Genomic DNA, 57340 nt, shown 5'->3' on the forward strand with positions numbered 1-57340 from the left:
AGCAACCGGCCGACGCGGCCGTTGCCGTCGGCCGTCGGATGGATGTGCTCGAACAGCCAGTGCGACACCGCCTGGCGGACGAGTTCGGGACCGCCCGTCGCCATGGTGAAGGAGGCCCACGCCTCCAGCGCCGCGGGAAGCGCGGCCGGCGACGTGTAATGGAACAGGCCGGTCGGTGAGTCGGGATCGTCCGTGGCGTTCGGGTGGGCCTTCCAGCGTCCGGCCTGCGCCGCCCAATAGGGATCGGGGTCCCGGTCGAACAGGCGGCGGTGGATGGCGAGCGCCGCGTCGCATGGTGCTCCCATCCCGTCTTGGAGATCGTCGAACGCCTCGGCAGCCCCGGAAACGGACGCCGCATCCTGCGGATCCTTCGCCCGCCGCAGGGCGCTCTGGTATTCGAGCAGGTCGGTGAAGGAGGTGGTGGCGCCTTCGGCCCCCGAGGAGTGCACGGCATCCAACCGGGCGAACAGCCGCCCGACGACACCGGGCACCGGGAAGGCGGACAACGCCCGGTCGAACGCCTCGACGACCGGGCGGGTGCGATCGAGCGCCTCCCACACCTCGTCGGTCGGGGGCAGCGGGGGCACGGGTGGCCGGTAGCAGGCGACGATCCGTCCGCCCTCCGCCTCGAACGGTTCGTAAGCACCGAAGCCGATCACGGCAGGCGTCCTTATTATACTTTAGCTGACGATCGCATAATAACGCGGTGGCGCGCTGTCGGATAGCGGGCTCCGCCGGTCGTGAGACATCGTGCCGCCTTGGTGCCCGCGCACCCACCGCGTATGACCGGTGCCACAAGAAGGCGGCCGGTTCGTCCGGCCCAACAACCATGAGGGGACGGAAACCACCATGCAGCCGAAGACCATGAAGCCCAGCGCTGGCCCGCGCTGGGAGACGATCGCGTGGCAGCCCGGATTCGGCGTCGGCCACGGCGCCATCGACGGCGACCACCGCCGCCTGTTCGAGCTGTTCAACGAGTTCGCCACCGCGGTGAACGAGAACCGCGGCGACGCCGAGATCCAGGGCGTGTTGGGCGAGCTGCTCGAATACACCGATTACCATTTCGACCGCGAGGAGGGGCTGATGCGCGAGCATGGCTATCCCGACTACGCCGGTCACAAGGCGATGCACGACGCCTTCGTCCGCCAGCTCCACGACGTGAACAACGCGCTGGATGCCGGCGGGGAGAAGGGCGCCTATGTGCTGGGCGTGCTCGGCAAGTGGCTGACCGGCCACATCCTCGGCGTCGACAAGAAGCTGGGCGCCTTCCTGGAGCAGCGGCCGGCGGCGTGAGCGTGTGCGGCGCCCTCGGACATTCGCCGGATGAGGGTGTCCGCATCGACCCTGTTGCCTGCGGCTGTGTTCATGATGATATTTTCGCGTCGGTACGCCCGGTGACGGGGACCGTGCCGGGACAGCAGCGGGGACAGCCATGAAGGACATGATTCTCGACGCCTACGCCCAGGCGCTTCTCGCCGCGATGGAGAAGGGGATCCTGGGCGAGCGGGCGAAGGTCGCGGCCCGCAACGCCACCGCGCATGTGGTGTCCAGGGAACTGGGGAAGCCGGTCACGCCGGAGATGGTCAAGGAGATCGTCACCAACGCGTGAGCAGCCGCCCACCCCTCTCGACCTTGGGGCGCTACCATGGGGCGCGACCACGGGGCCGCGCGGCCGGACAGGCCGCCGCGGCCCTTTTTCCAGTTATCCACCGCGAATCACCGCACCCCCCGGAACCATCCCCATTTCCCACCGTTGTGTGGCAATCGACACAATATCTTGTGGATGGTTTCAGGTGTGACACCAAATATGTTGCGTGTCGCCGCCTGTGGGGCTAAGGTCCCCCCATCATACAGGATGTTGTGGCTGACGGCCATCGGCCGGCATGGGATGAGCCCGTGCCGCAGCGGGTGGCTTCGCCGCCAAGCCAGGGGAGCTCTTCTCACATGCGGATCCAGCGACGCTTCACGATCGAAGGCCAGGATGCCTACGCCGGCCTCGGCTTCCGCAGCACCGCCAGCGAGATCCGCAATCCCGACGGCTCGGTCGTCTTCCACCAGGCCGGCATCGAGGTGCCCGAGGGCTGGAGCCAGGTCGCCAGCGACATCCTGGCGCAGAAGTATTTCCGCAAGGCGGGCGTGCCGGCCAAGCTGAAGCCGGTCGAGGAGAACACGGTCCCCTCCTGGCTGTGGCGCAAGGAGCCCGATTCCGAGGCGCTGGCGGCACTGCCCAAGGAGAAGCGGCTGGTCGGCGAGGAATCGGCCAAGCAGGTGTTCGACCGCATGGCCGGCACCTGGACCTATTGGGGCTGGAAGGGCGGCTATTTCGATTCGGAGGAGGACGCGCGCGCCTTCTTCGACGAGATGCGCTTCATGCTGGCCGCCCAGATGGCCGCCCCCAACAGCCCGCAGTGGTTCAACACCGGCCTGCACTGGGCCTATGGCATCGACGGCCCCGGCCAGGGCCACTACTACGTCGATTTCCAGACCGGCGAGCTGGTGAAGTCGCAGTCCGCCTACGAGCACCCGCAGCCGCACGCCTGCTTCATCCAGTCCGTCGGTGACGACCTCGTCAACGAGGGCGGCATCATGGATCTGTGGGTGCGCGAGGCGCGGCTGTTCAAGTACGGCTCGGGCACCGGCTCCAACTTCTCCCGCCTGCGCGGCGAGGGCGAGAAGCTGTCGGGCGGCGGCAAGTCGTCGGGCCTGATGAGCTTCCTGAAGATCGGCGACCGCGCGGCGGGCGCCATCAAGTCGGGCGGCACCACCCGGCGCGCCGCCAAGATGGTGACGGTCGATCTCGACCACCCCGACATCGAATCCTACATCGACTGGAAGGTCATCGAGGAGCAGAAGGTGGCGGCTCTCGTCGCCGGCTCCAAGATCGCCCGCGAGCACATGACCCGCGTCATGGAAGCCTGCAAGGGCGGCCTCGACCCCAAGGAGAACAAGGATCTCAAGAAGGCGATCGTCGCCGCCCGCAAGGCGCAGATCCCCGAGAACTACATCCAGCGCGTGATCCAGTTCGCCGGCCAGGGCTTCACCTCGATCGAGTTCCGCACCTACGACACCGACTGGGACTCCGAAGCCTACCTGACCGTGTCCGGCCAGAACTCCAACAACTCCGTGCGCATCAGCAACGACTTCATCTCCGCGGTGCTGGAGGATGGCGCCTGGGACCTGAAGGCGCGCACCACCGGCAAGGTGACGAAGACGCTGCGCGCCCGCGACCTGTGGGACAAGATCGGCTACGCCGCCTGGGCCTGCGCCGATCCCGGCGTGCAGTTCGACAGCACCATCAACGAGTGGCACACCTGCCCGGAGTCGGGGCGCATCAACGCCTCCAACCCGTGCTCGGAATACATGTTCCTGGACGACACGGCCTGCAACCTGGCGTCGCTGAACCTGATGACCTTCCGGCGCGTCGATGGCTCCTTCGACGTGGAGGCGTTCGAGCACGCCTGCCGTCTGTGGACCGTCGTGCTGGAAATCTCCGTGCTGATGGCGCAGTTCCCGTCGAAGGAGATCGCGCAGCTCTCCTACGAGTTCCGCACGCTGGGTCTGGGCTTCGCCAACCTCGGCGGCCTGCTGATGGCGTCCGGCCTGTCCTATGACTCGGACGCGGGCCGGTCGCTGTGCGCCGCCGTCTCCGCGGTCATGACCGGTGTCGCCTACGCCACCTCCGCCGAGATGGCGGAGGAGCTGGGCACCTTCCCGGCTTACGATAAGAACCGCGACGCCATGCTGCGGGTGATCCGCAACCACCGCCGCGCGGCGCACGGCGCCACCGACGGCTACGAGGGGCTGGCGGTGAAGCCGGTGCCCTTCGACGCCGCCGATTGCCCGGACGCCGACCTCGCCGAGGCCGCCGCCCGCGCCTGGGACCGCGCGCTGGCGCTGGGCGAGGCGCACGGCTTCCGCAACGCGCAGTCCACGGTGATCGCGCCGACCGGCACCATCGGTCTGGTGATGGATTGCGACACCACCGGCATCGAGCCCGACTTCGCCCTGGTGAAGTTCAAGAAGCTGGCCGGCGGCGGCTACTTCAAGATCGTCAACCGGCTGGTGCCGGTGGCGCTCGACACGCTGGGCTACAGCGCCAGGGAGATCGCCGCCATCGAGCGCTACGCGGTCGGCCATGGCACGCTGAAGGGCTCCCCCGCCATCGGGCACGAGGCGCTGAAGGCCAAGGGCTTCACCGACGAGGCGATCGCCAAGGTCGAGGGCGCGCTGCGCACCGCCTTCGACATCAAGTTCGTCTTCAACAAGTGGACGCTGGGCGCCGATGTCATCACCGGCACGCTGGGCGTTCCGGCGGCGGCGCTGGAGGCGCCGGGCTTCGACCTGCTGTCGGCGCTGGGCTTCACCCGCGGCGAGATCGAGGCGGCCAACACCTACTGCTGCGGCGCCATGACGCTGGAGGGTGCGCCGCACCTGAAGGACGAGCACCTGGCGGTGTTCGACTGCGCCAACCCCTGCGGGCGCATCGGCAAGCGCTGCCTGTCCTGGCAGAGCCACATCACCATGATGGCGGCCTCCCAGCCCTTCATCTCCGGCGCCATCTCCAAGACCATCAACATGCCGAACGACGCGGCGGTGGAGGAGTGCAAGGACGCCTATCTGATGTCCTGGCGCCTGGGGTTGAAGGCCAACGCGCTCTACCGCGACGGCTCCAAGCTCAGCCAGCCGCTGTCGGCCTCCCTGCTGGAGGGCATCGAGGACGAGGACACCATCGAGAGCGTCATCGACGCCCCCAACGCCGCCCGCGTGCCGCTGGTCACCGAGCGTGTGGTGGAGAAGGTGATCGAGAAGATCATCGAGCGGAAGTCCGCCGCCCGCGAGCGTCTGCCCCACCGCCGCAAGGGCTACACCCAGAAGGCGATGGTCGGCGGCCACAAGATCTACCTGCGCACCGGCGAGTACGAGGACGGTCGCCTCGGCGAGATCTTCATCGACATGCACAAGGAAGGGGCCGCCTTCCGCTCGCTGATGAACAACTTCGCCATCGCGGTGTCGATCGGCCTGCAGTACGGCGTGCCGCTGGAAGAGTTCGTCGAGGCATTCACCTTCACCCGCTTCGAGCCGTCGGGTGCGGTGCAGGGCAACGACACCATCAAGATGGCGACCTCGGTCATCGACTACATCTTCCGCGAGATCGCCATTTCCTACCTCGGCCGCGAGGATCTGGCGCACGCCACGCCGGAGGATCTGCTGCCCTTCACCGTCGGCACCGGCGACAAGCAGGGCGACCTGCCCGACGTGCCCGCCACCGCCGCCTCGGTGCATGGCGACATCGTCCGCAAGCTGGCCTCCAAGGGCTATGTGCGCTCGAACCTGCGCGTGCTCGACGGGGGACAGGCGCAGCGGGCGGTGGCCGCGATGGCGGTCGCCACCGGCACCGATGGCGTCACGGCCAGCGCGGTCGCCACGGCGGGCGGGGTCCAGGCCCACGCCGCCACCACCATGACCGGCACCGCCTATGGCGGCGCCTACAGCGACACCCGCTACGACCGCGTCCGCGAGGCCCGTGCCCGCGGCTATGAGGGAGACCCCTGCGGCGAATGCGGGAACATGACCCTGGTCCGCAACGGCACGTGTCTGAAGTGCGACACTTGCGGTTCGACCACGGGGTGCAGCTAACCAAGAACCATCCTGAGCAGAAAGACTTGGGGGCGCCTCCGCAAGGAGGCGCCCCACTTTTTTTCACGCCGGATAGCCCGAACGGCGTCGCGTGATCGGCCTTCGACTTCGCCATACTGCGGCCGCGGCCGATTCCCGGCCGGGGAGTGTGCAGCACATGGCCGGCGGCGAAGCTTCGCTCATCATCTACGACGGCGATTGCGTCTTCTGTCAGAACTACGTGCGGTTCACGCGGCTGCGGGAGACGGTCGGGCCGGTCGAGCTGCTGGACGCGCGTTCCGGCGACCCGCGGGTCGAGCGCTACTGGCGGGACGGGTTCGATCTGAACGAGGGGATGCTGTTCGTGCACAAGGGGCGGGTGCACCATGGCGCCGAGGCCGTGCACATCCTCGCCGCCCTGTCGAGCCCGGACGGCGCCTGGAACCGTCTGAACGGGCTGGTCTTCTCCAACAGCACCACGGCGGCGCTGCTCTACCCGCTGCTCAAGCTGGGCCGCCGGGCGACGCTGCTCGCCCGCGGCAAGCGCCTGATCGACCGGCCGCCCTCGCTGACGGAGTGAGCGGCCGGGGAGCACCGGCCGCCAATCCGTCAGTGCGTGCACACCTTCGGCCGGCGGACGTCCACCGTCTTGAAGATCAGAAAGGCGCGCTCCAGCAGGGACGGCTGTTCGAAGGCGGGGAAGGACGCGTGCGTCACCTCCTCCTCCACCAAGCCGTTCAGCCGGTAGGTGACCCAATGCTCGCGGTAGCGGCGCAGCACGTCCTTCAGGGCGTAGAGCACCATGCGCTCGTTCCGCGCCTTCAGATGCAGCAGGTAGGGGTGCGAGGAATCGAGGATTTCCACCACGTCGTCCTTGTAGCCGAACAGGTAGGGCGGCCTGGCGAACAGCAGGTGGTTGGTCTCGCCGCCCTCGGTGTGGAGGTTGCTGAACATGTTGATCGAGCTTTCGGTCTTCAGCCCGATGTAGGGGGAGGTGCAGGCGACGAACAGCGCCAGCGGGATGAGGTGCAGCCACAAGGGCTGGCGCGGCTGCGCGGCCCCGCGGTAGGGGAGATGCTCCAGCGCCGCGCGGGTCATCAGCACCGAGGCGACGGCGCCGAACATCGCCCACACCATGATGAAGGTGGAGTGGTAGAACATCCGCAGCGGCCGCTCCGGATAGTCGGTCGCCACGATCATCGCGCTGACCCAGGCGGCGGCCACCAGCAGCCCGCCGGCCAGCGGCAGCGCCGCGTTGCCGAACCAGCCCCGCACCCGCCGCAGCGGCCCGGCGACGCTCCGGTAGAAGTCCCGCTGCGCCTCCGGCGGCATGGTCAGCGCGTAGAGCGCGAAGACCAGGCAGGAGAAATCCATGTACCAGGAGTACGCGCTGATCGGGATGATGTAATGGAACACCAGCGCCAGGATCAGCCCCACGGCGAACCAGCGGCGCCAGTACAGCGCCGCGATGGCGATCGCCTCGATGATGAAGGTCGAATAGATCGCCAGATAGCGCCCGAACAGGTTGCCGTCCAGCCCGAAGGGGCGGGCGAGCGGCGCGTAGAGCATCACCGCGCAACTGACGTTCGGATCGAGGAAGTCGGTGTTGATCTTGTGGAAGATGCCGTAGAAGTACATCACCGCGAGCAGCCCGCGGGCGATGACGCGCAGGTGCTGGTAGACCAGCTCGCGCCGCGGCTCGGCCTGCGACCACGCCGCCTGCGCCAGCACCAGCAGGATGCCGGTGTTCATGAACAGCGTGATGGTCTTGTTGTTGGACGCCACCGGCGCCAGCAGGGCGTAGCGCAGGATGAGGGCCGCGGCGAGCAGGCCCAGCAGCCACGTCAGCCGCGGCCGGATCACCAGTGCCACCGCGGCCAGCACGGCTGTCCATCCCACCAGGAACAGGGCGGGGCCGTCGCGGCCGATGAAGGTGGACGGGTTGTCGGCCAGGCTGAACAGCATCGCCACGGCCCACATCGGGGCGAAGACGGTCAGGCCGTCATGGACGCGGGCGTGCGTGGCGGTTTCCGGCGGCCACAGGCGGGAGCGGATGGCACCCGCCAATCCCCCGCCCCGCCGCAAACCGGAGGTCATGGACATGCCTTCAAAGTTCCCTTGTGGATGATCGCTGGGCTCGTCCGCGGGGCGGCATCCACGTGCCGCCCGCTGTCACTCCGTCACCGCGCAATCCGCGTAGTAACGGCAGCCGGTGGCAACCGGCAGGTTGCTGCTGGCCACATAGACACCGACAAGCCCAAGCGCGGTCATGAAGACAAGGACAAGCTTCTTTGAAAAATCCACCATGACCCGCACTGCCCGAATGGTTTGGATCGTCTGCGTAGACTGTGTTGGTCGGGAGTGCACTTGCAAAAGGTAGGTAGTGGAATCGGCGTACTCCGGTGGGTTAGGCCGTTCGGGGGTGACGACGGGTGTTGGTGCCACGTCCCGTCGTCATCCCCGTCGCGTCACCTCTCCGGCGTCACCGGCCCGGCTCCCGCCCCGGTGGTTTCGATCGCGTCTGCGATGGCGGCGATGTCCTCACGCGTCAGCTCCAGTGTCGCGGCGTCGAGCCATCCATCCACCTGGGCGGGGCTTCGGGCGCCGACGATCGCACCGCTCACGCCGGGCCAAGCCAAGGTCCAGGCGACCGCCACCGCGGCGACGCTGGTGCCGTGCCGCTCCGCCACCGGGCCCAGCGCGTCGGCCAGCCGCAGGTTCCGCTCCAGCCTGTCGCCCTGGTATTCCGGATTGCGGGAGCGCCAGTCGTCGGTGGGAAGCGCCGCCGCCCGCTCCTTGGTGAAGCGGCCGGTCAGCAGGCCGGACTGCATGGGGCTGTAGACGATCACGCCCGTCCCGTGCGCCGCGCACCAGGGCAGCTCCGCCGCCGCCACGTCGCGGCGGATGGCCGAGAAGGGCGGTTGCAGCGTGTCCACATGGCCGACCGCTTCGGCGGCTTCGAGCTGGGCGGCGTTGTGGTTGGACAGGCCGACGGCGCGCACCTTGCCCTCCTCCTTGAGGGCCAGCAGCGTGCCCCAATACTCCGCCAGCGGCGTGCCGTCCTCCGCCGGCCAATGCATCTGGTAGAGGTCGATCCGGTCAACGCCCAACCGCTTCAGCGACGCTTCCACCTCCCGGCGGATGCTGTCGGGGCGGCCGATGCGGCGCGGCATGGCCTTGCGGTCGGCCTCGTCCCAGACGAGGCCGCATTTGGTGAAGACATAGGGGCGCCCGCCGGACGGGATCTCGGCCAGCGCCCTGCGCACGACCTCCTCCGACCGGCCGAGGCCGTAGATCGCGGCGGTGTCGATCCAGTTGACGCCGCGCTCCACGGCGTGGCGGATGGCGGCGATGCTGTCGCGGTCGTCCTGCGCGCCCCAGCCGACGGCCCAATCCGGTCCGCCGATGGCCCAGGCGCCGAAGCCGACGCGGGTGATCGCCATGTCCGTGCGGCCGAAGGGGCGGGTGGGCAGCGCGCTGCCAAGTCTTTGATCGGTCATGAAGCTCTCCGGAAAATCGGGAACCCCGGCCGACCGGAGGGGGCGCCGAGGTGGGCTGCTCACATGGGGGCCGCGTCGGCCCCCCGGCAACCCGCCCCCGCCGTCAGGGCAGTGCCGCGCCGCCCGGCCGCCGGCCGGCTCCACGCCAGCGCGGCACCCGCCACCAGCGCCGCCAAACCCCAGCGCAGCGCCCGGCTGTCGCGCCGCGGGATTTCCGGCGCGTCCCGCGGCACGGCCGCCGTGAAGGCGTCCGGCCGCACGCGCAGCCGGTCATAGGCAAGGCCGGTCGCCGCTCCCCACACCACATGCGCCGCGATCATCAGCCCGTTGCGCCGGGCGGAATGGCGGGTGGCCGGGGTCAGCAGCCCGACAGCCGGGATCCAGCCCAGATAGCTGGCCGCCCACACCGCCACGCCATAGGCGGCACCACCCAGGACGGGCGTCAGCCCCAGCCTGCGGGCCGCCGCCGGGTAGAGCGCCCCGGTCAAGGCGCCGTAGCCGTAATGGGCGAGCAGCGTGATGTCGGCGCGCACCCCGGCCGGCAGCGCCCGCGCCGACCCGTCCGGCGCCAGGATGCGCTCGGTCAGAAGCCGCGGCGGCAGGGCGTGGCGGTCCGCCTCCGGCAAGCTATGGTACAGCCGCGACATGGCGATGGTCATGGGACCGGTGGCCGCGCATCCTGCCATGGCTCCGGCGACCGCTTCCCGCGTCCAGACCAGGGGTTCCTCCATCGTCGTCGTTGCCATGGCGCGCACGCTCCTCCGCATCGTGGATCGTGCCGGGGACAACAGCCGTACACCGCGTCCGGTGCCGGATCCCGGAAAGGGAACGGCGGGGGCTGGCCTTCGGTTGCCATGGGCGGCAGGATGCCGGTCCCGCGCCGGAACCGGCGCCGAGAGGGAGGTTGGGCATGAAGCGGGTCACCCTGACGGACGGCACGGCCGTCCCCGCCCTGGGACAGGGCACCTGGATGATGGGGGAGGGGATGATGGCGGAGGGGCAGGCCGACCGGCGTGCCGAGATCGCGGCCATCCAGGCCGGCATCGACCATGGCATGACGCTGATCGACACGGCCGAGATGTACGGCGGCGGCCGGTCGGAGGCGCTGGTGGGCGAGGCGATCGCCGACCGGCGCGACGGGCTGTTCCTGGTCAGCAAGGTGCTGCCATCCAACGCGTCGCGCCGCGGAGTCGTCGAGGCCTGCGAGCGCAGCCTCAGGCACCTGCGGGTCGATGTCCTGGATCTGTATCTGCTGCACTGGCGCGGCGGGGTGCCGCTGGCCGAGACCGTGGAGGGGTTCGAGGCGCTGCGCCGGGCCGGCAAGATCCGCCGCTGGGGCGTGTCCAACTTCGACGTCGAGGATCTGGAGGAGCTGGCCGAGGCCGCGGACATCCGGGACTGCGCCGCCAACCAGGTCCTCTACAACCCCGAGCATCGCGGCATCGAGTTCGACCTGATTCCGTGGCAGCGGCGGCACGGCATGCCGGTGATGGCCTATTCGCCCATCGGGCAGGGCGGGCGGCTGCTGCGCCATCCGGCACTCCTGGAGGTCGCCGGCCGGCACGGTGCCACCCCGGCCCAGGCCGCGCTGGCCTGGGCGCTGCGCCATGACGACGTCGTCGCCATCCCCAAGACCGGCCACGCCGAGCGCGCCGCGGAGAACGCCGCCGCGGCCGGCCTGACGCTCTCGCCCGAGGATCTCGCCGCCATCGACCGCGCTTTTCCGCCGCCCCGGCGCAAGCAGCCGCTGGCGATGATCTGAACCGGAGGCGCCAAGGTTCCCCCTGTTCACGGAATCGTGAACAGGGGGCCTATTCTATCCGCCCGGCTGCTCACGCACTTTGGGCGGGGTAACCCGTGATCAAAGCGGGCTGGATAAGGGCGAGGCAGGACGTGGCGGGACGAATGGGGGCGACCCTCGGGGCGCTGGCGGTGACTTTTGTCGCAGCGTTGTGGCCGGCGGGCGCGGCTCTGGCGCAGGGTGCGCCGGGCGGGGCACCGCCGCCGGTGACGGTGGCGCAGCCGCTGCGGCAGGAGATCGTCGAGTGGGACGAGTTCACCGGCCAGTTCTCGGCGATCGATTTCGTCGAGATCCGGGCACGGGTCAGCGGTTATCTGGAATCCATCCATTTCACCGACGGGCAGTTGGTGAAGAAGGGCGATCTGCTCTTCGTCATCGACCCGCGGCCGTTCGAGGCGACGTTGGCCTCGGCCCAGGCCGAGCAGGCGCAGGCGCAGGCCAGACTCGATCTGGCGCAGCGCCAGCTCGCCCGCGCCAGCGAGCTGCGGCGCGGCGACAACATCTCCGCCAGCGTCTTCGACGAGCGTCAGCAGGAGGTGCGGGTCGCCGCCGCCGGGGTGGAGGTGGCCAAGGCCAGCGTGCGCACCGCGGAACTCAACCTGGGCTACACCCGCATCTCCGCACCGATCGCCGGGCGCATCAGCCGCCGCGCGATCAGTGTCGGCAATCTGGTGGCGGCCGGGGAGGGGGCGCAGGCCGCCGCACTCACCACCATCGTCTCGCTCGATCCGATCTACTTCGACTTCGATATGAGCGAGCGCGACTTCCTCGCCTATCAGCGGGCGATCAAGGACGGGCGCATCTCCTTCCAGCGCAACAACGGCAATGGCAATGCCGACGGCGTGCCTGTGGAGGGCCGCCTGTTCGACGAGCCGTCGAATCGCTGGTCGCTGAAGGGGCAGCTGAATTTCATCGACAACCGGGTCAATTCCGGCTCCGGCACAATCCGCGTGCGCGCACTCTACCCGAACCCCGACCTGTTCCTGACGCCCGGCCAGTTCGGCCGGTTGCGGCTGCCGGGGTCGGAGCGCTACACCGCCACCCTCATCCCCGACACCGCCGTGATCAGCGACCAGGCCAGCAAGATCGTCATGACGGTGAAGGAGGACGGCACCGTGGTGCCGAAACCGGTTCGCCTCGGCCCCATCGAGAACGGACTGCGCGTGGTCCGCGCCGGGCTTGAGCCGACCGACCGCGTCATCATCACCGGCATCGTCCGCGCCCGACCCGGCGCCAAGGTGACGCCACAGCCGGGCAAGATCGAGCCCCCGGCCCAGCCCAACTGATCCGAACAAAGCGGGGCCGGCCATGCGGTTTTCCCATTTCTTCATCGACCGCCCGATCTTCGCGGCGGTCGTGTCGATCTTCATCACCCTGATCGGGGCCTTCGCCTACCTGACGCTGCCGGTGGCGCAGTATCCGGAGATCGCACCGCCCACCATCGAGGTGCGCGCGACCTATCCCGGCGCTTCGGCCGAGGTGGTGTCGAACACCGTCGCCACGCCGATGGAGCAGGAGATCAACGGCGTGGAGAACATGCTGTACATGGTCTCCCAGGCCACCGGCGACGGCAACCTGTCGCTGACCATCACCTTCGCGCTGGGCACCAACCTCGACACGGCGCAGGTGCTGGTGCAGAACCGCGTCGCCATCGCCGAGCCGCGCCTGCCGGAGGATGTGCGGCGCCTCGGCGTGACGGTGCGCAAGAACTCGCCCGACATGCTGATGGTGATCCACATCAGCTCGCCGGACGGCACGCGCGACCAGCTCTATCTGTCCAACTACGCCACGCTCCAGGTCCGCGACCGGCTGGCGCGGCTGGACGGGGTGGGCGACGTGCGGCTGGTCGGCGCCCGCGACTACGCCATGCGCATCTGGCTCGACCCCGGCAAGGTGGCCGCCCGCAACCTGACGGCGGGGGAGGTGGTGTCCGCGCTGCGGGCGCAGAACGTGCAGGTGGCGTCTGGCGTCATCAACCAGCCGCCGGTCCCGGTGCCGGGCGCCTTCCAGCTCAACGTCGAGACGCTGGGCCGTCTGACCGACCCGCGGCAGTTCGAGAACATCATCGTGAAGGAGGACGGTTCCGGCGCCGTCACCCGCGTCCGGGACATCGCCCGCGTCGAGCTCGCCGCCCAGGATTACAACCTGAACGGCTATCTCGACGACCGCCAGGCGGTTCCCATCCTGATCTTCCAGCGACCCGGCTCCAACGCGCTGGAAACCGCCGAGCGCATCCAGGCCACCATGGCCGAGCTGTCGCAGAGCTTCCCCAGCGGGCTGCGCTACGACATCGTCTACAACCCGACCGAGTTCATCGCGGAGTCGGTGAAGGAGGTCTACAAGACCATCATCGAGGCGGTGATCCTGGTGGTCATCGTCGTCGTGCTGTTCCTGCAGACCTGGCGCGCCTCCATCGTGCCGATCCTGGCGATCCCGGTGTCGCTGATCGGCACCTTCACGGTGCTGGCGGCGTTGGGCTATTCGCTGAACAACCTGTCGCTGTTCGGGCTGGTGCTCGCCATCGGCATCGTCGTGGACGACGCCATCGTGGTGGTGGAGAACGTCGAGACCAAGCTGCGGGAAGGCTTGATGCCGCGGGAGGCGGCGCACCGCACCATGGACGAGGTGGGCGGGGCGCTGGTCGCCATCGCGCTCGTGCTGGCGGCGGTGTTCATCCCCGCGGCCTTCGTCAGCGGCATCTCCGGCCAGTTCTTCCGGCAGTTCGCGGTGACCATCGCCACCGCGACGGTCATCTCCATGATCGTGTCGCTGACGCTGAGCCCGGCGCTCTGCGCCATCCTGTTCAAGCCGCACCACAAGGAGCACGAGGAGAAGCATTCCCCCCTGACCTGGCCGATCCGGGCCTTCTTCAACGGCTTCAACCGCGTGTTCGACCGCATGTCCGGCGGCTATGGCGGGATGACGCGGCGGCTGGTGCGGGTGCCGCTGCTGGTGCTGGCGGTCTATGGCGGGCTGCTGGTCCTGACGGGGTATCAGTTCAACCGGGCGCCCACCGGTTTCATCCCGAACCAGGACCAGGGCTATCTGATCACGATCGTCCAGCTTCCGCCGGGGTCGTCGCTGTCACGCACGGACGAGGTGGTGCGCCGCGCCACCGGCATCCTGCTGGAGACGCCCGGCGTCATCCACGCCGTTCCCTTCGCCGGGCTGGACGGCGCCACCTTCACCAACGCGTCGAACGCCGGCGCCATCTTCGCCACGCTCGCCCCCTATTCGGAGCGTGTGGAGAAGGGGCTGAGCGCCGACACCGTGCTGGTCGATCTGCGCCGCCGCCTCGGGGCCATCCAGGAGGCCTTCATCATGGTGGTGCCGCCGCCGCCGGTGCGCGGCATCGGCAACGCCGGCGGCTTCAAGATGATGGTGCAGGACCGCCGTGGCCGCGGCCTCCAGGCCCTGGAGCAGGCGACCAACGAGATGATGGTCGCCGCCAACCAGGAACCGGGGTTGACCGGCGTGTTCACCCTGTTCAACACCCGCTTTCCCAAGATCTTCGCCGACATCGACCGCCAGCGCTCGGAGATGCTGGGGGTGCCGGCCAATCTGGTGTTCGAGGCGTTGGAGGTCTATGTCGGCTCCGCCTTCGTCAACGACTTCAACATGCTGGGCCGCACCTTCCGGGTGACGGCGCAGGCCGACGGCCCGTTCCGCCAGGACCCGCGCGACATCGCCAACCTGAAGACGCGCAACACGCGCGGCGAAATGGTGCCCATCGGCTCCGTGGCGGAGTTCAGCGACGTCACCGGCCCCTACCGCGTCACCCGCTTCAACCTGTTCCCGGCGACCGAGCTCCAGGGCAACACGCTGCCCGGCGTATCGACGGGTCAGGCGCTGACCAGCATGGAGCGGCTGGCCGACCGGACGCTGGCCGACGGCTTCGGCTACGAATGGACGGAGCTCGCCTATCAGGAGAAGGCGGCGGGAAGCACCGGCCTGATGGTCTTCGGTCTGTCGGTGGTGTTCGTCTTCCTGTTGCTGGCCGCGCAGTACGAGAGCTGGGCCTTGCCGCTGACCGTCATCCTGATCGTGCCCATGTGTCTGCTGGCCGCGGTGTCGGGCCTGTTGGCCCGCGGCATGGCGGTGGATGTGCTGGCGCAGGTCGGATTCGTGGTGCTGGTCGGACTGGCGGCCAAGAACGCCATCCTGATCGTGGAGTTCGCCAAGCAGGCGGAGGAGGAGGGCAAGGACCGCTTCGAGGCGGCGGTCGCGGCGGCACGCGCCCGCCTGCGCCCGATCCTGATGACCTCCTTCGCCTTCATCCTGGGCGTGGTGCCTCTGGTGATCGCGCAGGGTGCCGGTGCGGAGATGCGGCAGTCGCTGGGCACCGCGGTGTTCTTCGGTATGCTGGGGGTGACGGTGTTCGGCCTGATCTTCACCCCCGTCTTCTACACCGTCGTCCGCGGCCTCTTCCGCCCGCGGCCGAAGCCGGAGCGGCAGGAGGCGTGGACGGTCGAGTAGCGCGCCAAGCCGGCGACCGCCCGGCCAGCGGTCACACGGTCGGCGGTCGCTGTCAGGCGGCGCTGGCGGTGCCGGTGTGCACCGCACGCACCAGCGCTTCGCGCAACGCCTCGATGCTGTGGGCCACGTCGTCGCTGCCGGCGTGGACCTTGCGGGCGCGATCGCCGGTGCGATCGGCCTCGTCGGACACGGCGGCGATGCGCGACGACACCTCGCGCGCGGCGGTCGCCGTTTCGACGACGTTGCGGCTGATCTCCTGGGTCGCGGCGGCCTGCTCCTCTATGGCCGCGGCGATGCTTCCCGACACGCGGTCGATCTCGCCGATCGACCGGCCGATGGCGTCCACCGACGCCACCGCGCTGCCGGTCGCCCCCTGGATGTCGGCGATCTGGCGGGTGATCTCCTCGGTGGAGCGGGCGGTCTGGGTGGCGAGGTTCTTGACCTCCTGAGCCACCACGGCGAAGCCCTTGCCGGCCTCCCCCGCGCGCGCCGCCTCGATCGTGGCGTTGAGCGCCAGCAGGTTGGTCTGGCTGGCGATCTCGTTGATCAGCCCGACCACCTCGCCGATCCGCCCGACGGCGTCGGACAGGGAGCGGATGGTCTCGCGCGCCTCGGCCCCCGTTTCCACCGCCTGGCGGGTCACGGTTCCGGACTGGGCGATCTGGTGCGAGATCTCGCCGATCGACGCGGCCAGTTCCTCCGCGGCGCTGGCGACGGTCTGGGCGTTGGCGAGCGCCTGGGCGGCGGCTCCGGCCACGCTCTGGGCGTTGACGCTGACGCGGTCGGCGGCTTCCGCCATGCCGTCGGCATCCTTCGCCATGGCGTTGGTGCGGGCGGCAACCTCCTCGACCGCCTTGCCGGCCTCGCGCTCCACCGTTTCCGCCATGGTGCGGAGCGCCGCGGCCTTGGCGGCTTCGGATTCCCGGCGCTGGCGTTCCTGCGCATCATGCAGGCGCTGGTTCTCCAGCGCCTTCTGCCGGAAGACTTCCACGGTCGCGGCCATGGCGCCGATCTCGTCGGTGCGGTCCAGGCCCGGCACGGTGAGCGCGGTGTCGCCGTCGGCCAGCGCCCGCATGGCGCCGCGGATGCGGTCCAGCGTGCGGAACTGGCGGCGCACCACCAGAAGCATGACCAGGGCGGCGAGCAGGGTGATGCCGCCGGCCACCGTGATGGTGCTCGACACCACCGCGTCGATGACCTTCAGCGTCTCCTTCTTCGCGATGCCGACGAACAGGATCCCCACCGGGGCCCCGTTGCGGTCGAACAGCGGGTCGTAGGCGGTGAAGTAGGTGGTGCCGAGGATGTCGGCCTCGCCACGGTAGGGTTTCCGCTGGTCGATCACCGCGGTGCGCGCCGGCCCGGCGGCCAGCGTGGTGCCGACCGCACGGCTGCCGTCGGGATTCTTGATGTTGGTGGCGATCCTCCGGTCACCGTGGAAGATGGTGGCGACGCCGCCGTTCAGGCTGCGCACGGCGTCCACGATCTCGTTGGCACCGTCCAGCCGGGTGGCGCCGACATGCAGCACACCATCCACGACGCGGAACTCGCTTCCCTTCTGCTCCAGCAGCATGCGGGCGGTGCGGATCGCCTGCTCGCGCCGTTCCAGTGCCTCCGCGCCGACGCGGTCTCCGACGATCACCACGGTGGCCCAGGTCAGGGCCACCGCCAGCATCACCAGCCCCGCCGTCGCCAGCAGCGTCAGCTTGGCGGCAAGGCTCAGGCTCCGCAGATACGCCATCGCGACAATCCCTCCTGGCAGTGGCCGGCGCAACCGGCCTCGATTACCTGGGGGATTATAACGTTCGATCACTAAGAAACTATACGAAAGGCGATGGGTTATTTCCTTGCCGCTTGCAGGGCGCCGGTTCAATCGGCCGGGTATCCAAGCCGCTCGAGCACACGCTTGCGGGCGGCGCCGCGCTCCACGTCCGACACCGCCAGCAGACCGCCCAGGCGACGCAGCAGGTTGGATTCCAGGTCGTTCAACGCGCCGTCCGCGTAGGCCACCTCCCACAGCATCTCGATCAGCCAGAGCCGCTGGTCCGGCGGGCAATGGTCGTTGATGATCCGGACATAGTCGTAGAGGTGCGACGGACCGCGCGTCTGGGCGCGCGCCTCCTCGTACAGAGTCGCGGCTTCGGTGTCGGTCAGGCGGAAATGGCTGCGTACCGCGGCGATGATGTGGGTGCGCTCGGCGTCGGTCACGGTGTCGTCGGTGCGCGCGGCCTCCAGCAGCAGGGCGGCGGCGGCCAGAGGCAGCTCGTCCTGTGCCGGCGTGGCCTCGTCACCATCGAGCCGGTCGAAGAATTTGGCGATGCGGTCGAGCATGCGGGTCCGTCCTCGTGATCGTCACCGGTGGAAACGCCGCGGAGGCCGGTTCGCTCCCGCCAAAAAAGAACGCCTCCGTCCCGACGGGCGGAGGCGCTTAGGTTCCCACTCTATCCGAGCAACCATGCTCATACCGTGATACGCAGGGGAGCGCGGTTCGGATCACTCCGGAATCGACTCCGGCGTCACGTCGAGAATCATCGGGTTGGACGGCACCAGCGCCAGCCGGATGCGGTAGCGCGCGGTGGGCATCTCCTCCCCCGACAGCTCCACCATCAGCTCGGTGCCCTGGAGCGAACGGTTCGCCAGCCCGTGCAGCGGCGACCGCACCCGCATCACAAAACAGTCCCGCGTTCCGCGCTTGGCCCGCGCCACGGAGCCGACAGGCTCCGGCGCCTGCCACAGCACCCGCTGCACCACGAGATGGTCGAGCACCACGATGCCGGTGGGGTCCTGCCAGTTGCTGGCGAAGGTCACGCTCATGGGGGATCCTGGTTGGGGGGAGTGTCTGTGGGGGGCTTCGCGCCCGGCGCTTATGGATGCAATCACGCCGTCCGTCCCGCGGCCAGCGCCCAGCGGCGCAGCGCGTCCACGGTCATGCGTTCGATCTCCGTCCAGCCGAGGGTGGACGCCATGTCGTGCAGCGCCTCCAGCCGGGCGTGGCCGCCGGCGTCGGTGGCCCGGGCCAGATCGAAGGCCAGCGCGCCCATGTGGCGGTGCAGGTCGGCGGTCAGCGCCTGCATGGCCTCCACCCCGTCGCTGGCGGGCAGGCGGGTGGCGAAGGCGTAGAGCGCGCCGACCGGACGCAGCTTGGCGGCGAAGCTGTCGGGGGCGGCGCTGCCGGCCAGCGCCCGCAGCTCCTCGATGGACAGGGCGGCGAAGCGGCGGGACAGCTCGATGAACTCCACCACGATCTCACGGCCGATGGCCTGGAAGGCGCCGATCCCGTCCGGGCTCGTCTCCAGCACCCGGCCGGCCATGACGATCAGATCCTCGATGTCGGACAGGATCACCGCCACGCCGAAGCGGGCGAAGCCGTCGTTGCCGTCGGTGCAGGCGCGCAGGATGCTGTTCACCTTGCGCATCACCTGGCCGGCGAACATCAGCATGGTGCCGCGGGCGCCGCGCAGCTCGGTCTCCGCCCCCAGCTCCTCCAGCGCCATGGCCAGGATGTCCAGCCGCATGAAGTCCGCCGACAGCCGCATGATGTCCGGGTTGTCGTCGGCCATCAGCTCGCGGTTCAGTTCGTTGGAATAAAGCAGCACGGCGCCGCTCAGCTCCATCGCGATGCGGGCCGCCATCATGGCGGCGCGCTCCGGCGTGCCGAGCCGGCCGAGCGTGGCCTTCAGCCGCGCGAACAGCCGGACCAGCGCCATCCAGTCGGCCCGCCCGCCGGTGAGCACGGCGCGCGGTGCCGGCACGCCCTTCAGGATGAGGGCGCTGACCGGCTCGACCCCGGCCTCGGCCAGCATCAGGCCGAAGCGCGCGGCGTCGCCGCCGGACCCGGTCAGCCACTCCTCGATCAGCCGGCCGATCTCCGCCAGCCGCTTTTCCCCCAACGGCGTGTCGGCCACCGCGCGCAGCAGCGCCTCCAGCTCCGTCGCGACGGTGTCGCGGTCGCGAGTGACCAGGGTCTCCTCCGAGTCCGGCACCGGCCGTCCGGCGGCTTCCTGGTCCCCGGCGGGGGCGGCGGCGAGTGCGGCGCGCAGGTCCGCCGCCAGTTCGCCCGCGGTGGCGTAGCGCCGCGTCGGATCCTTCGCCAGCGCCTTCATGATCACCGGATCGAAGCTGGCCGGGACGCGCGGGTTGACGGTCGAGGGCGGCGGCGGCTCGTGATAGAGGATCTGCTGCATCACCGTGGCGACCGAGCCGGTGAAGGGCCGCTTGCGGGTCAGCAGGTAATAGAGCACCACCCCGGCGGAGAACAGGTCGGCCCGCCCGTCCGTGCCCTCGCCGCGCAACTGCTCCGGCGCCACGTAGGCGGGCGTGCCCAGCAGCTCGCCGGACTGGGTCACCTCCGACGACGGGATCTGGGCGATGCCGAAATCGGCGACCTTGGGCACCCCGTCGTTCTGCAGCACGATGTTGGCCGGCTTCACGTCGCGGTGCACCACGCCGTTGGCGTGGGCGCAGGCGAGCGCGTCGAGCACGGCCAGCATGATCTCCACCGCCCGCTCGATGGGCAGCGGCGGCTCGGCCTCCATGAAGTCCTTCAGCTCGCGGCCCTTCACCAGCTCCATCGCCAGCCACGGGCAGCCGTAATCCTGGCCGTAGTCGAAGACGCGCACGATGTTGGGGTGGTTCAGCCGCATGCCGATTCGCGCCTCGCGCTCGAAGCGGGCAAGCACGGCGCTGCGCTCGGCGGCGGCCAGCAGCTCGCTGCGCAGCACCTTCAGCGCCACCGGGTGGTCGCCGGACTCGGCGGCGCGGTAGACGACGCTCATGGCACCCTGGCCCAGCACCCCGTCGATGCGGAAGCGGCCCAGGGTCTGCAGCATGCTCATGGGTGTTCTCCCTGTGGCCGGTCATGGCCGCCGGCCCACGCGCGCCAGCCGCCGTCGAGCATCGACACCAGCCGGTCCACGGGCGGCAGCCCGGCGCAGGCGGCGAAGGCCGAACTCGCCCGTTCGTTTCCGAGACTCCACCACAGGCTGGCCGGTGTCGGCAACGCGCCCGTGTGCTCCTCGATGGCGCGCCGGCACAGGGCGGCGGCGATGCCACCCCCCGGCACCGGCCGGCCGAGCGACGCCAGCCCGGCGGCGAAGCCCTCGTAACCGCAGGCCCCGGCCATCAGCCCCCCGGTCAGCGCCTCCACCCCGGTGAACCACGCGTCGCAGGTGAAGGGCGCCAGCGCCGCGTCGGTCCCCTCGGGCAGGGAGGCCGCGACCAGAAGCGGGTAGGGTCGGCCCACCCGGTCCAGGCTCGGCACCAGCAGACCGGCGGCGGCGCGTCCGCCACAGGCGCCGGGATCGAGTGCGAAGCGCCACCACGCACCGGCCGCCAGCACCGCCCCCCAGTCGCGGCCGTGCCGGCGCAGGCCGAGATCGACCACGTCGGTCAACAGCCCGTCCCACGGGTCCGCGATGGCGCGCGGCAGCCCGTGGCGGACGAAATCCCCCACCGCCGGCATCTTCCCGAGGAAGCCGGGGCCGAAGCCGGTACCGCGCACGTCGCTCACAAGCTGGGCGGACAGCGGAAGGACTCCATCAGGTTGCTGGAAAAGGGGTTGTTGATGCTGTCGGCGCGCAAGCTGAAGGTCGCCCGGCGGTCGCCGACGGTGACGGTCAGGGTGAAGCGGTCGGGCTGGTCGGTGCGCGACAGCGCCTGGTCCGCCAGGAAGCGGAACAGCGACCATGGCCCGGTCCGCACCACGCCGGCCGGCTGTCCGGCCAGCGGCGGCCCGAAGCTGAGGCGCACGGTGCTGGGGCCGTCGCCGCCCGGCCATTTCATGATGACCGGCCGCGGCGGCCCGTGCTGGTAGCCCAGCGACTGGCCGTCCACGTCGAACACCACCTGGGTGGCGCGCGCGTCGAGCTCCACCGGGGTGATCTCGAACACCACCTTGGGTGCGGTGGCGCCGGGCGGGAACAGCCCGTCGCGGATCTTGGCCGCGCGCTCGAACTGCTCCAGCGCTGCCGTGCTCATTCCCAGTGCGGCGTCATCGACCTTCTGGAACTTCCAGGGCGACTGGCTGGTGTCCACGAAGGGCTTCAGGTTGGCGTTGAAGAACTGGTCGATCAGCCCGCCAGGGGCGAACAGCTTGACGAAGTCGGCCGGCGCCACATCGACGGGGGAGTTGCGGACCATCGGGAAGCGGTTGTCCAGCGCCGCCTTGCACAGCGGCAGGACGGTGCTGGTCCAGACCTGGTTGATCTGGTTCTTGGCACCACCCACCGCGATCGTGGTGCTGGCCTGGGCGACGCCGGCGACCATGCCGCCGACCGGCGGCGGCAGGTTGCGGGCGGTCGCCTTCATGGCGGCGACGAGCTGCCCGCGGTCGCCGCCGGACAGGTTGGCGAGCAGCGCCGAATTCTGGTCCGGGGCGTTGGCGGCGCGCGCCACCTGCTGGTAGAGGTCGCCCAGCTGCTTGATGGTGTCGTCCAGCTTCGACGGCTGGCCGTTCTCGCTCTTGGCGTAGTCGCGCAGGGCCTGGAAGCGGTCGTTGATGACCTGTCCCGGCGGCGGTCCGCCCTGGTCCACCTGGACCCCGGCGATCCGGGCCAGGGCGGAGAGGTTCTGTGTGCCCAGCGCGAGGTTGCGCTGGGCCTGGTTGACCTGGTTGAGCGCCGCCGCCCCCGGCCCCGACGCGGCCCCCGGCTGGCCGGCCGCCGGCTGCTGCGGCCCCGGTACCAGCGTCGTCTCGCGCACCACGGCGGTCATCCAGCGCTTCAGCGGCGAATCCGGGCCGGACAGTGCGTTCAGCACGTCGGCGGCGTGGCTCAGGCTGCGGAAGGGGACGATGGCGACGTCGCCCAGCAGCTCGTCCCAGCGCCGGCCGTATTCGTTGAGGTAGAGGGCGAGGATGTCCTTCTGCAGGCGGTTCTGCAGGTTCACCGCGTCCGGCCCCAGCGTCGGCTGGCCGAGCACCCAGCCTTCGCCGACCAGCGCCCCGGCGACCGCGGGGATGGCGTCCATCACCGGGCCGTGGAAGGCGTCATAGGTGTAGAGGCCGGGCACCCCCTCTGACAGCGGCTTGCCGGACGGGCGGTAGAGGGCACGGGTGGAGAGCGGCCCGGCCTTGTCCACCAGCCGCCAGTCGGGCAGCGCCTTCAGCGCCTCCTCGTTGCGCAGGGCGTCGAAGCCACGCTCGGCGAGCGGGTATTGCCCCAGCGTCACCCGCGCCTCGCGCACCAGCCCCTCGTCGAGCGGGATGGGGGCGAATTTCGCCTCCATCAGCGCTTCCATGTGGGTGCGCAGGTCGTTGCGGGTGTTTTCCAGGAAGGGACCGGGAAGGGTGGCGAGCCAGTCCAGCGCCATCCAGTCGACCACCAGCTCCTTGTCCAGCGGCCCCTGGCCGCCCAGCATCAGGTAGACCTTCAATGCCTGATAGAGATAGTCGGGCCGCGACCGCTCGCGCCGCACCTGCTCCTCCAGCCGCAGGAAGACGCGGCTCAGCAGCACGGTGCGCAGCGCCCGCACATAGAGCGTGTCGGCCTGCCGGCCGATCCGGGTGCCCTGGTAGAGGCCGCCGGTCAGCTCCAGCGGCGGCCACGACCCGCGCTCCAGCCAGCCGCCGGGCAGGGTGCGCAGGGCGTTCAGCCCCGGCACGATGGTGGCGAAATCGGTGTCGCTGACCCGCGACAGGCTCAAGGGCGCGGTGTTCAGCGGCTTGAGCGCCTGCGCGGCGGCGGCGGTTGCCGTCTCCGCCTTGTCGAGCAGGGCGTGGTTGCCCTGGTTGCTCACCGCCCAGAAGCCGGCGACCGCCACGGAGGCCGCCACGGCCCCGCCGGTCGCGACCCGGCGCACCAGCCGCCGCCGCTTCTCCATCGGCAGGTCGGTGCCGGCGAGGTTGGCCTCGGGGAACACCACCTCGCGCAGCAGCCGGGCGATGAAGAAGCTGCGACCCTGGCCGACGAAAGGGGGCAGGGTGGGGCGCTCGATGCCGAAGCTGTCGGCGAAGCCGCCGGTCAGCCGGTCGAGCGGCACGCCGTCCTGGGTGCCGCTGGTGAAATAGACGCCGCGCAGCAGCGGCCGTTCCTCGAACCGGTTCGGCTCGAACACCAGCGCCAGGAAGTCGAGCAGCGCCGGCCGCAGCAGCGCCACCTGCGCCGGGAACAGGAAATCCAGGGAGCGGCGGGCCATGTCCGGCTCCTGGTGCATGCGGTCGAGCAGCCGGCGGTTGAGACGGCCGACCAGCGCATCGAACTCCGGCCCGACGAAGCGGACGGCCGCCTCCTCCCCCGCGCCGTCGTCCATCGGCAGCGTCATGCCCCAGACCTGGTCGCGCTCCTCGCGGCCCAGCGATTCGAAATACTCGTTGAAGCCGGCCAGCAGGTCGGCCTTGGTCAGCAGCACATAGACCGGGAACCGCACGCCCATGTGGGTGCGCAGCTCCTGCAGGCGGCGCTTCAGCGTCAGCGCGTGCTGCGCCCGGTCGGCGTCGTTCCACACCAGCAGGTCGGACAGGCTGACCGCCATCAGCGCGCCGTTGATCGGCTGGCGCGGCCGGTGCTTCTTCAGCAGGTCGAGGAAGCCGGTCCACACCCGCCCGTCCACCGACTGCCGGCTGTCCTGGGTGGTGTAGCGGCCGGCGGTGTCGATCAGCACCGCCTCGTCGGTGAACCACCAGTCGCAATTGCGGGTGCCGCCCAGGTCGCGCACGGCGGTGCGCCCCATCTCCGAGGCCAGCGGGAAGCGCAGGCCGGAGTTCATCAGCGCCGTGGTCTTGCCCGATCCCGGCGCCCCGATCAGCAGGTACCAGGGGAGCTGGTAGAGGTAGCGCCGGTCCCAGCGACCGCCGAAACGGGTGCGCTTCAGACGCGCCATCGCCTCGCGCAGGCGCTGGCGCAGCAGGTCGATCTCGTCGTTGCCGACCTCCTGGTCGGGATCGGCCTTGGGCGGTGCGGTCGCCTCGGCCAGCGCCTCCACCACCCGCTCGTTCGCGGCGCGCTGGCGGGCGAGGCTCCACTGCATGGACAGCGCCCACACCAGCAGGATCACGAACACCGCGACCAGCCGCACCGTCTGGTCCTCGAACGGGCGCGCGTCGGCGAAGGCGAACAGCGGCCCCAGGAACCAGACGATCGCCGCCAGCGCCAGCGCGCCCACCAGGGTGACCAGCCAGCGCGACGTCAGGATGGACAACAGCTTCTTCAGCATCAGGGCCGTCCGGGCGTGGATCCCGCCTCTCCCCCCCGGGGAGAGGTCGGCGCGCAGCGCCGGGTGAGGGGGAAAACCCTCTCCCGCCTAGGGCGAGGGTTGCTGGCGTCTTCGTACGTCGTGTTGCCGTCTGGCACTGCCGGACTCCGCTCGGCGGGAACGTGGGTCGCTCACGGCGCTTCGAGGATGACCTCGATGCGGCGGTTCTGCTGGCGGCCCTGCGGGGTGGCGTTGCTGGCGATGGGTTCGGTGTCGCCGCGTCCCTCCGAGCTCAGCCGGTCGCGGCTGCCCAGGACACGCCCGACCAGCCCGGCCACCATCTCCGCCCGCGCCACCGACAGCTCCTGGTTGGAGGGGAAGCGGATGGAGCGGATCGGCACATTGTCGGTGTGGCCGACCACCTGGATCGGTCCCTTCTCCGCCGCCACCGCCTGTCCCACCTTGTCGATCAGCGGCCGCCATTTGGCATCGACCGTGTCGCTGCCGGAGAGGAACAGGCTGGCCAGCACCCGCACCACCACGCCGCCGCCGTTGCCGGCGAGCACCGACACCTGCCCGGCCTTCACCTCCGCGTCGAGGAAATCGGTGACGCGCTGGAGCGCGCTGCTCGGCGCCGGCACGGCCGGGGCGGGGGGCGGTGTCAGGCGGGCGATCTCCACCGGCCGGTCGGGCAGGAGCGTGGCCAGGCGCGCCTGCACCCCGTCCGTCCGCTCGCCCAGCGCGAAGGCGAACCACATGTAGAGGAACATCAGCAGGGCGGCGAGCACCGCGCCGGTCACCCACAGCGGCACGACCGCGCCCAGCGGGCGGTAGCGGTCGGTGATGCCACGCCAGTGCGGCGACAGTTCCCGCTCGAAATCGCCGCGCTCGCGGCGGATGGCGCGGTACAGCGCGTCGCGCAGCCGCGCCAGCTCCGCATAGCCGCGCGGTAGCACGCGGTACCGGCCCTCGAAACCGAGTGACAGGCAGGCGTAGAACAGCTCCAGTTCCGACAGGTAGCGGCGCGGCTCCTGGACCATCTGCTCCAGCAGCTCGAAGAAGCGCTCGCCGCCCCAGGTCTCGCGGTGGATGGTGGACACCAGGCTCTTGGTCGCCCACACGCTCTGCCCGCCCCAGGGGGTGGCGAGCACCACGTCGTCGATGGTGGCGCACAGCGCATAGCGGCCGACGCGGATCTGGTCGGCCGTCAGGCCGGCCTGGATCGCCGTCGTCTCGAAGCGCTGCATCTCCACGATCACCCGCTCGCGCAGGCTGTCCACGTCGCGGTGGGTCGGCAGGTCGCGCACCCGGACCACCAGCGCCAGGATGGGCGCGGCGGTGCTGAGCAGCGGGTTCTGGCCCAGCGAGGCGAGGGCGGCCAGAACCCCGTCGTCCATCGCTGCGGATCCCGGCGGGCCGAATGACGGCGCGGGCCCGGTCGCGGACAGCGGCGGTGGTGCCGTCGGCGGCGGCGAGGCCGCGGCGTGGGGCGGCGGAAAGCCGTGCGGCGGGGCCGGCGGCGTGGCGGCGGGTGCGCCGGGGCGGTGGAACGCCATCGGCCGCATGACGGTGGCGTCGATGTCATCCGGTTCGGCGAAGGGATCCTTGCCGGTCACGAGCGCCCGTCCCCGGCCGGCAGCGCTGCGGTCAGGCAGGGGCCGGCGACGGGGCGGCAGCGCAGGATCGGCCGCTCCGTCGTTTCCTGCGTGTAGGTTCTCTCCACCTTCATCTGGACGTTCTGGGAAAGAATCTGGAGTTGCAGGACGTTGATCTTGTCCTGCTCCACCGGCACCACCGCCCGCCAGATCGCCTTCTCGAAATTGCGGAAGGCGACGACCACGCCGAGCGCGGTCACGTCCGACTTGATGGCGACCTTCACCGTCTCGATCTGGCCGGGCTGGACCACCGCGTCCTGCTTGCCGACGGAGGTGGGGCCGAGGGCGGCCTGGTCCTGCTCGAAGAGCTGGAAGAAGTCGGCGTTGTTGAACAGGTCGGTGGTGACGAGCTGGTGGAAGCGCACGACGACCGGCGACGGCCGCCCGTTGATGTCGGGATTGAGCGTCGGGGCGGCCATCACGTTGACCTCCGCCAGCGTCTTGGGCGGCGGCGGTTCGGGGTCGGACCCGCAGCCGGCCAGGACCGGCGCCAGCCCGGCCGCCAGCAGAACCCCCAGTACGGCCCGCCCCAGTACCGCCCGGCGCGCGATTGTGGCCGTTCCTGCCTCGATACCCATGCTCATCGCCCTTTTCGGTGGTGGCGCACCGCCGACGTGCTTAACCCGTTCTTGCGGTCATCATATACCAGCGATAACCACGCCGGTCACCCCCAAGCGGTCCCGGGGGTGGCCCGGGGGACAGGCGGACCAAAATGGTTTCAGGGGGTTGCCGGGGCGTCACAGGCCGAAGTCGGGCGGCGCGATCTCCACCACATAGCCCACCCCCGGTGCGCGCGGGTCGCCGGAGGCCTGGCAGGCCTTGGACAGGTTCTCCGTGTTGCGCTGGCAGGTGACGAGGCTGACCCGGCCGGGGATGTCGGCCGGCCGGCCGGCGTGGATGGCGGGTGCCTGCGTCTCGCCGAGGACCGCCGGCAGGGCGGCGGCCAGCAGGGCGGCGGGGCCGGCGTTGCGGCCGTCGCCGGGGTTCGCCACACCCGTGCCGCCGAACAGGGTGCGGCCGACGATGACGTTGGTCAGCAGCGCCGGAGCGCCGAATCCGGCGCTGGTCACGGGAACCGCGCCCAGCATGCCGGTGCCCGGCACCATCCGCCCGGTGCCGAAGGGGGCGCCCAGGGTGAAGGCGCAGGAGACGGCGTTTTCGTTGCCGTCCACCACAGTGAAGCCGGCGGCCGGCGCCTCCGCCCCGCCGCCGGTTCCCAGCGCCTGGAGCGCGCGGGCGACGCGCTGGGCGGCCGGGGCGTCCTCCCCCGCCTTCCAGGCGGCGGCGATGGCTTGGCCGGCACCCGCCTCCGGCAGGTCGGCGAATTGCAGGTCGTAGGGCTTCTGCGGCACGCTGACGGTGCCGCGCCAGGCCGGCTGGTAGCCGCGCAGCGCCGCCGGATCGATCCCCAGCGCCTGCGCGACCGGTCCGCTGAAGGAGCCATTGTAGATGGGCCCGACTCCCAGGCGGCGCACCTGCGACAGCAGGTTGCCGGCGTCGGTCTGGGCCAGCGGCGTGCCCTCCGCCGGCGGCTGGCCGCCCGGCATCAGGATGCGGCGCGCGTCGGCGTCCAGCCGGTTGCCGTGGGCGGCGAGGTCCTGCGCGAAGGCGCGGCTGACCGCCGGGTTGCGGTAGGCGGCCTGCTCCGCCTGCACCGCCACCTGCTCCCAGCGCAGCTTGCCCATCGTCCCCTGGAGCGCGTAGACGCCGCGCAGGAAGGCCGGCACGGCCGCCGTACCAGCGCCGCGCGGCAGGAAGTCCAGCGTGCGGTTCTCGCGCTTGGCGGCATCGAAGGTGACGCAGACGCCGCCGCCGCCGAATCCGACGCGCGACGGCAGCGTGGCCGTCATCATCAGCGCCATGGCGGCGGCGGCGTCGGCGGCGTTGCCGCCGGCGGTCAGCATGTCGCGGGCGAGTGCCGCGGCCCGCGGCTCGTCGGCGGCGACGAAGGCGAAGAGGGGATCCCCGGTGCGGAATCGGGTGTTGACGCAGCCGGGCAGAATCGCCACGGCTATCGCAATCGCGCCCCACCGTCGCCAGATTGCGGCGGTAGAGGACGGACCCTGGTTCCGGTGTGCGGAGGTGCGTGCGGTGCGCAAGCCAAGAAGGCTCGTTTCGGTCGTCGGCATGATGATCGGCTTGGTTCTCTCGTGGACGGCGCCCGCCCACGCCCAGAGACGCGAACTCCAACTGCTGAGCGATGCGGAGACCGAGCATATCATCCGGGAGATGGTGCGGCCAATCTTCGAAGCGGCCGGCATCGTCCCCGAAGCGGTCAACATCGTGCTGGTCAACGACAAGACCATCAACGCCTTCGTGGCCGGCGGCCAGAACATCTTCATCCACACCGGCCTGCTGCTGCAGGCGGACAACGCCGGCCAGCTCATCGGCGTGATCGCGCACGAGACCGGCCACATCGCCGGCGGCCACCTCGTGCGCGGCAACGAGGCGATGGAGAACGCCTTCCTGTCCTCGCTGATCGGGTTGGGGCTCGGTGTCGTCGGCGGGCTCGCGTCCGGCAACGCGGGGGCCGGTGCGGCGGGGCTGATGCTGGGCCAGCATCTGGCGGAGCGGAACTTCCTCAGCTTCTCGCGCGCGCAGGAATCCTCGGCGGACCAGGCCGGGCTGTCCTATCTGGAGCAGTCCAAGATGTCGGCGCAGGGCATGCTGACCTTCCTGGAGAAGTTGGGTGCCGACGAGCCGGTCTTCACCGACCGCGACGTCGGCTACCGCCTGACCCACCCGCTGACCCGCGAGCGCATCGACACCGTGCGCAACTTCGTCCAGCGTTCCCGCTTCACCGACCGTCCGGTGCCGGCCAAGGCCGAGGACGGGTTCGAGCGTATCCAGGCCAAGCTTCTGGCGTTCCTGGACCCGCTGGCGGCGCTGCGGCGCTACCGGCCGGAGGACCGCTCGATCGTCGCCCGCTACGGCCGCGCCTACGCCTATTTCCGCCAGGGCGACGTGCGCAACGCCCTACCGCTGGCCGACGGGCTGATCGCGGAGGAGCCGCGCAACGCCTTCTTCCACGAGATGAAGGGCGACCTGATGCTGCAGACCGGCCGCCCGACTGAGGCGCTGGCCCCCTTCCGCAAGGCGATCGAGCTGGCCCCCGATTCCGCCCCCATCCGGGTGTCGCTGGCGCACGCCCTGCTGGAGCGCAACGACCCCCGCAACGCCGACGAGGCGATCCGCAACCTGCAGGTGGCGTCGCGCACGCAGGGGCGCTCCGCCTTCCTGTGGCGGCTGATGGCGCAGGCCTACAGCCTGAAGGGCGACCAGGGCATGCTCGCCTACGCCACGGCGGAGGAGGCGCTGGCCCGCGGCGACCGCGCCATGGCCCGCGTCCACGCCGAACGGGCGGAAAAGCTGCTGCCCGCCGGCTCCCCCGGCTGGATCCGCGCCCAGGACATCCGCGGCCTCGCCGGGCCGGGACCGGGGGAGAAGAGGAATTGATCGGGATGGCCGCCGGTGCCGGTGACGGCGCCGGGTCGGTCGGTTAGGATACGCTCATGAACGCGCAGTCCCGCCCTGCCTCAGAAGAGCCCGTCCTGTCTCCTGCCAAGGAGCGGGAATACCGCGACCGCATCGCGGGCAAACTCCGGGCCCGTGGAACGCCGGAGGCGGAGATCCCCGGGCGTGTCGAGGAACTGCTGCACCGGCGCCTTCCGATCGATTTCCGCGCGGCCGGGCTTTTCGGCTGACCGGCATGGGATTTCCGGAGTTCCTGGCGCAGATGGACGCGCTGTGCGCCACACTTCGCGCCGATCTCCGGCGTGGTGCCGATCGTGGGCATGTGTTGCGGCGGGCCCGGCAAGGGCTGGCCATGCTCGACAACGCCGTGACGGCGGATGATGGCGACACTATCCTCCATGAAATCGCGCGGGAGGATCTGTTGGACATCATCCGCTTGGCCGGTGGCTGATCCGCCGTCGGCCGTGCCGCGTTCACGACCGCGTCACCTGCCCTGTCCGCCCCTTGCCCCGCGGCGGTTTTCCCGTCCATGGTAGCGTCCGTCAGCCCATTCCGGAGGTCTTCCGCCATGTTCCGTTTCCGCGTCACCGCCTTTGCCGCCCTTGCCCTCCTCGCGGCCGCGGGGCCGGCGGCGGCGCAGGCCATGGACGACGCGCAGCGCCGTGCCATCGAGAGCGTGGTCCGCGACTACCTCGTCAAGAACCCCGAGGTGATCCTGGAGGCGATCCAGTCGCTCCAGGCCCGTGAACGCGAGCAGTCCGACCAGCAGGCCAAGCAGGCGCTGGTTGCCAACCGCCAGAAGCTGTTCGAGAACCCGGACAGCCCGGTGCTGGGCAACCCCAAGGGCGACGTCACGGTGGTGGAGTTCTTCGACTACCAGTGCGGCTATTGCAAGGCGGTGCACAACGACGTGCAGCGTCTGGTCAAGGATGACGGCAAGCTTCGCTTCGTGTTCAAGGAGTTCCCAATCCTGGGACCGGCCTCCGTCACCGCCTCCAAGGCGGCGCTCGCGGCCCGTGGCCAGGGCAAATACATGGAAATGCACGACGCGCTGATGACCCACCGCGGCCAGCTCGACGACGACACCGTGTACCGCCTCGCCCGCTCCGCCGGGCTGGACGTCGACCGGCTGAAGAAGGACATGGAGTCGCCGGACGTGCTCAAGGTCATCGCCACCAACCAGGCGCTGGCCGAGCAGCTCGGCATCCGCGGCACCCCCGGCTTCATCTTCGGCGACACCATCGTGCCCGGCGCCATCAAGCTGGACGAGATGAAGAAGCTGGTCGCCACGGTGCGCAAGGGCTGAACATGGCGGGCAACCCCTCGGTCGTCGTCTTCGACATCGGCAACGTCCTGATCCAGTGGGACCCGCGCCACCTCTACCGCGACATCTTCGACGGCGACGAAACGCTGATGGAAAGCTTCCTGGCGGAGGTCTGCACCCCCGCCTGGAACCTGGAGCAGGACCGCGGCCGTCCCTGGGCGGAAGCCGTGGCGACGCTGGCGGCCGAGTTTCCGGATTGTGCGGAGTTGATCCGTGCCTTCGACGAGCGCTGGATGGAGATGGTGCCGGACGTGGTGCCCGGCACGCCCGAAATCCTCGAGGAGCTCAAGGAGCGCGGCGTGCCCGTCTACGCCATCACCAACTTCTCCGCCGACAAGTTCGTGCTGAGCCGGGAGCGTTACCCGTTCCTGGGCGGCTTCGACGGCATCGTGGTTTCGGGGGAGGTGGGGCTGGTCAAGCCGGACCACGCCATCTTCCACCGGCTGTTCGACGGGTTCGGCGTGCGACCCTCCGAGTCGCTGTTCATCGACGATTCGGAGGCCAACATCCGGGCCGCCGCTGAGCTGGGCATGCACACCCACCAATTCGCAGGTGCAGCGCGACTGAGGTCGGAGTTGGAAAAATTCGCGTTCCTATGATCTCGCTTGGCGAACGGTTATCCGGTAAGACATGATTGGTCCAACGAATGGGTGGGCTAAGGGGCCGATCGTATGAACGCGAAGAGAACGTTGGTCCACAGACCGATGATGTCGCGACGTGACATACTGGGATATGCGGCGGGCGGCGTTCTGAGTCTTGTGCCACAACGGGCTCTTCATGCGAACAACTCTGGACATCGACTGATCCGCATGGTGGCCGGCGGTTCCTTTCCCCCTTTCACGGTGCTGGACGGCGACGGCCGCATGACCGGTGTCTACCCCGATGCCCTGGCGTCGATCGGGCGTGAACTCGACTGGACCTTCCAATACATGGCGGTCCCATGGGCGCGTGCGCAGGACATGGTCCGCACCGCCCAGGCGGACGGTTTCATCACGGTGCCGACCCCGGAGCGGCAGAATTACGCCCTGTTCGCCAAACAGCCCCTGGTGAGTGGGCTGGGCATGGTGATCGTGCATGCGGTCGATTCACCACGCCGGTCCGAGATCGAGCGCATCGCGAGCTACGACGATCTGCGGCCCTTCGCGCTGGTGGATTACATCGGCAACGGCTGGGGCAACGCCATCTGGGAATCCTGGCCGACCGTGGAGCGCGTGCGCGATCTGCGCACGCTGGTCCGCATGATCGCCACGGGCCGCGCGGACATTGCGCTGCAGCCGCGGTCGGTGGTGGAGGCGGTGGCCCGGCAGGCTGGGTTCGAAGGGCAGATCGTCTTCCACGCTGCCACATTCGCGGAACGCAGCACGTCCGGTGTTCATTTCGGCCTGCGCCGCAACTTCCCGGGGGCCGAGGCCAGTATGGCCCTCTATGAGGAGGTGCAGGCGCGCTTCATCGCCCGCCGTGGCGTGGATGACCTGATGGAACGCTGGTCGTAAGGGGGTCGATTGGAGGCGCGCGCAGCGCGCCCCGACATCGGACCGCCGCTCACTCACCCGAAACCCGCCGGTGCGCCGAGACCCGGTGTCGCGATCGCCAATGCCTTGAACAATGTCCCCATCCCGTCCGGCCCCAGAAGCCGGTCGAGTGCCGCGTCGATGGCGGCGGCTTGCGGCGGGGTGGCGTTGCGCTTCAGTGCGTCGGCGCGCTGCAGGATGCCGAGCCCGAGCAGCAGGTCGCGCTGGTCGACCGGGCCGAAGCTTTCGGCACCCGCCGCGCGCGCCGCGGCGGCGATGGCGGTGAAGTCCACATGAGCCGTCAGGTCCGCCTCGCCGGGGTGCTCCAGCACCGGGGCGAAGGCGTGGCGGCGCACCGCCTGCAACGTCTCCCCCAGCGCCGGGCCGCGGCCGTGGCCGTAGTCGATGACCAGCGCCGCACCACCCTGCGTCGCCAGCCGGGCGGCGAGGCTGCGGGCGACGGCCTCCGCGGCGGGGCAGATCTCGAACACGCTGCCGGGGGCGGCGCCGGCCAGCCGCTCCGGCGCCAGCCCGGCGGCGGGGCTGCCGAAGGCTTCCAGCACGAAGCGGAAGCGGGGATCGTCGTGGGTGGACTCCGGGTCCACATCGACCAGCCGCTCGGTCCAGCCATGCTCCGTCTTCTGGAGCTGGCGGATGGGCAGCGCGTCGAAGAACTCGTTGGCGATCACCAGCGCCGGGCCGTCCGGCACATCCTCCAGCCGGTCGTGCCAGCGCACGCCGCCATGGGCGAGCGGGAAGGGCGCCAGGGTGCGCCGCTGCCGCTCGCGCAGCACCGGGCTCGTCTCCACCAGATGCACGGCGACGGCGTTGCGGAAGTCGGGCACCAGGGACGCGGCGCGCAGCGCGTCGGCCATCAGCGTGCCGCGGCCGGGCCCCAGCTCCACCAGCCGCACCGGCGACGGGCCGCCCATGCGCGCCCACAGGTCGATGCACCACAGCCCGATCAGTTCGCCGAACATCTGGCTGACCTCGGGCGCGGTGACGAAGTCGCCGCCTTCGCCGAAGGGATCGCGGGTCGTGTAATAGCCCAGCGTGGGGTGGCCCAACGCCTCCGCCATGAAGGCGGCGACGGTCAGCGGGCCTTCCAGCGCGATCCGCCGGGCGAGCCGGCGCGCCAGCGTGTCGGTTCCGTCCCCCCCGGTCGGCGCAGCGTTCATACCGGGACCGTCCGCCGGCTGCGCAGCGCCATCCACAGGCCGAAGGCCACCATCGGCAGCGACAGCAACTGCCCCATCGTCGCCCCGCCCCACAGGAAGCCGAGCTGGGCGTCCGGCTCCCGGAAGAACTCCGCCGCTATGCGGGCCAGGCCGTAGCCGATGAAGAAGATGCCCGCCGCCATGCCCGGCCGCCCCCGCACCGCCGGCAGCCGCACCACGACCGCCATGACGATGAAGAGCACGAGACCCTCCAGCACCGCCTCGTAGAGCTGGCTGGGATGGCGCGGGATCTGCAGCGGGTCGCGCGGGAACACCATGGCCCAGGGCACGCCCTCGCCGGCGCGGCCGTACAGCTCGCCGTTGATGAAGTTGGCGATGCGGCCGAAGAACAGCCCGATGGGGGCGGCGGCGGCGATCAGGTCGCCGAAGGCGAAGGGCGAGATGCCGCGGCTGCGGCAGAACAGCAGGATGGCGACCAGCACCCCGGTCAGCCCGCCGTGGAAGGACATGCCGCCCTTCCACACCGCCAAAGCCTCCAGCGGGTTCGCCGCGTAATAGGGCAGGTTGTAGAACAGCACATAGCCCAGCCGCCCGCCGACGATCACGCCCACCACCGCCCAGGTCAGGAAGTCGTCGTAGTCCTCCGGTTCCGGCCGGCCGGGCGCTCCCGCCGCCAGCCGCAGGCAGTAGCGCCAGCCCAGGATGAAGCCGGCCAGATAGGCCAGCGCGTACCAGCGGATGGCCACCGGCCCGATCTCGAAGGCGATCGGGTCGATGACGGGGAAGGCCATGGCGAGCATCGGCGGGGCGGCCTCAGGCGTAGGGATCGTCGGTGGACAGGAAGTCCTGCACGTAACGGCGCACCCCCTCCTCCAGCTCCGTGAAGGGCAGGTCGAAGCCGGCGGCGCGCAGCTTCCCGGTGTCGGCCTGGGTGAAATACTGGTACTTGCCCTGCAACTCCTCCGGCATGTCGAAATACTCGATGTCCGGGGCGCGGCCGAGTGCGGCGAAAGTCGCCTCCGCCAGGTCGCGGAAGCTGCGGGCGCGGCCGGTGCCGACGTTGAACAGGCCCGACACGCCTGGGTTGTCCAGCAGCCACAGCATCACGTCCACGCAGTCGCCGACCCAGATGAAGTCGCGGAGCTGGCCGCCATGGTCGTAGTCGGGGCGGTGCGACTTGAAGAGCCGGGCGCCCTTGCCGGTGGCGAGCTGCGGGTGCAGCTTGGCGACCACGCTCATCATGTCGCCCTTGTGCCGCTCGTTGGGGCCGTAGACGTTGAAGAACTTGAGCCCGGCCCATTGCGGCGGGGCCGGCTCGCCGCGCACCACGGCGCGGGCCACGCGGCGGTCGAACAGGTGCTTGGACCAGCCATAGGCGTTCAGCGGGCGCAGCATGGCCAGCGCGTCGGGCTGCTCGTCGTCCACGAAACCGTGCTCGCCGCCGCCGTAGGTGGCGGCCGACGAGGCGTAGATCAGCCGGGCGCCGCGCCATGCGCACCAGCGCCACAGCTCCATCGACAGCACCACGTTGTTGCGGACGATCAGGTCCACGTCGCGTTCGGTGGTGGCGGAGATGGCGCCCAAGTGGAAGACCACGTCCACCTCGGCCGCGTGGGCGTCGAGGAAGGCCATGACCTCCTCCGGCGGCACCAGGGCCGCCAGCTCGCGCTTGGCGAGGTTGCGCCACTTGTCGTCGCTGCCGAAGCGATCGACCACCGCGACATCGACGATTCCCCGCGCTTCCAGCGCCGCCACCAGGTTCGATCCGATGAAGCCGGCTCCGCCGGTGACCACGATCATGTGCCTGCGACCTCAGTTCCGCTCCGGGCGTCGCGCCCGCGGCCGTTATAGGCGCGCCCGCCCGCCCCCGCAAGGCGGGGTTGACCGGGCCGGGGCCACGGCGTCATGCTGATGGAGGAACACCGCGGAGCCTGCCGATGCCGTTCGTGTTTGCCCGACGCCGCTCCGCCCGATGCCGCCACGCGGCACCGCCGCGCATGGCTCCTTGCGGGTCAACACACGGGTTATCACGTTGAATCCGGACGGCAGCCCGCCCATAATCCAGAGTGCAATTGTACCGGATGTGAAACGATGCAGGTGGACAACAAGCTTCTCGACGATCTCGCCCGTGTGGCCGGTGGGGCGCTCGGCGCCCTCTCCAACCTTCGGGAGGAGGCGGAGGCGCAGATGCGCCAGCAGTTCGAGCGGATCCTGTCCCGCATGGACGTCGTGAGCCGGGAGGAGCACGAGGCCGTCCGCGCCATCGCGGCCAAGGCCCGCGAGGAGCAGGAGGCGCTGACCGAGCGCGTGATCGCGCTGGAGGCCACCGTCGCCACCCTGCTGGCCGACCGCACCCTGCTGCACGAGGAAGCCGGCCCGCGCCGGCGCGCGGCCGGCCATGGCGCGAAGCCCGCGGCGGACGAACCGCCCGCCGCGCCGACCACCGTTCCGCCCGCCGCCGCGCCCTGACCGGCCGCAACCCGGTGGCGGCCCATTATCCGGTTGCGCCCGCCGCCGGGCTTTGGCACGTTGCCTTCGGTAGTAGCCCCCTGGTCGAAGACCACCAAATGTCGGGGCGACGCCCTGATGGCCTTGGGGGAAGTGCCGTCCACCGCGCCTTCAAAGGAGGACGCCCGCCATGTCGGCTGTCGCCGTCGAGACCACCCAATCCTCCCACAACCCCCTGGATATCGTGGAGGAGATCGTCACGGCCAACGAGTGGCCGTTCGAGCGCGCCAGCGACGACGAGCTGATCGTCGAGATCGGCGGCCGGTGGTGCGACTATCGGCTCTATTTCGTGTGGCAGCCGGACATCAGCGCGATGCAGTTCTCCTGCCAGTTCGACATGAAGGTCCAGCCGAACCGCCGCACCCCGGTGAACGACCTGCTGGCGGAGGTGAACACCCGCCTGTGGCTCGGCCATTTCGACGTGTGTGCGGAGGAGAACACCCCGATGTTCCGCCAGACCACCCTGCTGCGCGGCTCGCGCGGGGCGTCGGTGGAGCAGCTCGAGGACCTCGTGGAGATCGCCCTGTCGGAGTGCGAGCGCTTCTATCCCGCCTTCCAGTTCGTGATCTGGGGCGGCAAGTCGGCCAGCGAGGCGGTCTCCGCCGCCATCCTCGACACCGCCGGAGAGGCCTGACCGCCATGGGCGTGGCGCTTCTGCTGGTCGGATGCGGCAAGATGGGCGGCGCCATGCTGGACGGCTGGCTGGCCGCCGGCACCGTGTCGCGCGTGGTGGTGGTCGAGCCGGCGGGACTGCCGGCCGCGCTGGCCGGAAAGCCGGGTGTCAGCGCCGCCGCCGGCCCGCAGGACCTCCCGGACGGCTTCGCGCCCGATGTGGTGGTGCTGGCGGTGAAGCCGCAGGTGATGGAGTCGGTGCTGCCGGGCTATGCGCCGCTCGCCGCGGGCGGGGCGGTGTTCCTGTCCATCGCCGCCGGCAAGACCATCGGCTTCTTCGAACGGCATCTGGGGGTAGGGACCGCCATCGTTCGCGCCATGCCCAACACCCCCGCGGCCATCGGCCGCGGCTTCAGCGTGGCTGTGCCCAACCCCAAGGTGACCGAGGAGCAGCGCGCGCTCTGCGGCGCGCTGCTCGCCGCCGCGGGCGAGGTGGCCTGGACCGATGACGAGGCGGCCATGGACGCCGTCACCGCCGTGTCGGGCAGCGGCCCCGCCTATGTCTTCCATCTGGTGGAGGCGCTGGCCGCCGCTGGCGTGGAGGCCGGGCTGCCAGCCGATCTGGCGATGCGCATGGCGCGCGCCACCGTGTCCGGTGCCGGCGAGCTTCTGCACCGCACCGACACCCCCGCCGCCGACCTGCGCAAGGCTGTGACCAGCCCCAACGGCACCACGCAGGCGGCGCTGGAGGTGCTGATGGGTGACGGCGGGCTCACCCCACTGATGGGCCGCGCGGTGGCCGCGGCGGCGGCGCGGTCGCGGGAACTGGCGTCTTGACCGATCTTACCCCCTCCGCCCGGCACTTCCAGGAGGTGCTGGACGGCATCGGGCTCGGCCACCGGGTGGTGGAGCATAGCGACAGCACCCGCACGTCGGAGGATGCGGCGGCGGCCATCGGCTGTACCGTGGCCCAGATCGCCAAATCGCTGATCTTCCGCGGCAAGGAGAGCGGGCGGCCGGTGCTGGTGATCGCCAGCGGCGTCAACCGTGTGGACGAGAAGGCGGTCGGCCGCCTGATCGGGGAGAAGATCGAGCGCGCCGACCCCGGGTTCGTGCGGGAGAAGACCGGCTACGCCATCGGCGGCGTGCCCCCCATCGGGCATGCCGAGCCGCCGCTGGTGCTGATCGACGCGGATCTGGCTGTCCTGGAGACGATATGGGCCGCCGCCGGCACGCCCAACGCCGTCTTCCGCCTGACCCCGGCCGAGCTGGTCAGCATGACCGGGGGACGGGTGGAGACGGTGCGGAAGGGCTGAGCCTCAGCCCACCGTGAACAGCGCGCTCGACACGCTGCGGCTGGAGACGCCGACCAGCGTCACGTCGTCGGTCAGGCCGAAGCGCACCACGGCGTTCCCGGCGCGGTCGTCGCGCACGCTCCAGCCCATGCCGGCGTCGATGCGGATGCGGTCGCCCTCGGCGATGCTGAAATCCTCGATCGTGTCGCGCCCGCAGCCGCGGGAGAAGTCGAAGACGTCGGCCCCGGTGCCGCCGAACAGCGTGTCGCGCCCGGTGCCGCCGATCAGCAGGTCGTCGCCGCCGCCTCCCTGGAGCACATCCTCCCCGGCGAGACCGGACAGGGTGTTGGCGCTGTCGTTGCCGACGATCCGGTTGTCCAGCCCGTTGCCGGTGCCGTTTGTGGCGCTCTCCAGCAGCGTCAGGTTCTCCACCTGGTCGGGCAGGGTGGCGCTGATCCAGGCGCGCACTTCGTCGGTGCCGCCGAAGCGGTTCTCGATGATGCGGTCGTAGGGGTTGTCGTAATAGTAGACGTCGTTGCCGCTGCCGCCGATCATCCGGTCGATGCCGGCCCCGCCGTCCAGCAGGTCGTTGCCGGAGCCGCCCAGCAGGATGTCGTTGCCATAGCCGCCGATCATGTCGTCGTTGCCGCGCAAGCCGGCCAATATGTCGTTGCCGTCCTTCCCGTCCAGGAAGTCATAGTCCTGGTTGCCGACCATCAGGTCGGACCCGCTGGTGCCGAACAGCCAATTGATGATGTTGCTGCCGAAGATGAAGGCCATGGTCGCTTCCTCCGCTTTATGGGCTCGGATCGTGCGACCTTGTTTTAAATTTCGTTTGAACCTTCGTCCCGGTGGCGGACGGCGATCATCCCGACACGTTCGTGGGCGATTTCACGGCCCGCCATTCGGGCCGGTGGCTACCACCACCATCGATCGGGGATGAGCGCCCCGATCGATGGTGGTAGGTGCGCGCTCTACGCGGCCATCAACAGGGCGCCGGCGACCGGCTCGACGTCGACCATCTCCCACGGGATGATGGCGCGGCCGTCGTCGGCGAGGCGCTTGGGCTCCACGCGGCCCACGACGCTGCTGCCCGCCGCCGACAGGCGGATCAGGTCACCGTCCTCCGGCACGATGGCACGCTCCACACCGCAGGAGCGGGCGAGGCGGGCGTGCTCCTCCAGATGCTCGATGGTGCCGTGGACCGGCACCGCGAAGCGCGGCCGCACCAGATCGTACATGCGACGCAGGTCGTCCCGCTTCGGGTGGCCGGAGACGTGCACGGGCGCCTCGGCCGGCGTCACCACCTCGACCCCCAGGGACCGCAGATGGGCGTGCACGGCGCCGATGTGGTCCTCGTTGCCCGGAATGGTGCGGGCGGAGAAGATGGCGGTGTCGCCACGCTCCAGCCACAGCTCCCGGTGGTCGTTGCGGGCGATGCGGCTGAGTGCGGCCCGCTCCTCGCCCTGGCTGCCGGTGCACAGCAGCACGAGGTTGCGCCGGTCGGTCCAGGACGCCTCCTTCATGCTGAGGAAGTCGGGGAGCCCGTCCATAAAGCCGCAGGCACGCGCCGCCTTCTCCATCCGCAGGAATGAGCGGCCGACCAGCACGACCTTGCGGTCGTTGGCCTTGGCGGCCTCCAGCACGGCGCGCATGCGCGCCACGTTGCTGGCGAAGCCGGTGACGGCGATGGCGCCCTTGCGGCCGCGGAACGCCTCGATCAGTCCGGCGCGCGCCTCGGCTTCCGAGCCGGTGGCGCCGTCCACATTGGCGTTGGTGCTGTCGCACAGCATCGCCAGCACCCCCTCGTCGCCCAACCGCTTCAGGGCGGCGATGTCGGCGGTGACGCCGACCAGCGGGTTGGGGTCGAACTTCCAGTCGCCGGTGTGCAGTACCGTGCCCGCCCCGGTGCGGATGGCCAGCGCCACCGGCTCGGGGATGGAGTGGGTCATGGCGATGCTCTCGATCCGGAAGGGACCGACATCGAAGCGGGCGCCCACCTCGAACACGCGGATGCGCACGTCGCGCGCTGTGCCCTTCTCCTTCAGCCGGTCGCGCACCACGTGGGCGGCGAAGGGCGTGACCCAGATCGGGCAGGTCAGGCGCGGCCACAGATGGTGGATGGCGCCGATGTGGTCCTCGTGCGCGTGGGTGACCACGAGCCCGACCACATCCTCCATCCGCTCCTCGATGAAGCTGGGGTCCACCATGATGGCGTTGATGCCCGGCGCCTCGTCGCCCGGGAAGGCGACGCCGGCGTCCACGATCAGCCATTTCCCGGCGTGACCGTACAGCGCCATGTTCATCCCGATGCGGGAGCAGCCGCCAAGCGGCAGGAAGAGCACTTCGTCGGCTCCGGGAACCGGGCCTGGAACGGCGCGGCGGGGAGCGGTTTCGGTCAACGACCGCGGTCCGATGTTACGGCCACGGCCCTGCGGCGCCACGCGCCGCCGTTTCTTCTCAACGATCATCCGGTCTTTCGACTGTCAAAGGGCCGGCATTCGACGCTGCCGGACGGGCGTGCACCAGGGAGAGGTGCGGAAAGGGAAGACAGGCGCGCAGGGAACAGGTGGCGCCCATCGCCGCTCTGGCGAGGGACCGGCCGGCATCCGTCCAGGGTCCTGTCGATGGAAGTCAGGGAAACGAAAATCAAGGAAACCGCAGCACTCGTCGTGTGTGTCGACACGTCCGGAGGGTCGGGATCCCGCAAGTCATGTCCTTCGTGAACCCAATATGGTGCAACGCACCGCATCTTGCAAGGGTTACGCGAAGGGCAACCGACGCCGGGTCCGATCCACGGCGTGTGAGCGTCGTCAGCCGGCGACGGGCGCCGGCTGCTGCTTGCGGATCAGCGCCGCGAAGTCGGCGGGGAGCATGGGGCGGCCGAACAGATAGCCTTGGAGAAGGTCGCAGCCGACCGACTTCAGGAAGTCCTGCTGCTCCGGCGTCTCCACCCCTTCGGCCACGACGACCAGCCCCAGCCCGTGCGCCATGCCGACCGCGGCCCGGACGAGCGCCGCGTTCTTGGTGTTTTCCGGCACGTCCTCGACGAAGCAGCGGTCGATCTTCAGCTTCGCCACGGGGAGCTGCTGCACGTAGCTGAGCGAAGAGTAGCCGGAGCCGAAATCATCGATGGCGGCAATCACCCCGATCGCCGCCAGCTCGGCGATGGTGCGCACGGCGGCTTTGAGGTCGCGCACCGCCGCCTGTTCGGTGATCTCCAGCCCCAGCCGCTTCTCCAGCCCGGGATGGCCCTCCAGCAGTTCGGCCAGCCGGTGGGTGAGGTTGCCGCGCAGGAACTGCTGGCCGGAAATGTTGATGAAGACCCGGCTGGGCAGCACGCCTTCGACCAGCCACGCCGCCATCTGGGCGACCACCGCCGTCAGAACCCAGTCGGTGATGGGGACGATCAGGCCGGATTCCTCCGCCACGGGGATGAACTCGGCGGGAGAGACGGGGCCGAGCTGGTTGTGGGTCCAACGCAGCAGGGCCTCGGCACTCGCCACCCGTCCGGTGACGGCCTCCACGATCGGCTGGTAGACGACGTGCAGCTCCCTGCGCTCGATGGCGTGGGCCAGGTGCATGGTCAGCAGCATGCGCCGGGTGGCCGCCGCCGCCATCTCCGGCGTGTAGAAGCAGACGGAATTGCCGCCGCTGTGCTGCACCGCCTGGAGCGCCAGCTTGGCCTTGGCGTTCAGATCCTCCACCGTTTGCATGCCGGTGTCGAACAGCGCCGCGCCGATCGACACCCGCAGCCGCACCCAGTGCCGGTCCGCGTAGATCGAAGCGGTCAGCCGGTCGTGCAGCACGTCGGCCAGCGTCTGGGCCTGCTCGGCCCCCGTGACCCGCGACAGCGCCGCAAACTCGTCGGCGGCGATGCGGCAGAGGAAGCTGTCCTTGGGCAGCACCTCGGTGACCCGCGCCACCAGCGCCTTCAACGCCGCGTCGCCGACATGGAAGCCGAAGGCCTCGTTCACGTCGCTGAACTGGTCCACATCCAGGCAGAACAGAGCGTAGCCGTCCTTCTGGTCCGCAGGGTCGAGTCTCGCCAGCACCCCGTCGCATTCCTCCAGGAAGGCGGTCCGGGTCAGCACGCCGGTCAGCGGGTCGTGGCGGGCGAGATAGCTGACGCGCTGCTCGGCCGCCAGCCGTTCGGAGATGTCGCGCAGGATCCCGACGAACGCGACCCCGCCGTCCAGCCGGGCGACGCCGACACTGATGTGGATCGGAAACACGGTGCCATCGCGACGCTTGCCCAGGGACTCGCGGCCGATGCCGACGATCTTCGCACGGCCGGTGGCAAGATAGCTGTCGATGTAGCGGTCGTGGTCGCGTGAGAAGGGCTGCGGCATCAGCCGTGTGACGTTCGTCCCGATCAACTCCTCGCGCGTGAAACCGAACATCGCGCAGCAGGCTTTGTTGATCGTGTGGATGATGCCGGAGCCGTCGGTGATGATGATTCCATCCACGGCCGCGTTCAACAGGGCGCCGACCAACGGATCCGCTTCGATCCGCGCCAGCGCATCCGTCCGCCGGTCGTCGCCGGTTTCCCCGTGCCCGCCGGTCGTTCGGTCATCGGCCTCTGGAATGGACACAGTGATGCCTGCGTTCGTGTTGAATACGTTTCAAGTCTTACCGCCCGCACGGCGGAGTTGTCATTATGAACCTTCCCCGCCGTATTGCCAGCGTTTCGGCGCAAAACCGGTGCAGGTCAGCCCGGCACCCCATCCGGATCCGCAATGATCACAGGCGGCACCGCCGGACCACCCCTATAGTTCCGGGTAATCCGATCGCGGTAATGCGGATGCCCTTCCGGCGCCGCATGCCCGCCATGAGCAGGGGTGATCGCGGTGTCCATCTTCGGCGTGTATGTCGGCAATTCGCCGGCCGCGGTGAACGACTTCGAGACGTGGATGGACCGTCCCGTCGATGCCATCCTGGCCTATGTCGGGCGCAACAACTGGGCGGACTTCACCGGCAGCGCGTCGTGGGCGGTCCAGCTCTGGGCCAACATCGACCGGCCGGTGCTGTGGTCGGTCCCACTCATCGTCAACAACAGCTCGCTCGATGCGGCGGCGCATGGCGACTACAACGCCTATTACCGGCAGGTCGCGCAGTCTCTGGCCGCCAGCCGTCCGCAGGATCCCCTTATCTACGTGCGCACGGGGTGGGAGTTCAACGGGCAGTGGTTCCCCTGGAAGGCGGCCGGCAAGGAGGAGGCGTACATCGGCGCCTACCGCCAGTTCGTCGACAGCTTCCGCGGGGTGTCCGACCGCTTCCGCTTCGACTGGTCGCCCAACATCGGCGACCTGGGGATGGACCCCGCGGCGGCCTATCCCGGTGACGCGTACGTCGATGTGATCAGCCTCGACTTCTACCACAACACCGCCTACGACCCGCGCGATCCGGCCACCGCCTGGAACTACCAGGTCAACCGGCCCTACGGCCTGCGCTGGCACCAGGAGTTCGCCGCCGCCCACGGCAAGCCGACCGCCTATTCGGAATGGGGCGTCTCCACCAACGACGCGGCACCATACGTGCAAGCCGCCGCCGACTGGTTCGCCGCGCACGACGTGCTTTACCACGCCTATTGGGACAGCAACGCCGATTACCCCGGCAAGCTCAGCGACGGCCGCAACCCCGCGACCGGTGCCGTGTTCCGGCAGGAGTTCGGGGTCGACAGCGACCACGCCGTCATCGGCACGGACGGGCCGGACCTGCTGTACGGCACCGATGGCAACGACCATATCGACGGGCGCGGCGGCGCCGACACCATGGCCGGGGGGGCCGGCAACGACAGCTACGTGGTCGACCGCGGCGACGATGTGATCATCGAGCTGGCCGGCGGCGGCATCGACGGCGTGCGCAGCCACGCCGCCGCCTACACGCTGCCCGACCACGTGGAGAACCTGACCCTGATGGGGCCGGGCGGGCAGGCGGGGGCCGGCAACGCTCTGGACAACCGCATCATCGGCGGCGCCGGTGACGACCTCATCGACGGCGGTGCCGGCAACGACTTCCTGATGGGCGGCGTCGGCAACGACCGCTTCATCATGCACCGCGGCACCGGCCGCGACACCATCGCGGATTTCCAGGCGGGGGCCGGCGCCGGCGATGTCCTGGTGCTGGACGGCTACGGCCTCTCCGGCTTCGATCAGGTGCGCGCCCGGCTGGAGGCGTACGGGTCGGACAGCATCCTGGCCCTGCCCGGCGGTGACGTGGTGGTGTTCCGCGGGCTGGCGCCCGGCGCCTTCGCCGCCGACGATGTCGCGTTCACCGGCGCGCCACCGGCGCCGCGTCCGGTGTGGTTCCCGGAGGCACCGGAACCGCCGCCCACCGGCGTGCAGTATTCGCGCACCGGCACCGGCGGCAACGACACGCTGACCGGCGACGACCGCAACGATTTCCTCGACGGCTCCGGCGGTGCGGACACGCTGATCGGCGGACGCGGCCACGACGTGTACGTGGTGGACCAGGCCGGCGACGTCATCGTCGAGCGGCCGGGGGAGGGCATCGACAGCGTGCAGAGCTGGTCGCGCAGCTACACGCTGCCTGACCACGTGGAGCACCTGTCGCTGTTGGCCACCTACGCGCAGACCGGCATCGGCAACGCGCTCGCCAACCGCATCACGGGCGGCGCCGGCAACGACACGCTGATCGGCGGGGCGGGCGACGACTGGCTGACGGGGCGTGGTGGCAACGACCTGTTCGTGTTCCAGCCCGGCGCCGGGCACGACGTGGTCACGGACTTCAACGCCGGTCCCGGTGCCGGCGACCAGGTCCGGCTGGACGGGTACGGCCTGGCCGGCTTCGCCGCGGTGCGGGCGGCGATGTCCGCGGTGGGGGAGGGCACCGTGCTGACCCTGCCGAACGGCGACACCGTGCTGTTCCAGGGCGTCTCCCCCGACCGCTTCGCGATGGACGATTTCGCCTTCGCCGCCGCCGCCAACCGGGCGCCGACCGTCGGCTCCAACCGCAGCCTGTCCGTGGCGGCAGGGGCGGGGGCCACGGCGCTCGGGCTGGCCCAGCCGACGGATCCCGACGGTGACGCGCTCACCATCGCCGTCAGCGCCCTGCCGGCCGGCGGCAGCGTCCGCTTCGCCGACGGGCGGGTCGTGGTGGGCGGAACCATCGCCGTCTCCGACCTGCCGGGCCTGACCTTCACGCCCAACCCAGGCTTCACGGGGGATGCCGGCGTCTTCTCCTACGTCGCCAGCGACGGGCGGGGCGGCAGCGCCGCGCAAGCCCTGCGCCTGTCGGTCGGCACGCCGTCCCCGCCGCCGGCTGACTTCGACCCCCTGGCGTACACCGCCGGCTACGCCGACCTGTCCGCGGCCTTCGGCACCAACGCCGCGGCGGCCACCCAGCATTATCTGACGAACGGACGTGCGGAGGGGCGGCGCATCGATCTCTTCAACCCCGCGTCCTACATGGCCGTCAACCCGGATGTGGCGACAGCCTTCGGCTTCGACCCGTCGGGTGCGGCCGCGCACTACATCGTCAACGGCCGGGGGGAAGGACGCGTCACCGGTGGGGTGGACATGCTGGAGTACACCGCGGGCTACGCCGACCTGCGTCAGGCATTCGGTACGAACGAGACGGCCGCCGTGCGCCACTACCTGACGTACGGCAAGGCCGAAGGACGGACGGACCGCTTCGACGGGCTCGCCTATGTCGCCTCCTACACCGACCTTGCCGCCGCCTTCGGGCCCGACGACCGGGCCGGGGCGCGGCACTTCATCGGGATGGGGGCCGCGGAGGGGCGCACGGTCGTTTTCGATCCGAACAGCTACCTCGCCGCCAATACGGATCTTCTGGCGGCCTTCGGCGGCGACCGCGACGCGGCGTCGCGGCACTATTTGCAGTTCGGCCGATCGGAGGGGCGCGGCACCACCTTCGCGGCGGCCGGCTATCTGGCGGCCAACGCCGACGTGGCTTCGGCCTTCGGCGGCGATACGGCGATGGCCGCCTGGCATTATGTTCACCACGGCCGCTCCGAGGGGCGGGCGCTCGCGCCCGCTTAGGGTCGGCCCCGGCGCTGACGCTTCTGCCAGCGGCGGAAGGCGATGCGGGTCCACCAGCCGCGCAGCGCCGCAGCGATGTCGCCGGGGCGCTGGAACAGCGGCACGCGCGGCTTGGCCGCACCGGTCGGTTCCAACGCCAGGCCGACGCCGGTGACCGTGCCGTCCTCGTCGATGTCGCGCACGATCAGCTCCACCGCCCCCATGCGCATCCGGTCGCCCGGCTCCACCGCGCCGCCATACTCCTGGCGGAACAGCTCGGCCAGAGTCAGCTCGGCGCGGGTGGCGGACATCGGCAGCCCGTACATCACCGCGATCTGCTGCACGGTCGCCGTCGGGCTGAGCACCAGATCACCGAAGAATTCCCGGTCGTCCTGGTCGATCGGGCGTACGCCGCCGTAGAGACGGTCGAGCAGCGGCACCTTGGACGGCGCGCTGAAGACGTACACATGGTCGCCGCCCAGCAGCGTGCGGGCGCGGTGCGGCGGGATCACCTTGCCCTCGCGGATCACCAGCGACGGCCGCGCCCAACCCGGCGGACGCAGGCCCCGGACCACCGCGCTCTTCGGGTGCACGGTGTAGGCCACCAGCTCGTGATTCGCCTCGCCGGGCAGTTCCAGCTCCACCCGGTCCACCGGGCCGGTGCGGGGCGGGACGATCAGCCGCAGCCAGCGCGCCATGGGCGGGATGGTCCAGCCCTGCACCATCAGCGACACGATCACCACGATGAAGGCGGTGTTGAAGATGATCTGCCCGTTGGGCAGGCCGCCCAGGATCGGCACCAGAGCCAACAGGATGGACACGGCGCCCCGCAGCCCCACCCAGGCCAGGAAGGTCGTCTCGTTGGGTGAGAAACGGAAGGGCATCAGGCACAGCCACACCGCGACCGGCCGCGCCACCAGGATCAGGAAGGCCGCCAGCAACAGCGCCGGTCCCAGAACGTGGAGGAATTCCCGCGGGGTGGCGAGCAGGCCCAGCATGACGAACATGACGATCTGGCTGAGCCAGGTCAGCCCGGAGTGGAAGCGCCGCAGTCCCTGCGCCCCGCGCAGCGACACGTTGCCGGCCACCAGCCCCGCCACATACACCGCCAGGAAGCCGCTGCCGCCCAGCATGTTGGTGCCGGAGAAGACGAACAGCGCCATGGTCAGGCTGATCACCGGCATGAAGCCCGGTTCCAGCCGGGCGCGGTTCAGCAGCCCCACCATCAGCAGCCCGCCCAGGATGCCCAACACCGCGCCGAAGCCGAGCTGGCGCGCGAACTCCAGACCCAGCTCCAACGGCGTGCCCCAGCCATGGCGGGCCGCCTCGACCAGCATCACCGTCAGCAGGATCGCCATGGGGTCGTTGCTGCCGGACTCGATCTCCAGCGTCGAACGCACGCGGTCGCGGATGGTGATCCCGCCGACGCGCATCAGGAAAAACACCGCCGCCGCGTCGGTGGAGCTGACCACCGCTCCCAGCAGCAGCGCCTCCACCCAGGGCAGGCCGAGCAGGTGATGGGCGGCGGCGCCGAACAGGCCGGTGGTGGCCGCCACCCCCACCGTCGCCAGCGACAGTGCCGGCCAGGCCGCCAGACGGTAGCTGCTGATCCGTGTGTCCAGCCCGCTTTCGAACAGGATGACGGCGAGCGCCATGGAGCCGATCAGGAAGGCCACCTCGGCGTCGTCGAATCGCAGGCCGCCGAGCCCGTCCTCCCCCGCCAGCAGCCCGACGCCGAGGAAGATCAGCAGCAGCGGCGTGCCCACGCGCACCGCGGCGAAGCTGGTCAGGATGCTGGCGATCAACAGCGTCGATCCGACCAGGATGAAATGGCTCGTCGTCTCCATGCTGCCGATTGTGGCGACTCGCGACCGTCACCGCAACCTGTTGTGTTGCGGCGCAGCATGGGCTGTGGCTGAAGTGCCACGGTGCCTTGGGGCGGTGGCGGTCGGTGACGGGTCTCGCGGCCCCGCCCCACCGCCCCGGAGCGGTCAGCTCACCAGACGCCAGGTGCCGTCCGACTGCCGGCAGGCGGTGCCGGTCGCCTGCTCGGCGCGGCCGTCCACGAAGATGGTGTGCGAGTAATCGCGGCAGAGCTGGCCGTTGCTGTTGGTGTAGGTGCGCTGCGGGTCGATGGTGCCGCGGGTGCCCGAGTCGGGGTTGTTCCAGGAGATGGACTCGTTCCGGGCCAGCGCCTGACGTTCGGCGGTCGCGGCGCGTGACCCGTCATTTTCGGTCAGCCGGCGTCCGGCCTCGCGTCCGGCGAGCGCGCCCAGAAGCGTGCCGACCGCGGTCGCCGCCAGCTTGCCGGTGCCGCCGCCGAACTGCGAGCCGAGCAGGCCGCCGGCCGCGGCGCCGCCCAGCGTGCCGACGGTGCTGCCGCTGATGCCGCCGCCGCTTCCGCTCTCGCAGGCGGCCAGACCCAGGGCCATCGCGGCGCAGATCGCCGTCTTGCGGATGTTCATGGTGGTTCCCCTTATCCTGGTTGCTGCGCCTTCAACGAAGCCGGTGCCACGCGGTTCCGAAAGGGCGCATCCGGAGGAGGGCGGAAGCATTTCGGCGTCTGGAGCGTTTACGGACGACAGAACCCCATTGGAGGAGCCCAATGTCTCGTCTTCGACTGATCGGAGTTGCCGCCATGCTTCTGGCGCTGGGTGCCTGTTCGACCGGCGGCGCCATCGGCGGCGCCACCGGGGCCGCGGGCGGCTATGCGGTGGACGGCACCCGCGGTGCGGTGATCGGCGGCGTCGGCGGCGCCATCATCGGCAACGCCCTGGACTGATCATCGCGAAGTTCCATTGATCGTGAACGATCAATGGTCCCTCACACGCCGGGCGGCCCGCTTCCGCGTGCCTTGGCTTCGCGGGCACGAGCCCGCGGGGCCTCAACGGCCCAACCGGGCCCCGATGAGCTGCACTCATCGGGGCCCGGTGTCAGCCCTTGTGGGCGCTGAAGACGGCGAGCGCGTCGTGCAGATCGGGCAGGACGCGCTCGACCGCCTCCACCCCCTCGCGGATGCACTCGTCCGCGCGGTCGAACTCCAGCAGGCCGATGTGGCCCAGCCGGGGGGCGATGTGTACGTCCGGCGGTTCGCCGGCCAGGCGTGAGCGGGTGATGCGGTCGGTGATGATGCTCAAGGACGACACCATAACACCGAACACGCTGGGCCCGTCGTAGTCGCGCCGGAACAGCCGCCGCGTCAACGCGCCGATCGGCGACGCCGCGCGCGCCGCGGGCTGGGCCTCCTCGATCAGCTTCAGCAGGTCGAAGCCGGCGGCCGTCGGGATGGCGGCTCCGGGACGCCGGGCCTTGCCCAGCAGATCGCCGGCAAGGTTGACCGCGATGACCATCTGTGCGCCCAGCGCCCGGCAGGCCGACACCGGCACCGGGTTGACCAGCGCACCATCGACCAGGAAGCGGCCGTCCACCCGCACCGGCGGGAACACCCCCGGCAGGGCGAAGGACGCGCGCATGGAGTCGACGATGTCGCCCCGCTGCAGCCACACCTCGTGCCCGGTCACCAGATCGGTGGCGACCGCGCAATAGGGCACCGGCAGGTCCTCGATGCGCAACTCGCCGAGGTGCTGGCGCATCTCCGACACCAGCTTATGGCCGCCGATCAGACCGCCGGCGGTCACCCGCAGGTCCATGTAGCTGATGATCTTCAGCCGGTTGAGCGAGCGGACCCACTCTTCCAGCACCTCCAGCCGTCCGGCCAGGGCCAGCCCGCCCACCAGCGCGCCGACCGAGGCGCCGCACACGATATCCGGTTCGATGCCGTAGCGCTTCAGCGCCCGCAGGACCCCGATGTGCGCCCAGCCGCGCGCCACGCCGCCGCCCAGGGCCAGACCGATCCGCGGCCGGTGCCGCCCGAATTCGCCGTCCGCCGCCATGCCCCCGCTCCCGCGAATTTTCCCGTACGATGGTGGCACGGGGCGCTTAACGAAGCCATAAGCGCGGCCGCGGCCGTTACCGCCGGGCGATCTGCGCGGCGAGCTGGTCGAGAAGCCCAAGCACCTCGTCCGACAGACGTTCCACCTCGTCCAGGCGCAGCAGGGCCGCGTCGGGGTCGCCGCGCTCCAGCAGCGTCAGCGCCTCCTTGCCGGCTTCGTGGAAGCGGCGGTGCGGCGCCTCCAGCGTGCGGAAAGCCGGGGAGGAACGGACGGCGGGATCCTGCACGCCGTCGTACCATTTGCCCAGCCGGCAGTGGTGGTGGTCGGCCACCCCGTCGGCGCGCAGCCTGGAGCGGCCGGCCAGCGCCTCGTAGATGCCTCTCTTGAAGCGGACATGGTCGGCCTTGGCGATCTGCACGACCTTGCCCGCGAAGTCGCGGGTCATCAGCGCTTCAAGCGCGGCGCTGATGGCGCCGTCGCTGGCGGTCATGGCCTGGGTCAGCTGGTCGATCGCGGTGGCGGAGTGGGCGACCATGTCGGCGACGGTCTGGATGCCGCCGGCCACCTCGTGAGTCGCGGCCTGCTGCTGGGTGAGCACACTGGCGATCTCGGCGACGCCGCCGGTGATGCCGTCGATCCGCTGCTCCACCGCGCGGATGTGGCGTCCGGACTCGGCGATCACCGAGCCACCCTGCTGCACCGCTTCGGAGCTGACCTGCATGGAGCGGACGATGGTGTCCATGTCGGCGCGGATCTGTTCGATGCGGCGGCGGATCTCCTCCGTCGCGTCGGCGGTCTGGCCGGCGAGGTTCTTGACCTCCGTCGCCACCACGGCGAAGCCCTTGCCGGCCTCACCGGCGCGTGCCGCCTCGATGGTGGCGTTGAGGGCCAGAAGGTTGGTCTGGCTGGCGATCGCCTCGATCTCCTTGACGATGCTGCCAATGCTGCTCGACGCCTCGGCCAGCGACTCCACCTTGGACGAGGCGTCGCCGACCGCGGCGGCGATGCGGTCCATCGACGCCACCGCGCGCTCCGCCGCCCCCAACCCGTCGGCCGCCACCCCGCGCATCGACCGCGCCTCGCCGGCCGTGCGTTCGCCGAGACGGGCGATCTCCTGCACCGAGCCGACCATCTCCTGCGCGGCGGCGGCGATGCCCTGGCTGCGGTCGCTGATCACCCGGGTGTCGCGCATCAGCGTGATCACCGACACCAGCGCGCCGCCGCACTGGACGGAAACATCGACCAGGGCCTTCAGCTCGTCGAAGCTCTGGCGCTCCAGCACGCCGGCCAGATCGCGCAAGGCCCGCGCCGTGTCGCCCGCGGCGTCGGGGATGCGGACATACTGACCGTCCGCGAGCGCGCGGATGAGAGGGGCGAGATCGACCGGGGCCGGCCGGGTGGCGGTCGTATCGGCGACGGGTTCGGCGGGGGAGCGGCGGGTCCAGAAGGGCATGGTGCGGCACCGGTAGCCGGCGTATCCGGTTGTGAAATAAAATTTCAAGCAACCGGAATTTGCCGTCAATTTGTTTCAGAGTGCTAATGGTTAGAATGTAAAGATTACCAACCTGTAAACGTGAAATTCAGTCCGTGCCGCGTTGAACAATCTTTGGTTGCTTAAGGCGGTGCTGGTGACGGTTGACGCCCGCCCGGTCGGGTCCGTACCCTCCCTCGCGCCTGACCAGCCCCCGCGGGAGCGTGCCATGACCGATGTGACCAGCCTCGATCCGCAGCTCGTGGCCGCCGCCGACCACGCCATGCGCCATTGGACCGGATCGGATCCCGGCGCCATCCGCATCGGCTCGGCCGCGCACAAGCGGCTGTTCTGCGACATGCTGCTGGCCACCCACAACCCCTACAAGCCGTCGGTCATCCGCTGGCCCGACCTGGAGCCGGACGCCCGCGACCGGCTGGTGTCGCTGCCCATCTGGGACATGGCGGTGCAGACGGAGGGGCGGGCCAAGCTCCGGGTGCAGAGCTACGCCGACACCATCCGCGACGAGCTGCTCAACAAGGCGGTGACGCTCGACGCCTGGGAGGAGGGGCGGCACAAGGAGGTGCTGTCCCGCCTCGTCGCCTTCTACGGCATCACGCTGGAGCCGGAGCCGGAGTATGTCCGCCCGCGCGACCCGGAATGGGCGTTCCTGCGCACCGGCTACAGCGAGTGCATGGACAGCTTCTTCGCCTTCGGCCTGTTCGCGCTGGCCGAACGCTCCGGCTTCTTCCCGCGCGAGCTGGTCGACACCTTCGAGCCGGTGATCCAGGAGGAGGCGCGCCACATCATCTTCTTCGTCAACTGGGTGGCCTGGCACCGCGCCAACCTGCCGCTGTGGCGGCGGCCCTGGTTCGACCTGAAGCGGCTGGCGGTGTGGGCGACGATCTCCTTCGACCGGCTGCAGACCGCCCGCGACATGGGCGGCGGCAAGGGCGACACGAAGAAGGACGAGAATTTCACCGCCACCGGGCACAAGGCGATGGGCATCGACGCCAGCGCCCGCGACCTGTTCGTGCTGTGCCTGGAGGAGAACGACCGCCGCATGGCCGGCTACGACCCGCGCCTGCTGCGGCCGAAGACCATGCCGCGCATCATGCGGCTGGTTTTGCGCTTCATGAAGTGACGCGCGGCTGCCGCCGGCTTTGAAGTTAAGCCATGGCATAAACGTTCGCCAATCCGGCTTTTCTGCGCCGCGGGGGTGGTTTTACAGCGCTGTCCATGTGCGTTGACTGGACGAATCCGTCTTTCTATTGTCCGCGCCGCTGGCAGCACGCGCGGTCACGGCCGAAACCGGCCACGGTGATTTGCGCGTTCTGCGGATTGTTTCTCCGCTCCCCGTTCCTCCGGGGCGCCAGCGCGCAGGAAGCCCCGATCCGGCCGGGGTTTCCGGCGTTCGGTCTTCGCCCGGTGGTGCCCGCCATGACCCCGATGTCCATCGCCGTGCTGTCGCTCGGCATGTCCGCCGATGCCTTCGCCGCCGCGATCGGGCGGGGGGCGTCGCTGCGACCGGACTTCCCGGCGGCGGTGCGGGGCGGGGCCGTCTTCGGCGCGGTGGAGGCGGTGACGCCGCTGGTCGGCGGGGCGCTTGGTCTGGCCGCCGCCGGCGCCATGGCGGCGGTCGATCACTGGATCGCCTTTTCCCTGCTGGCCATGGTCGGCGGCAAGATGCTGTGGGAGGCGCTGCGTGCATCCGGCACCGGGGACGGCACGGCGCCGGCGGCACGCACCGGCCGCTGGACGCTGGTGGCGGTCGCCATCGGCACCAGCATCGACGCCGCGGCGGTCGGCGTGTCGCTGGCGATCCTCGGCGCCGACATGCTGCTGATCGCGCTGTCGATCGGCTTCACCACCTTCGTCATGGCGACCGCCGGCCTGCTGATCGGGCGCGCGGTCGGCGCCCGCTTCGGCCGGGCGGTGGAGATGCTGGGCGGTGTGGTGCTGATCGGGCTGGGGTCGAGCATTCTGCTCGAGCATCTCGGCTGGCTGGGGTGAACCGGCGCCGTCACTCCCAGGTGCCGTCCTCCTCGGTCTCCGCCGGTTTCCCGATGCGGTAGAGCTGGAAGCGCCCGCCGTCGTGCAGCAGGGTCAGCCGGTCCGGGTCCGGGTTCGGCTGGCCGCTGGTGTAGAGGATGTAGAGATAGTCGTAGCGGTCGGGCCAGGCGTCCCAATAGGCGGGCCGCCGGTCGGGCGCCGTGCCGTCGGCCGACGCCAGGAGCTGGCGCACCGTCGGCGGGTCGCCGTCCAGCGCGTCGACCCGGTCGCGGAAGTCGGGACGGACGTCCAGCACCTGCTTGCCCTGCACCGTGAAGGCGGTGGAGACCAGCGCCTGCCGCTCGATCATGGCGATGCAGGGGGCGTGGCTCAGCCCGGCGTTGCTGATCTCGTCGCCGGAGGGCCGGTCGGCGTGCGCCACCAGCACCACGGCCCCCGGTTCGATCAGCCCGACCGACTCCTTGAAGTCCAGGTCGATGGCGCGCAGCCGCTGCCAGTTCACCTGCACGTCCACGACCCGCACCAGCGTCAGGCCGAGCACGATGGCGTAGAAGGCCAGCCGCAAGGCGCGGTCGCGCCCCTCGAAACGGACAAAGCCCAGCGCCAGGAACAGCACCGCGATGGGCAGCCGCTGGTCGGCCATCCAGGAGCCGAACAGCATGCGCGGCATGGCGAGATACACGGCCGCCGACACCGCCAGCAGAACCCAGCCGGCCGGGTGCATGCGCAGCAGCCCGCGCCCGGCGGCCGACACCACCAGCCCGACCATCAGCGCCGCGACGGCAAGGTCGAAGGCGTCCCAATAGGTCTGCACGACCGTGAACAGCCCCTGGATCTTGCCGCTCGATTCCCAGATGTTCTCCGACGACAGTCCCAGCGTCGGGCTCGCCAGCATCAGCGGGATCACCGGCAGGAAGGGCAGGGCGAAGGCCAGCGCGTCGGCCGGCCGCACGCGCGGCCACGCCCGTCCTTCCGGCCAGGCACGCCACAGCTCGTAGGCCAGCAGCGCCATGCCGTAGACGCCGACCGCGAACAGGTGGCAGGCGAACAGCGCCAGCACCATCACCGCCGACAGCAGCCCGCGGCGCCACGCCGGCCCCTCGCGCAGCGCGATCCAGCCGGCCAGCCCCCACACCGCCAGCCCCGCCCCGAACAGATAGTTCATCAGCCCGTACAGCAGGATGCCGTTGTAGGCGAAGGGGAAGGCGACGAGCGGCCAGGGCGACAGGCGCCCGTACAGCACCCGCTGCACCACCATCGGCCCGGTCACCATCAGCACCACGGTGGCGAGCAGGAAGACTTGCCCGGCGACATACACGTCCACGATCCGGGTCAGCGGCGGCACCACCAGATCCATCACCAGATTGGGGATGATGGCCCAGTGGATCTCGTAGAAGCGGGCCAGCAGCGGGTCGGCGTCGATGCCGGCGATCACGTGCATGCGCGCGAGGTGGTTGACGTAATCGGCCAGCGGCGGCAGCCCGTCGGTCAGCACCGGCCACGCCACGGCGAGCAGGAGCGACGCGGTGACGAGCGGCAGCAGCCGGCCGCGCCGGACAGCGCCCGCACGGGTGGCGGGGCGGATGGCGGTACCGGTGGGCATCGTGTGGAGGTTCCTGTCCTGTTCGGCGCGCCACCATAGCGCCGCCGCGGTTCGCCCACCAGGGACGAGTGTGGAGTGGCGACGCCCCGCGCCACCGGAACCACCGGACAAGGTCAGAACACCAGCGTATGTGAATATTGGAAGTTTATTTGTGTAATTCGGATTTTCTTTTCATGTTGAAAAGCACGGATTGCCTAAACAAAGTAAATGTCATCGGGTTATCAATATCCGCCATCGATCAATCGCTGCGGTGCCGCGCCGCAGCGCGGCTCCATGACGCGCATCCGGCCTGTCCGGGGCGCGACGGAGCGGGGTCGTGCCCGTGATGGCACCGCAACGAACAGGGGAGCTCCATGAACGACAAGGAAAAGCCGGCAGCCGTGCTGAACATGCGCCACGGCCTCGCCCGCATCAAGCGCGTGAATGTGGCCGATGGGATCTTCGGGCCTCGCCAACCCGGGAATTTCCCGCTGACCTGTGACGGGGGCGGCGCCTTCTCGGCTCCCCTCTTCGCCCCGCACCAGGACAACGGCGACGAGGCGAAGTACGCCGGGGATCCGCTGTTCCCCTTTTTCGGCAACTTCTCGAAGGGCTTGGAGCACGACGACAGGGGGGCGGTGAACGCGGCCGCCTACCGGGCGTTCGTGTCCGCCCTGATGACGGCGATGAACAGCCCGGCCGGCCCCGGCACCATCGCCGCCATCGACCAGATCCCCCGCGCCACGGTGGCGCGCCCGCGGCCCTTCGTGAACCCGTTAGCCGGCTTGGCGTTCGACCTCAACGGCGGCGACGCCTGGGACTTCACCTGCGCGCCGGCGCCGGTCGTGGCCGGGCCGGAGTCGGCGGCGGAGATGGTCGAGCTCTACTGGATGGCGCTGCTGCGCGACACCGCCTTCACCGCCTACGACTCCGATCCGCTGGCCGCCATCGCGGCGAAGGATGTCGGGGCGCTCGGCGCTTTCACCGGGCCGCGCGCGGATGGCAAGGTGACGCCGGGCACGCTGTTCCGCGGCTCTACCCCCGGCGATCTGAAGGGTCACTACCTTTCGCAGTTCATGCTGAAGCCGGCCATCTTCGGCACCCAGACCATCGACCAGCGGCAGAAGACGGCGGTCGCCGGCATCGACTACATGACGACGCGGGACAGCTACCTTGCGGTTCAGCGCGGTGCCGACGTCGGCGGCGTCGACCGTTTCGACACGGAGCGGCGCTACATCCGCAACTTGCGCGACCTCGCCACCTACGTGCATTTCGACGCGCTCTACCAGGCCTACTTCAATGCCTGCCTGATCCTTCTGGAGCTCCAGGGCCGCGGCGTGATCGGCATCGACAAGGACAACCCCTACGCGACCGCCAAGAAGCAGATCGGCTTCGGCACCTACGGCGGGCCGCACATCCTGAGCCTCGTCACCGAGGTGGCGACCCGGGCGCTGAAGGCCGTGTGGTTCCAGAAATGGTTCGTGCACAGGCGGCTGCGGCCGGAGATGTTCGGCGGTCGCATCGACGCGCTGCTGCGGCTCAAGGCGGCGGGCACCGGGGTCAACCTCGACAACTACGTGCACAAGAGCCTGCTCGAGTCCGCGGCCGGGTCGGCGGTGCTGTCGGGGACGGGCGGCTGGTTCCTGCCGCAGGCCTTCCCGGAGGGCAGCCCCATGCATCCGGCCTACGGCGCCGGCCATGCCACCGTGGCGGGAGCCTGCGTCACCATCCTGAAGGCGTGGTTCAACGAAGAGGACGCGCTGCCCGACCCGGTGGTGCCCAACGCCGACGGCACGGCCCTGGTGCCCGACCCCAAGGCCCCCGGCCTCACCGTCGGCGGCGAGCTGAACAAGTTGGCGGCCAACATCGCCATCGGCCGCAACGGCGCCGGCGTCCATTGGCGGACCGACTACACCCGCTCGATGTCGCTGGGCGAGGCGATCGCCGTGTCGATCCTGCAGGAGCAGTCGGTGTGCTACGCCGAAGGCGGCGGCTTCACGCTGACCACCTTCTGCGGCAAGCCGATCAAGATCTGGGACGGCAGGGTCATGCCGGCGTGACGGGTCCGCGCGGCACTGCCTTGACGGGCTGTGCCGCGCGGACCACCCCCATCCTTCCTGTTGCATTGGTATCGGCGAGGGGCTATGAAGGCGCCGTCGTCAAAACCTCACGCGGGCTGGCGGACCTTCGGCGTTGCGCCGTCGGTTCCATCCGGTGTTCCCCAAGGCTCCATGCCCCAAAGGAACCGAAGGCCCGCGGCGGAGCAACCGGAAAAGGGACCTTTTTCCATGGCTATGCCGTC

Annotated in this window: 48 protein-coding genes (2 of these 48 running past the window's edge); 23 read left to right on the forward strand and 25 right to left on the reverse strand. The window is 70.1% G+C overall.

Translation table 11 applies throughout. The features are described 5' to 3' along the window. Positions 1 to 659: the 5' portion of a Fic family protein gene (locus tag HL658_RS16245; protein ID WP_180283360.1), read on the reverse strand. Its footprint begins 508 nt before the window's first position; only the first 659 of its 1167 coding nucleotides appear in the window; it begins with the start codon at positions 657 to 659; its stop codon lies off the left edge, out of view. Between the two features lie 190 nt (positions 660 to 849). Between HL658_RS16245 and HL658_RS16250 the strand changes: the two genes are divergently transcribed. The 4 genes from HL658_RS16250 (at position 850) to HL658_RS16265 (ending at position 6196) form a co-directional block, all read left to right on the forward strand. Next, positions 850 to 1293, forward strand: a complete 444-nt coding sequence (locus tag HL658_RS16250) for a bacteriohemerythrin (RefSeq protein WP_180283361.1) — start codon at positions 850 to 852, stop codon at positions 1291 to 1293. A 139-nt stretch (positions 1294 to 1432) separates the two neighbouring features. Then, complete coding sequence (locus HL658_RS16255) at positions 1433 to 1609, forward strand: hypothetical protein (protein WP_180283362.1); 177 nt, start codon at positions 1433 to 1435, stop codon at positions 1607 to 1609. Positions 1610 to 1944: 335 nt separating this feature from the next. After that, complete coding sequence (locus tag HL658_RS16260) at positions 1945 to 5637, forward strand: vitamin B12-dependent ribonucleotide reductase (RefSeq protein WP_180283363.1); 3693 nt, start codon at positions 1945 to 1947, stop codon at positions 5635 to 5637. 157 nt (positions 5638 to 5794) lie between these two features. Continuing rightward, positions 5795 to 6196, forward strand: a complete 402-nt coding sequence (locus HL658_RS16265) for a DCC1-like thiol-disulfide oxidoreductase family protein (protein WP_180283364.1) — start codon at positions 5795 to 5797, stop codon at positions 6194 to 6196. Between the two features lie 29 nt (positions 6197 to 6225). On the opposite strand, the gene HL658_RS16270 is transcribed toward HL658_RS16265, so the two are convergent. From HL658_RS16270 to HL658_RS16280, 4 genes are all read right to left on the reverse strand, one after another. Further along, positions 6226 to 7713 (reverse strand): thiol-disulfide oxidoreductase, encoded by a 1488-nt coding sequence (locus tag HL658_RS16270; protein WP_180283365.1) that lies wholly within the window; start codon positions 7711 to 7713, stop codon positions 6226 to 6228. A gap of 75 nt (positions 7714 to 7788) precedes the next feature. Beyond that, complete coding sequence (locus HL658_RS37780; protein WP_281378789.1) at positions 7789 to 7923, reverse strand: hypothetical protein; 135 nt, start codon at positions 7921 to 7923, stop codon at positions 7789 to 7791. Between the two features lie 161 nt (positions 7924 to 8084). Continuing rightward, positions 8085 to 9116 (reverse strand): aldo/keto reductase, encoded by a 1032-nt coding sequence (locus HL658_RS16275; RefSeq protein ID WP_180283366.1) that lies wholly within the window; start codon positions 9114 to 9116, stop codon positions 8085 to 8087. Positions 9117 to 9175: 59 nt separating this feature from the next. Continuing rightward, complete coding sequence (locus tag HL658_RS16280; protein WP_180283367.1) at positions 9176 to 9862, reverse strand: hypothetical protein; 687 nt, start codon at positions 9860 to 9862, stop codon at positions 9176 to 9178. A gap of 164 nt (positions 9863 to 10026) precedes the next feature. On the opposite strand from HL658_RS16280, the gene HL658_RS16285 reads away from it, so the two are divergent. The 3 genes from HL658_RS16285 to HL658_RS16295 all read left to right on the forward strand — a co-directional run bounded on the left by HL658_RS16285 (position 10027) and on the right by HL658_RS16295 (position 15393). After that, on the forward strand, positions 10027 to 10878 hold the full coding sequence (locus tag HL658_RS16285) for an aldo/keto reductase (RefSeq protein ID WP_180283368.1): 852 nt from the start codon (positions 10027 to 10029) through the stop codon (positions 10876 to 10878). A 143-nt stretch (positions 10879 to 11021) separates the two neighbouring features. Further along, positions 11022 to 12203, forward strand: coding sequence for an efflux RND transporter periplasmic adaptor subunit (locus HL658_RS16290; protein ID WP_180283369.1), 1182 nt, complete (start codon positions 11022 to 11024; stop codon positions 12201 to 12203). Between the two features lie 22 nt (positions 12204 to 12225). Then, positions 12226 to 15393, forward strand: a complete 3168-nt coding sequence (locus tag HL658_RS16295) for an efflux RND transporter permease subunit (RefSeq protein WP_180283370.1) — start codon at positions 12226 to 12228, stop codon at positions 15391 to 15393. A 52-nt stretch (positions 15394 to 15445) separates the two neighbouring features. Here HL658_RS16295 and HL658_RS16300 read toward each other — a convergent pair whose 3' ends face one another. From HL658_RS16300 to HL658_RS16340, 9 genes are all read right to left on the reverse strand, one after another. Then, complete coding sequence (locus tag HL658_RS16300; protein WP_180283371.1) at positions 15446 to 17131, reverse strand: methyl-accepting chemotaxis protein; 1686 nt, start codon at positions 17129 to 17131, stop codon at positions 15446 to 15448. A 128-nt stretch (positions 17132 to 17259) separates the two neighbouring features. Next, complete coding sequence (locus HL658_RS16305; RefSeq protein WP_180283372.1) at positions 17260 to 17721, reverse strand: tellurite resistance TerB family protein; 462 nt, start codon at positions 17719 to 17721, stop codon at positions 17260 to 17262. 162 nt (positions 17722 to 17883) lie between these two features. Next, positions 17884 to 18204: a hypothetical protein gene (locus HL658_RS16310; RefSeq protein ID WP_180283373.1), complete on the reverse strand. Its 321-nt coding sequence runs from the start codon at positions 18202 to 18204 to the stop codon at positions 17884 to 17886. A gap of 62 nt (positions 18205 to 18266) precedes the next feature. Next, the gene (locus tag HL658_RS16315) at positions 18267 to 20225 is read right to left on the reverse strand and encodes a serine/threonine-protein kinase (protein ID WP_180283374.1); all 1959 of its coding nucleotides are present in this window, start codon (positions 20223 to 20225) and stop codon (positions 18267 to 18269) included. Next, complete coding sequence (tagF, locus tag HL658_RS16320) at positions 20222 to 20890, reverse strand: type VI secretion system-associated protein TagF (RefSeq protein ID WP_180283375.1); 669 nt, start codon at positions 20888 to 20890, stop codon at positions 20222 to 20224. Before tagF ends, HL658_RS16315 begins: the two co-directional genes overlap by 4 nt. Before the next feature lie 5 nt (positions 20891 to 20895). After that, positions 20896 to 24540, reverse strand: coding sequence for a type VI secretion system membrane subunit TssM (tssM, locus tag HL658_RS16325; protein ID WP_180283376.1), 3645 nt, complete (start codon positions 24538 to 24540; stop codon positions 20896 to 20898). Between the two features lie 170 nt (positions 24541 to 24710). Continuing rightward, on the reverse strand, positions 24711 to 26135 hold the full coding sequence (icmH, locus tag HL658_RS16330; RefSeq protein WP_343055144.1) for a type IVB secretion system protein IcmH/DotU: 1425 nt from the start codon (positions 26133 to 26135) through the stop codon (positions 24711 to 24713). After that, positions 26132 to 26758 (reverse strand): type VI secretion system lipoprotein TssJ, encoded by a 627-nt coding sequence (gene tssJ, locus HL658_RS16335; RefSeq protein WP_180283377.1) that lies wholly within the window; start codon positions 26756 to 26758, stop codon positions 26132 to 26134. Before tssJ ends, icmH begins: the two co-directional genes overlap by 4 nt. 153 nt (positions 26759 to 26911) lie before the next feature. Beyond that, positions 26912 to 28183: a gamma-glutamyltransferase gene (locus tag HL658_RS16340; protein ID WP_343055145.1), complete on the reverse strand. Its 1272-nt coding sequence runs from the start codon at positions 28181 to 28183 to the stop codon at positions 26912 to 26914. A 118-nt stretch (positions 28184 to 28301) separates the two neighbouring features. Here HL658_RS16340 and HL658_RS16345 point away from each other — a divergent pair, with 118 nt between their 5' ends. The 6 genes from HL658_RS16345 (at position 28302) to HL658_RS16370 (ending at position 32465) form a co-directional block, all read left to right on the forward strand. Further along, positions 28302 to 29630 carry a M48 family metalloprotease gene (locus HL658_RS16345; RefSeq protein WP_180283379.1) on the forward strand — a complete coding sequence of 443 codons (1329 nt, stop codon included), beginning with the start codon at positions 28302 to 28304 and terminating at the stop codon, positions 29628 to 29630. Between the two features lie 56 nt (positions 29631 to 29686). Continuing rightward, on the forward strand, positions 29687 to 29878 hold the full coding sequence (locus HL658_RS16350; protein ID WP_180283380.1) for a hypothetical protein: 192 nt from the start codon (positions 29687 to 29689) through the stop codon (positions 29876 to 29878). A gap of 32 nt (positions 29879 to 29910) precedes the next feature. After that, the gene (locus HL658_RS16355; protein ID WP_180283381.1) at positions 29911 to 30099 is read left to right on the forward strand and encodes a hypothetical protein; all 189 of its coding nucleotides are present in this window, start codon (positions 29911 to 29913) and stop codon (positions 30097 to 30099) included. Positions 30100 to 30216: 117 nt separating this feature from the next. After that, positions 30217 to 30954, forward strand: coding sequence for a DsbA family protein (locus HL658_RS16360; RefSeq protein ID WP_180283382.1), 738 nt, complete (start codon positions 30217 to 30219; stop codon positions 30952 to 30954). 2 nt (positions 30955 to 30956) lie between these two features. Continuing rightward, complete coding sequence (locus tag HL658_RS16365; protein WP_180283383.1) at positions 30957 to 31571, forward strand: HAD family hydrolase; 615 nt, start codon at positions 30957 to 30959, stop codon at positions 31569 to 31571. A gap of 210 nt (positions 31572 to 31781) precedes the next feature. Beyond that, a complete protein-coding gene (locus HL658_RS16370) occupies positions 31782 to 32465 on the forward strand; it encodes a substrate-binding periplasmic protein (protein WP_180283384.1) in 684 nt (227 codons plus the stop codon). 53 nt (positions 32466 to 32518) lie between these two features. Here the strand turns inward: HL658_RS16370 and HL658_RS16375 are convergent, their stop codons facing one another. From HL658_RS16375 to rfaD, 3 genes are read right to left on the reverse strand one after another with little or no spacing between them, the layout of a single operon-like run. Further along, on the reverse strand, positions 32519 to 33661 hold the full coding sequence (locus HL658_RS16375) for a class I SAM-dependent methyltransferase (protein WP_180283385.1): 1143 nt from the start codon (positions 33659 to 33661) through the stop codon (positions 32519 to 32521). Then, positions 33658 to 34461 carry a prolipoprotein diacylglyceryl transferase gene (lgt, locus tag HL658_RS16380; RefSeq protein WP_180283386.1) on the reverse strand — a complete coding sequence of 268 codons (804 nt, stop codon included), beginning with the start codon at positions 34459 to 34461 and terminating at the stop codon, positions 33658 to 33660. Before lgt ends, HL658_RS16375 begins: the two co-directional genes overlap by 4 nt. Before the next feature lie 13 nt (positions 34462 to 34474). After that, entirely contained in the window at positions 34475 to 35461 is a 987-nt protein-coding gene (rfaD, locus tag HL658_RS16385; protein WP_180283387.1) for an ADP-glyceromanno-heptose 6-epimerase, read from the reverse strand. Positions 35462 to 35752: 291 nt separating this feature from the next. On the opposite strand from rfaD, the gene HL658_RS16390 reads away from it, so the two are divergent. The 4 genes from HL658_RS16390 to HL658_RS16405 all read left to right on the forward strand — a co-directional run bounded on the left by HL658_RS16390 (position 35753) and on the right by HL658_RS16405 (position 38097). Next, positions 35753 to 36130 carry an accessory factor UbiK family protein gene (locus HL658_RS16390; RefSeq protein WP_180283388.1) on the forward strand — a complete coding sequence of 126 codons (378 nt, stop codon included), beginning with the start codon at positions 35753 to 35755 and terminating at the stop codon, positions 36128 to 36130. A 169-nt stretch (positions 36131 to 36299) separates the two neighbouring features. After that, entirely contained in the window at positions 36300 to 36803 is a 504-nt protein-coding gene (locus tag HL658_RS16395) for a type III secretion system chaperone family protein (RefSeq protein ID WP_180283389.1), read from the forward strand. A gap of 5 nt (positions 36804 to 36808) precedes the next feature. Further along, positions 36809 to 37618, forward strand: a complete 810-nt coding sequence (gene proC / locus HL658_RS16400; protein ID WP_180283390.1) for a pyrroline-5-carboxylate reductase — start codon at positions 36809 to 36811, stop codon at positions 37616 to 37618. Beyond that, positions 37615 to 38097, forward strand: a complete 483-nt coding sequence (locus HL658_RS16405; RefSeq protein ID WP_180283391.1) for a YbaK/EbsC family protein — start codon at positions 37615 to 37617, stop codon at positions 38095 to 38097. Before proC ends, HL658_RS16405 begins: the two co-directional genes overlap by 4 nt. A gap of 3 nt (positions 38098 to 38100) precedes the next feature. On the opposite strand, the gene HL658_RS16410 is transcribed toward HL658_RS16405, so the two are convergent. From HL658_RS16410 to HL658_RS16420, 3 genes are all read right to left on the reverse strand, one after another. Beyond that, positions 38101 to 38856, reverse strand: coding sequence for a calcium-binding protein (locus HL658_RS16410; RefSeq protein ID WP_180283392.1), 756 nt, complete (start codon positions 38854 to 38856; stop codon positions 38101 to 38103). Between the two features lie 194 nt (positions 38857 to 39050). Next, on the reverse strand, positions 39051 to 40421 hold the full coding sequence (locus HL658_RS16415) for a ribonuclease J (RefSeq protein ID WP_343055148.1): 1371 nt from the start codon (positions 40419 to 40421) through the stop codon (positions 39051 to 39053). 468 nt (positions 40422 to 40889) lie between these two features. Beyond that, a complete protein-coding gene (locus HL658_RS16420; RefSeq protein ID WP_343055149.1) occupies positions 40890 to 42671 on the reverse strand; it encodes a putative bifunctional diguanylate cyclase/phosphodiesterase in 1782 nt (593 codons plus the stop codon). A 246-nt stretch (positions 42672 to 42917) separates the two neighbouring features. Here HL658_RS16420 and HL658_RS16425 point away from each other — a divergent pair, with 246 nt between their 5' ends. Continuing rightward, positions 42918 to 46100: an Ig-like domain-containing protein gene (locus tag HL658_RS16425; RefSeq protein WP_180287644.1), complete on the forward strand. Its 3183-nt coding sequence runs from the start codon at positions 42918 to 42920 to the stop codon at positions 46098 to 46100. Here the strand turns inward: HL658_RS16425 and HL658_RS16430 are convergent. Together HL658_RS16430 and HL658_RS16435 are read right to left on the reverse strand one after the other, a co-directional pair. Next, the gene (locus HL658_RS16430; RefSeq protein ID WP_180283395.1) at positions 46097 to 47926 is read right to left on the reverse strand and encodes a potassium/proton antiporter; all 1830 of its coding nucleotides are present in this window, start codon (positions 47924 to 47926) and stop codon (positions 46097 to 46099) included. The two genes, HL658_RS16425 and HL658_RS16430, sit on opposite strands and share 4 nt — an antisense overlap. Positions 47927 to 48070: 144 nt before the next feature. Continuing rightward, entirely contained in the window at positions 48071 to 48544 is a 474-nt protein-coding gene (locus HL658_RS16435) for an RT0821/Lpp0805 family surface protein (RefSeq protein ID WP_180283396.1), read from the reverse strand. 140 nt (positions 48545 to 48684) lie between these two features. On the opposite strand from HL658_RS16435, the gene HL658_RS16440 reads away from it, so the two are divergent. Next, positions 48685 to 48861, forward strand: a complete 177-nt coding sequence (locus tag HL658_RS16440; protein WP_180283397.1) for a hypothetical protein — start codon at positions 48685 to 48687, stop codon at positions 48859 to 48861. 151 nt (positions 48862 to 49012) lie between these two features. Here HL658_RS16440 and HL658_RS16445 read toward each other — a convergent pair whose 3' ends face one another. Both HL658_RS16445 and HL658_RS16450 read right to left on the reverse strand, forming a co-directional pair. After that, positions 49013 to 49972 (reverse strand): patatin-like phospholipase family protein, encoded by a 960-nt coding sequence (locus HL658_RS16445; protein ID WP_180283398.1) that lies wholly within the window; start codon positions 49970 to 49972, stop codon positions 49013 to 49015. A 76-nt stretch (positions 49973 to 50048) separates the two neighbouring features. Continuing rightward, entirely contained in the window at positions 50049 to 51425 is a 1377-nt protein-coding gene (locus tag HL658_RS16450) for a methyl-accepting chemotaxis protein (RefSeq protein ID WP_180283399.1), read from the reverse strand. 247 nt (positions 51426 to 51672) lie between these two features. Here HL658_RS16450 and HL658_RS16455 point away from each other — a divergent pair, with 247 nt between their 5' ends. After that, positions 51673 to 52587 carry a ferritin-like domain-containing protein gene (locus HL658_RS16455; RefSeq protein WP_180283400.1) on the forward strand — a complete coding sequence of 305 codons (915 nt, stop codon included), beginning with the start codon at positions 51673 to 51675 and terminating at the stop codon, positions 52585 to 52587. 296 nt (positions 52588 to 52883) lie between these two features. Beyond that, positions 52884 to 53456, forward strand: coding sequence for a manganese efflux pump MntP (locus tag HL658_RS16460; RefSeq protein WP_180283401.1), 573 nt, complete (start codon positions 52884 to 52886; stop codon positions 53454 to 53456). Positions 53457 to 53466: 10 nt separating this feature from the next. On the opposite strand, the gene HL658_RS16465 is transcribed toward HL658_RS16460, so the two are convergent. Then, positions 53467 to 55059 carry a DUF2339 domain-containing protein gene (locus HL658_RS16465; RefSeq protein ID WP_180283402.1) on the reverse strand — a complete coding sequence of 531 codons (1593 nt, stop codon included), beginning with the start codon at positions 55057 to 55059 and terminating at the stop codon, positions 53467 to 53469. Between the two features lie 353 nt (positions 55060 to 55412). Between HL658_RS16465 and HL658_RS16470 the strand changes: the two genes are divergently transcribed. Together HL658_RS16470 and rpsB are read left to right on the forward strand one after the other, a co-directional pair. Next, positions 55413 to 57098: a vanadium-dependent haloperoxidase gene (locus HL658_RS16470; protein ID WP_180283403.1), complete on the forward strand. Its 1686-nt coding sequence runs from the start codon at positions 55413 to 55415 to the stop codon at positions 57096 to 57098. A 228-nt stretch (positions 57099 to 57326) separates the two neighbouring features. Beyond that, a protein-coding gene (rpsB, locus tag HL658_RS16475) for a 30S ribosomal protein S2 (protein WP_180283404.1) crosses the window boundary here: on the forward strand, positions 57327 to 57340 show its 5' portion. It continues 781 nt past the right edge of the window; the window shows 14 of its 795 coding nt (coding positions 1–14); it begins with the start codon at positions 57327 to 57329; its stop codon lies beyond the right edge, outside the window.

Source organism: Azospirillum oleiclasticum (assembly GCF_013423485.1).
Lineage (GTDB): Bacteria > Pseudomonadota > Alphaproteobacteria > Azospirillales > Azospirillaceae > Azospirillum > Azospirillum oleiclasticum.

What these genes read in the sequence shown, in the direction of transcription:
- HL658_RS16350 (WP_180283380.1), top strand. Translation starts at nt 29,687, where the DNA reads ATGAACGCGCAGTCCCGCCCTGCCTCAGAAGAGCCCGTCCTGTCTCCT.
- HL658_RS16345 (WP_180283379.1), top strand. Translation starts at nt 28,302, where the DNA reads ATGATGATCGGCTTGGTTCTCTCGTGGACGGCGCCCGCCCACGCCCAG.
- HL658_RS16455 (WP_180283400.1), top strand. Translation starts at nt 51,673, where the DNA reads ATGACCGATGTGACCAGCCTCGATCCGCAGCTCGTGGCCGCCGCCGAC.
- HL658_RS16280 (WP_180283367.1), bottom strand. Translation starts at nt 9,862, where the DNA reads ATGGCAACGACGACGATGGAGGAACCCCTGGTCTGGACGCGGGAAGCG.
- HL658_RS16275 (WP_180283366.1), bottom strand. Translation starts at nt 9,116, where the DNA reads ATGACCGATCAAAGACTTGGCAGCGCGCTGCCCACCCGCCCCTTCGGC.
- HL658_RS16395 (WP_180283389.1), top strand. Translation starts at nt 36,300, where the DNA reads ATGTCGGCTGTCGCCGTCGAGACCACCCAATCCTCCCACAACCCCCTG.
- HL658_RS16365 (WP_180283383.1), top strand. Translation starts at nt 30,957, where the DNA reads ATGGCGGGCAACCCCTCGGTCGTCGTCTTCGACATCGGCAACGTCCTG.
- HL658_RS16250 (WP_180283361.1), top strand. Translation starts at nt 850, where the DNA reads ATGCAGCCGAAGACCATGAAGCCCAGCGCTGGCCCGCGCTGGGAGACG.
- tssJ (WP_180283377.1), bottom strand. Translation starts at nt 26,758, where the DNA reads ATGAGCATGGGTATCGAGGCAGGAACGGCCACAATCGCGCGCCGGGCG.
- HL658_RS16290 (WP_180283369.1), top strand. Translation starts at nt 11,022, where the DNA reads ATGGGGGCGACCCTCGGGGCGCTGGCGGTGACTTTTGTCGCAGCGTTG.
- HL658_RS16410 (WP_180283392.1), bottom strand. Translation starts at nt 38,856, where the DNA reads ATGGCCTTCATCTTCGGCAGCAACATCATCAATTGGCTGTTCGGCACC.
- HL658_RS16450 (WP_180283399.1), bottom strand. Translation starts at nt 51,425, where the DNA reads ATGCCCTTCTGGACCCGCCGCTCCCCCGCCGAACCCGTCGCCGATACG.
- HL658_RS16255 (WP_180283362.1), top strand. Translation starts at nt 1,433, where the DNA reads ATGAAGGACATGATTCTCGACGCCTACGCCCAGGCGCTTCTCGCCGCG.
- HL658_RS16440 (WP_180283397.1), top strand. Translation starts at nt 48,685, where the DNA reads ATGTCTCGTCTTCGACTGATCGGAGTTGCCGCCATGCTTCTGGCGCTG.
- lgt (WP_180283386.1), bottom strand. Translation starts at nt 34,461, where the DNA reads ATGCTCGCCATGGCCTTCCCCGTCATCGACCCGATCGCCTTCGAGATC.
- HL658_RS16310 (WP_180283373.1), bottom strand. Translation starts at nt 18,204, where the DNA reads ATGAGCGTGACCTTCGCCAGCAACTGGCAGGACCCCACCGGCATCGTG.
- HL658_RS37780 (WP_281378789.1), bottom strand. Translation starts at nt 7,923, where the DNA reads ATGGTGGATTTTTCAAAGAAGCTTGTCCTTGTCTTCATGACCGCGCTT.
- HL658_RS16270 (WP_180283365.1), bottom strand. Translation starts at nt 7,713, where the DNA reads ATGACCTCCGGTTTGCGGCGGGGCGGGGGATTGGCGGGTGCCATCCGC.
- HL658_RS16430 (WP_180283395.1), bottom strand. Translation starts at nt 47,926, where the DNA reads ATGGAGACGACGAGCCATTTCATCCTGGTCGGATCGACGCTGTTGATC.
- HL658_RS16435 (WP_180283396.1), bottom strand. Translation starts at nt 48,544, where the DNA reads ATGAACATCCGCAAGACGGCGATCTGCGCCGCGATGGCCCTGGGTCTG.
- HL658_RS16260 (WP_180283363.1), top strand. Translation starts at nt 1,945, where the DNA reads ATGCGGATCCAGCGACGCTTCACGATCGAAGGCCAGGATGCCTACGCC.
- HL658_RS16360 (WP_180283382.1), top strand. Translation starts at nt 30,217, where the DNA reads ATGTTCCGTTTCCGCGTCACCGCCTTTGCCGCCCTTGCCCTCCTCGCG.
- HL658_RS16375 (WP_180283385.1), bottom strand. Translation starts at nt 33,661, where the DNA reads ATGAACGCTGCGCCGACCGGGGGGGACGGAACCGACACGCTGGCGCGC.
- HL658_RS16390 (WP_180283388.1), top strand. Translation starts at nt 35,753, where the DNA reads ATGCAGGTGGACAACAAGCTTCTCGACGATCTCGCCCGTGTGGCCGGT.
- tssM (WP_180283376.1), bottom strand. Translation starts at nt 24,540, where the DNA reads ATGCTGAAGAAGCTGTTGTCCATCCTGACGTCGCGCTGGCTGGTCACC.
- HL658_RS16355 (WP_180283381.1), top strand. Translation starts at nt 29,911, where the DNA reads ATGGACGCGCTGTGCGCCACACTTCGCGCCGATCTCCGGCGTGGTGCC.
- HL658_RS16265 (WP_180283364.1), top strand. Translation starts at nt 5,795, where the DNA reads ATGGCCGGCGGCGAAGCTTCGCTCATCATCTACGACGGCGATTGCGTC.
- HL658_RS16285 (WP_180283368.1), top strand. Translation starts at nt 10,027, where the DNA reads ATGAAGCGGGTCACCCTGACGGACGGCACGGCCGTCCCCGCCCTGGGA.
- HL658_RS16295 (WP_180283370.1), top strand. Translation starts at nt 12,226, where the DNA reads ATGCGGTTTTCCCATTTCTTCATCGACCGCCCGATCTTCGCGGCGGTC.
- HL658_RS16305 (WP_180283372.1), bottom strand. Translation starts at nt 17,721, where the DNA reads ATGCTCGACCGCATCGCCAAATTCTTCGACCGGCTCGATGGTGACGAG.
- HL658_RS16445 (WP_180283398.1), bottom strand. Translation starts at nt 49,972, where the DNA reads ATGGCGGCGGACGGCGAATTCGGGCGGCACCGGCCGCGGATCGGTCTG.
- HL658_RS16465 (WP_180283402.1), bottom strand. Translation starts at nt 55,059, where the DNA reads ATGCCCACCGGTACCGCCATCCGCCCCGCCACCCGTGCGGGCGCTGTC.
- rfaD (WP_180283387.1), bottom strand. Translation starts at nt 35,461, where the DNA reads ATGATCGTGGTCACCGGCGGAGCCGGCTTCATCGGATCGAACCTGGTG.
- proC (WP_180283390.1), top strand. Translation starts at nt 36,809, where the DNA reads ATGGGCGTGGCGCTTCTGCTGGTCGGATGCGGCAAGATGGGCGGCGCC.
- HL658_RS16460 (WP_180283401.1), top strand. Translation starts at nt 52,884, where the DNA reads ATGACCCCGATGTCCATCGCCGTGCTGTCGCTCGGCATGTCCGCCGAT.
- HL658_RS16370 (WP_180283384.1), top strand. Translation starts at nt 31,782, where the DNA reads ATGGTGGCCGGCGGTTCCTTTCCCCCTTTCACGGTGCTGGACGGCGAC.
- HL658_RS16315 (WP_180283374.1), bottom strand. Translation starts at nt 20,225, where the DNA reads ATGAGCATGCTGCAGACCCTGGGCCGCTTCCGCATCGACGGGGTGCTG.
- HL658_RS16300 (WP_180283371.1), bottom strand. Translation starts at nt 17,131, where the DNA reads ATGGCGTATCTGCGGAGCCTGAGCCTTGCCGCCAAGCTGACGCTGCTG.
- HL658_RS16470 (WP_180283403.1), top strand. Translation starts at nt 55,413, where the DNA reads ATGAACGACAAGGAAAAGCCGGCAGCCGTGCTGAACATGCGCCACGGC.